Source organism: Bradyrhizobium shewense (assembly GCF_900094605.1).
GTDB lineage: Bacteria > Pseudomonadota > Alphaproteobacteria > Rhizobiales > Xanthobacteraceae > Bradyrhizobium > Bradyrhizobium shewense.
The window spans coordinates 1-55679 of record NZ_FMAI01000029.1; the positions used below are offsets into that span (position 1 = coordinate 1).

Annotated in this window: 55 protein-coding genes and 1 pseudogene (1 of these 56 running past the window's edge); 23 read left to right on the forward strand and 33 right to left on the reverse strand. The window is 64.0% G+C overall.

Features of this window, described 5'->3' with window-relative positions; genetic code table 11:
- Nucleotides 1–274: transposase (locus tag GA0061098_RS35480; RefSeq protein ID WP_129591013.1), on the reverse strand; the 274-nt coding region annotated here is incomplete at its 3' end.
- A gap of 168 nt (nt 275–442) precedes the next feature.
- Between GA0061098_RS35480 and recQ the strand changes: the two genes are divergently transcribed.
- The gene (gene recQ / locus GA0061098_RS35485; RefSeq protein WP_091966046.1) at nt 443–2308 is read left to right on the forward strand and encodes a DNA helicase RecQ; all 1866 of its coding nucleotides are present in this window, start codon (nt 443–445) and stop codon (nt 2306–2308) included.
- A gap of 205 nt (nt 2309–2513) precedes the next feature.
- On the opposite strand, the gene GA0061098_RS35490 is transcribed toward recQ, so the two are convergent.
- Entirely contained in the window at nt 2514–3530 is a 1017-nt protein-coding gene (locus GA0061098_RS35490; RefSeq protein ID WP_091966047.1) for a 1-aminocyclopropane-1-carboxylate deaminase, read from the reverse strand.
- Between the two features lie 158 nt (nt 3531–3688).
- Here GA0061098_RS35490 and GA0061098_RS35495 point away from each other — a divergent pair, with 158 nt between their 5' ends.
- From GA0061098_RS35495 to GA0061098_RS35505, 3 genes are all read left to right on the forward strand, one after another.
- Nucleotides 3689–4153, forward strand: a complete 465-nt coding sequence (locus tag GA0061098_RS35495; protein WP_091966048.1) for an Lrp/AsnC family transcriptional regulator — start codon at nt 3689–3691, stop codon at nt 4151–4153.
- A 43-nt stretch (nt 4154–4196) separates the two neighbouring features.
- Complete coding sequence (locus GA0061098_RS35500; RefSeq protein WP_091966049.1) at nt 4197–5360, forward strand: PLP-dependent cysteine synthase family protein; 1164 nt, start codon at nt 4197–4199, stop codon at nt 5358–5360.
- Between the two features lie 108 nt (nt 5361–5468).
- Nucleotides 5469–6029: a carboxymuconolactone decarboxylase family protein gene (locus GA0061098_RS35505; protein ID WP_091966050.1), complete on the forward strand. Its 561-nt coding sequence runs from the start codon at nt 5469–5471 to the stop codon at nt 6027–6029.
- A 16-nt stretch (nt 6030–6045) separates the two neighbouring features.
- On the opposite strand, the gene GA0061098_RS35510 is transcribed toward GA0061098_RS35505, so the two are convergent.
- The 3 genes from GA0061098_RS35510 to GA0061098_RS35515 form a co-directional block, all read right to left on the reverse strand.
- Nucleotides 6046–7440, reverse strand: a complete 1395-nt coding sequence (locus tag GA0061098_RS35510) for a sensor domain-containing diguanylate cyclase (RefSeq protein WP_245323790.1) — start codon at nt 7438–7440, stop codon at nt 6046–6048.
- The gene (locus GA0061098_RS46425; RefSeq protein ID WP_245323792.1) at nt 7437–7628 is read right to left on the reverse strand and encodes a hypothetical protein; all 192 of its coding nucleotides are present in this window, start codon (nt 7626–7628) and stop codon (nt 7437–7439) included. The genes GA0061098_RS35510 and GA0061098_RS46425 overlap by 4 nt, the downstream gene beginning before the upstream one ends.
- A 232-nt stretch (nt 7629–7860) precedes the next feature.
- Nucleotides 7861–8733 (reverse strand): hypothetical protein, encoded by an 873-nt coding sequence (locus GA0061098_RS35515; RefSeq protein WP_091966107.1) that lies wholly within the window; start codon nt 8731–8733, stop codon nt 7861–7863.
- A gap of 218 nt (nt 8734–8951) precedes the next feature.
- On the opposite strand from GA0061098_RS35515, the gene GA0061098_RS35520 reads away from it, so the two are divergent.
- Nucleotides 8952–9197 carry a hypothetical protein gene (locus GA0061098_RS35520; RefSeq protein WP_091966051.1) on the forward strand — a complete coding sequence of 82 codons (246 nt, stop codon included), beginning with the start codon at nt 8952–8954 and terminating at the stop codon, nt 9195–9197.
- A 9-nt stretch (nt 9198–9206) separates the two neighbouring features.
- Here GA0061098_RS35520 and GA0061098_RS35525 read toward each other — a convergent pair whose 3' ends face one another.
- Nucleotides 9207–10142, reverse strand: coding sequence for an alpha/beta hydrolase (locus tag GA0061098_RS35525; RefSeq protein WP_091966052.1), 936 nt, complete (start codon nt 10140–10142; stop codon nt 9207–9209).
- A 120-nt stretch (nt 10143–10262) separates the two neighbouring features.
- On the opposite strand from GA0061098_RS35525, the gene GA0061098_RS35530 reads away from it, so the two are divergent.
- Nucleotides 10263–11150, forward strand: a complete 888-nt coding sequence (locus tag GA0061098_RS35530) for a branched-chain amino acid aminotransferase (protein WP_165637812.1) — start codon at nt 10263–10265, stop codon at nt 11148–11150.
- A gap of 104 nt (nt 11151–11254) precedes the next feature.
- Here the strand turns inward: GA0061098_RS35530 and GA0061098_RS35535 are convergent, their stop codons facing one another.
- Both GA0061098_RS35535 and phaR read right to left on the reverse strand, forming a co-directional pair.
- Complete coding sequence (locus GA0061098_RS35535; protein WP_091966054.1) at nt 11255–11872, reverse strand: class I SAM-dependent methyltransferase; 618 nt, start codon at nt 11870–11872, stop codon at nt 11255–11257.
- A 189-nt stretch (nt 11873–12061) separates the two neighbouring features.
- Entirely contained in the window at nt 12062–12658 is a 597-nt protein-coding gene (phaR, locus tag GA0061098_RS35540; protein WP_091966055.1) for a polyhydroxyalkanoate synthesis repressor PhaR, read from the reverse strand.
- Between the two features lie 314 nt (nt 12659–12972).
- Between phaR and GA0061098_RS35545 the strand changes: the two genes are divergently transcribed.
- The 3 genes from GA0061098_RS35545 to yddG all read left to right on the forward strand — a co-directional run bounded on the left by GA0061098_RS35545 (nt 12973) and on the right by yddG (nt 16114).
- Nucleotides 12973–14151, forward strand: coding sequence for an acetyl-CoA C-acetyltransferase (locus tag GA0061098_RS35545; RefSeq protein WP_091966056.1), 1179 nt, complete (start codon nt 12973–12975; stop codon nt 14149–14151).
- A gap of 253 nt (nt 14152–14404) precedes the next feature.
- The gene (gene phbB, locus GA0061098_RS35550; RefSeq protein WP_091966057.1) at nt 14405–15130 is read left to right on the forward strand and encodes an acetoacetyl-CoA reductase; all 726 of its coding nucleotides are present in this window, start codon (nt 14405–14407) and stop codon (nt 15128–15130) included.
- Between the two features lie 114 nt (nt 15131–15244).
- The gene (gene yddG / locus GA0061098_RS35555) at nt 15245–16114 is read left to right on the forward strand and encodes an aromatic amino acid exporter YddG (protein WP_091966058.1); all 870 of its coding nucleotides are present in this window, start codon (nt 15245–15247) and stop codon (nt 16112–16114) included.
- 49 nt (nt 16115–16163) lie between these two features.
- Here the strand turns inward: yddG and GA0061098_RS35560 are convergent, their stop codons facing one another.
- Together GA0061098_RS35560 and gloB are read right to left on the reverse strand one after the other, a co-directional pair.
- Complete coding sequence (locus GA0061098_RS35560; protein WP_018320528.1) at nt 16164–16586, reverse strand: cupin domain-containing protein; 423 nt, start codon at nt 16584–16586, stop codon at nt 16164–16166.
- A 37-nt stretch (nt 16587–16623) separates the two neighbouring features.
- Nucleotides 16624–17391, reverse strand: a complete 768-nt coding sequence (gene gloB, locus GA0061098_RS35565) for a hydroxyacylglutathione hydrolase (protein ID WP_091966059.1) — start codon at nt 17389–17391, stop codon at nt 16624–16626.
- A gap of 108 nt (nt 17392–17499) precedes the next feature.
- Here gloB and GA0061098_RS35570 point away from each other — a divergent pair, with 108 nt between their 5' ends.
- Nucleotides 17500–18246, forward strand: a complete 747-nt coding sequence (locus GA0061098_RS35570; protein WP_038972812.1) for a methyltransferase domain-containing protein — start codon at nt 17500–17502, stop codon at nt 18244–18246.
- Nucleotides 18247–18339: 93 nt separating this feature from the next.
- Here GA0061098_RS35570 and GA0061098_RS35575 read toward each other — a convergent pair whose 3' ends face one another.
- The gene (locus GA0061098_RS35575; protein ID WP_091966060.1) at nt 18340–19116 is read right to left on the reverse strand and encodes a DUF4167 domain-containing protein; all 777 of its coding nucleotides are present in this window, start codon (nt 19114–19116) and stop codon (nt 18340–18342) included.
- A 463-nt stretch (nt 19117–19579) separates the two neighbouring features.
- The gene (gene prmC, locus GA0061098_RS35580) at nt 19580–20476 is read right to left on the reverse strand and encodes a peptide chain release factor N(5)-glutamine methyltransferase (RefSeq protein WP_091966061.1); all 897 of its coding nucleotides are present in this window, start codon (nt 20474–20476) and stop codon (nt 19580–19582) included.
- A gap of 90 nt (nt 20477–20566) precedes the next feature.
- On the opposite strand from prmC, the gene GA0061098_RS35585 reads away from it, so the two are divergent.
- Nucleotides 20567–20992, forward strand: a complete 426-nt coding sequence (locus tag GA0061098_RS35585) for an HIT family protein (RefSeq protein ID WP_091966062.1) — start codon at nt 20567–20569, stop codon at nt 20990–20992.
- A gap of 24 nt (nt 20993–21016) precedes the next feature.
- Here GA0061098_RS35585 and GA0061098_RS35590 read toward each other — a convergent pair whose 3' ends face one another.
- The 4 genes from GA0061098_RS35590 to GA0061098_RS35605 form a co-directional block, all read right to left on the reverse strand.
- Nucleotides 21017–21715, reverse strand: coding sequence for an ABC transporter ATP-binding protein (locus GA0061098_RS35590; protein ID WP_091966063.1), 699 nt, complete (start codon nt 21713–21715; stop codon nt 21017–21019).
- The gene (locus GA0061098_RS35595; RefSeq protein WP_091966064.1) at nt 21712–23550 is read right to left on the reverse strand and encodes a branched-chain amino acid ABC transporter ATP-binding protein/permease; all 1839 of its coding nucleotides are present in this window, start codon (nt 23548–23550) and stop codon (nt 21712–21714) included. Before GA0061098_RS35595 ends, GA0061098_RS35590 begins: the two co-directional genes overlap by 4 nt.
- Nucleotides 23551–23561: 11 nt before the next feature.
- Complete coding sequence (locus GA0061098_RS35600) at nt 23562–24437, reverse strand: branched-chain amino acid ABC transporter permease (RefSeq protein WP_026202378.1); 876 nt, start codon at nt 24435–24437, stop codon at nt 23562–23564.
- 100 nt (nt 24438–24537) lie between these two features.
- Nucleotides 24538–25872: a substrate-binding protein gene (locus GA0061098_RS35605; protein ID WP_091966065.1), complete on the reverse strand. Its 1335-nt coding sequence runs from the start codon at nt 25870–25872 to the stop codon at nt 24538–24540.
- Between the two features lie 390 nt (nt 25873–26262).
- Between GA0061098_RS35605 and GA0061098_RS35610 the strand changes: the two genes are divergently transcribed.
- Together GA0061098_RS35610 and GA0061098_RS35615 are read left to right on the forward strand one after the other, a co-directional pair.
- Entirely contained in the window at nt 26263–26742 is a 480-nt protein-coding gene (locus GA0061098_RS35610) for a hypothetical protein (protein ID WP_091966066.1), read from the forward strand.
- A gap of 122 nt (nt 26743–26864) precedes the next feature.
- Complete coding sequence (locus GA0061098_RS35615; RefSeq protein WP_091966067.1) at nt 26865–27335, forward strand: MarR family winged helix-turn-helix transcriptional regulator; 471 nt, start codon at nt 26865–26867, stop codon at nt 27333–27335.
- A gap of 8 nt (nt 27336–27343) precedes the next feature.
- Here the strand turns inward: GA0061098_RS35615 and prfA are convergent, their stop codons facing one another.
- The 3 genes from prfA to GA0061098_RS35630 all read right to left on the reverse strand — a co-directional run bounded on the left by prfA (nt 27344) and on the right by GA0061098_RS35630 (nt 32384).
- Nucleotides 27344–28429: a peptide chain release factor 1 gene (prfA, locus tag GA0061098_RS35620; protein WP_091966068.1), complete on the reverse strand. Its 1086-nt coding sequence runs from the start codon at nt 28427–28429 to the stop codon at nt 27344–27346.
- Between the two features lie 57 nt (nt 28430–28486).
- Nucleotides 28487–30754: a phosphoenolpyruvate--protein phosphotransferase gene (gene ptsP, locus GA0061098_RS35625; RefSeq protein ID WP_091966069.1), complete on the reverse strand. Its 2268-nt coding sequence runs from the start codon at nt 30752–30754 to the stop codon at nt 28487–28489.
- Between the two features lie 373 nt (nt 30755–31127).
- Nucleotides 31128–32384, reverse strand: coding sequence for an aspartate kinase (locus GA0061098_RS35630; RefSeq protein ID WP_091966070.1), 1257 nt, complete (start codon nt 32382–32384; stop codon nt 31128–31130).
- A gap of 147 nt (nt 32385–32531) precedes the next feature.
- On the opposite strand from GA0061098_RS35630, the gene GA0061098_RS35635 reads away from it, so the two are divergent.
- From GA0061098_RS35635 to GA0061098_RS35645, 3 genes are all read left to right on the forward strand, one after another.
- The gene (locus tag GA0061098_RS35635) at nt 32532–32999 is read left to right on the forward strand and encodes a PH domain-containing protein (protein ID WP_091966071.1); all 468 of its coding nucleotides are present in this window, start codon (nt 32532–32534) and stop codon (nt 32997–32999) included.
- A 14-nt stretch (nt 33000–33013) separates the two neighbouring features.
- Complete coding sequence (ubiG, locus tag GA0061098_RS35640; RefSeq protein WP_161966326.1) at nt 33014–33787, forward strand: bifunctional 2-polyprenyl-6-hydroxyphenol methylase/3-demethylubiquinol 3-O-methyltransferase UbiG; 774 nt, start codon at nt 33014–33016, stop codon at nt 33785–33787.
- A gap of 173 nt (nt 33788–33960) precedes the next feature.
- The gene (locus GA0061098_RS35645) at nt 33961–34860 is read left to right on the forward strand and encodes an EamA family transporter (protein WP_028141896.1); all 900 of its coding nucleotides are present in this window, start codon (nt 33961–33963) and stop codon (nt 34858–34860) included.
- Here the strand turns inward: GA0061098_RS35645 and GA0061098_RS35650 are convergent.
- The 4 genes and pseudogenes from GA0061098_RS35650 to GA0061098_RS35665 all read right to left on the reverse strand — a co-directional run bounded on the left by GA0061098_RS35650 (nt 34857) and on the right by GA0061098_RS35665 (nt 37332).
- Nucleotides 34857–35339, reverse strand: a complete 483-nt coding sequence (locus GA0061098_RS35650; RefSeq protein WP_091966072.1) for a DUF1178 family protein — start codon at nt 35337–35339, stop codon at nt 34857–34859. The two genes, GA0061098_RS35645 and GA0061098_RS35650, sit on opposite strands and share 4 nt — an antisense overlap.
- A complete protein-coding gene (locus GA0061098_RS35655) occupies nt 35336–36214 on the reverse strand; it encodes a carbon-nitrogen hydrolase family protein (protein WP_091966073.1) in 879 nt (292 codons plus the stop codon). The genes GA0061098_RS35650 and GA0061098_RS35655 overlap by 4 nt, the downstream gene beginning before the upstream one ends.
- Complete coding sequence (grxC, locus tag GA0061098_RS35660; RefSeq protein WP_091966074.1) at nt 36211–36486, reverse strand: glutaredoxin 3; 276 nt, start codon at nt 36484–36486, stop codon at nt 36211–36213. Before grxC ends, GA0061098_RS35655 begins: the two co-directional genes overlap by 4 nt.
- A 35-nt stretch (nt 36487–36521) precedes the next feature.
- Nucleotides 36522–37332: pseudogene (locus tag GA0061098_RS35665) on the reverse strand (ComF family protein).
- A gap of 224 nt (nt 37333–37556) precedes the next feature.
- On the opposite strand from GA0061098_RS35665, the gene GA0061098_RS35670 reads away from it, so the two are divergent.
- A complete protein-coding gene (locus GA0061098_RS35670; RefSeq protein ID WP_091966075.1) occupies nt 37557–38426 on the forward strand; it encodes a methyltransferase domain-containing protein in 870 nt (289 codons plus the stop codon).
- Between the two features lie 96 nt (nt 38427–38522).
- Here the strand turns inward: GA0061098_RS35670 and mutT are convergent, their stop codons facing one another.
- Nucleotides 38523–38933 (reverse strand): 8-oxo-dGTP diphosphatase MutT, encoded by a 411-nt coding sequence (mutT, locus tag GA0061098_RS35675; protein ID WP_091966076.1) that lies wholly within the window; start codon nt 38931–38933, stop codon nt 38523–38525.
- 136 nt (nt 38934–39069) lie between these two features.
- Here mutT and GA0061098_RS35680 point away from each other — a divergent pair, with 136 nt between their 5' ends.
- Nucleotides 39070–40395, forward strand: a complete 1326-nt coding sequence (locus GA0061098_RS35680) for a TadE/TadG family type IV pilus assembly protein (RefSeq protein ID WP_091966077.1) — start codon at nt 39070–39072, stop codon at nt 40393–40395.
- Between the two features lie 192 nt (nt 40396–40587).
- On the opposite strand, the gene argJ is transcribed toward GA0061098_RS35680, so the two are convergent.
- Both argJ and GA0061098_RS35690 read right to left on the reverse strand, forming a co-directional pair.
- Nucleotides 40588–41829: a bifunctional glutamate N-acetyltransferase/amino-acid acetyltransferase ArgJ gene (gene argJ, locus GA0061098_RS35685; protein WP_091966078.1), complete on the reverse strand. Its 1242-nt coding sequence runs from the start codon at nt 41827–41829 to the stop codon at nt 40588–40590.
- A gap of 130 nt (nt 41830–41959) precedes the next feature.
- Nucleotides 41960–42874 carry a peptidylprolyl isomerase gene (locus GA0061098_RS35690; RefSeq protein WP_018320555.1) on the reverse strand — a complete coding sequence of 305 codons (915 nt, stop codon included), beginning with the start codon at nt 42872–42874 and terminating at the stop codon, nt 41960–41962.
- A 353-nt stretch (nt 42875–43227) separates the two neighbouring features.
- Between GA0061098_RS35690 and secA the strand changes: the two genes are divergently transcribed.
- Nucleotides 43228–46068: a preprotein translocase subunit SecA gene (secA, locus tag GA0061098_RS35695; RefSeq protein WP_091966079.1), complete on the forward strand. Its 2841-nt coding sequence runs from the start codon at nt 43228–43230 to the stop codon at nt 46066–46068.
- A gap of 471 nt (nt 46069–46539) precedes the next feature.
- Here the strand turns inward: secA and GA0061098_RS35700 are convergent, their stop codons facing one another.
- The 4 genes from GA0061098_RS35700 to GA0061098_RS35715 all read right to left on the reverse strand — a co-directional run bounded on the left by GA0061098_RS35700 (nt 46540) and on the right by GA0061098_RS35715 (nt 50405).
- Nucleotides 46540–47862: a hypothetical protein gene (locus GA0061098_RS35700; protein WP_091966080.1), complete on the reverse strand. Its 1323-nt coding sequence runs from the start codon at nt 47860–47862 to the stop codon at nt 46540–46542.
- A gap of 115 nt (nt 47863–47977) precedes the next feature.
- Nucleotides 47978–48712 (reverse strand): hypothetical protein, encoded by a 735-nt coding sequence (locus GA0061098_RS35705; RefSeq protein ID WP_091966081.1) that lies wholly within the window; start codon nt 48710–48712, stop codon nt 47978–47980.
- Between the two features lie 294 nt (nt 48713–49006).
- Nucleotides 49007–49498, reverse strand: coding sequence for a hypothetical protein (locus GA0061098_RS35710; protein ID WP_129591014.1), 492 nt, complete (start codon nt 49496–49498; stop codon nt 49007–49009).
- Nucleotides 49499–49535: 37 nt separating this feature from the next.
- Nucleotides 49536–50405 carry a hypothetical protein gene (locus GA0061098_RS35715; protein WP_091966083.1) on the reverse strand — a complete coding sequence of 290 codons (870 nt, stop codon included), beginning with the start codon at nt 50403–50405 and terminating at the stop codon, nt 49536–49538.
- A 161-nt stretch (nt 50406–50566) separates the two neighbouring features.
- On the opposite strand from GA0061098_RS35715, the gene GA0061098_RS35720 reads away from it, so the two are divergent.
- Nucleotides 50567–50929, forward strand: coding sequence for a hypothetical protein (locus GA0061098_RS35720; protein WP_129591015.1), 363 nt, complete (start codon nt 50567–50569; stop codon nt 50927–50929).
- Nucleotides 50930–50998: 69 nt separating this feature from the next.
- Here the strand turns inward: GA0061098_RS35720 and GA0061098_RS35725 are convergent, their stop codons facing one another.
- Nucleotides 50999–51592, reverse strand: a complete 594-nt coding sequence (locus tag GA0061098_RS35725; protein ID WP_129591016.1) for a hypothetical protein — start codon at nt 51590–51592, stop codon at nt 50999–51001.
- Between the two features lie 76 nt (nt 51593–51668).
- Nucleotides 51669–52778 carry a tetratricopeptide repeat protein gene (locus GA0061098_RS35730; protein ID WP_091966086.1) on the reverse strand — a complete coding sequence of 370 codons (1110 nt, stop codon included), beginning with the start codon at nt 52776–52778 and terminating at the stop codon, nt 51669–51671.
- A gap of 309 nt (nt 52779–53087) precedes the next feature.
- Here GA0061098_RS35730 and GA0061098_RS35735 point away from each other — a divergent pair, with 309 nt between their 5' ends.
- Complete coding sequence (locus GA0061098_RS35735) at nt 53088–53444, forward strand: hypothetical protein (protein ID WP_129591017.1); 357 nt, start codon at nt 53088–53090, stop codon at nt 53442–53444.
- Nucleotides 53445–53472: 28 nt separating this feature from the next.
- Here GA0061098_RS35735 and GA0061098_RS35740 read toward each other — a convergent pair whose 3' ends face one another.
- Complete coding sequence (locus GA0061098_RS35740) at nt 53473–53916, reverse strand: MarR family winged helix-turn-helix transcriptional regulator (RefSeq protein WP_018320557.1); 444 nt, start codon at nt 53914–53916, stop codon at nt 53473–53475.
- Between the two features lie 179 nt (nt 53917–54095).
- Here GA0061098_RS35740 and GA0061098_RS35745 point away from each other — a divergent pair, with 179 nt between their 5' ends.
- Nucleotides 54096–55280: a substrate-binding domain-containing protein gene (locus GA0061098_RS35745; protein WP_165637814.1), complete on the forward strand. Its 1185-nt coding sequence runs from the start codon at nt 54096–54098 to the stop codon at nt 55278–55280.
- Nucleotides 55281–55445: 165 nt separating this feature from the next.
- A protein-coding gene (locus GA0061098_RS35750; RefSeq protein WP_091966110.1) for an amidase crosses the window boundary here: on the forward strand, nt 55446–55679 show its start. The gene runs 1281 nt beyond the window's last position; 234 of the gene's 1515 nt are visible here — the first part of the coding sequence; the start codon lies at nt 55446–55448; its stop codon lies off the right edge, out of view.

Consider the following 55679-nt stretch of genomic DNA (forward strand, 5'->3'; position numbering starts at 1 on the left):
CGAAGCGCTTGAATGACAACCGGTCGCCCAGCGCCTCCTCCAGTTCGCGCTCCGAAAGACCGTAGAGCGACTGCAGCAGCACCGCGCGAAACAGCACAAGCACCGGATAGCCTGGACGACCGGGGCTCCCTTCATCCCGCAAATGGCCGATCAGCTTCTCGAACCGGTACCACTTGACCAGGCCAGCCAACCGATCCAGCGCCGCATTGGCGCCGGCGCCCTTCGGCATCAGCGCTTCCACAAAGCTCGGCTGTCCTGTCCGCTTCACCGCCATCGATACCTCCAAGGCTTTGCCCTAGGGAATCACAACTGGCGGATTACGCAACAGGCCCACAAGGGGAGAGGGGAAGTGCCGGACTCGCCCCGCAAACATCTTGCCACGCCCGTGCCAGCATGCGACTGGCCTTGTGACGAATCTCACGGCCTTGGTTCCAGCTCTCTCATGTCAGCCCCTTCCACCGCCCCGCGACCTGCGCCGGCCAACGGCCGCGACGCGCTGTCGGTGCTGCATTCGGTATTCGGCCTGCCAGGTTTTCGTGGTGCGCAGGGCGAGATCATCCGGCACGTCACCGATGGCGGCAATTGCCTGGTGCTGATGCCGACCGGCGGCGGCAAGTCGCTGTGCTATCAACTTCCCTCACTGCTCCGCGAAGGCTGCGGCATCGTGGTGTCGCCGTTGATCGCCCTGATGCGCGACCAGGTTGCCGGCCTGCTCGAGGCCGGCGTCAACGCCGCCGCGCTGAATTCGTCGCTGACGCTGCAGGAGGCTTCCGACATCGAGCGGCGCCTGCTCGCGGGCGATCTCGATCTGCTCTATGTCGCGCCGGAACGCCTGGTGACGCCGCGCTGCCTGTCGCTACTGGCGCAGGCCAAGGTGGCGCTGTTCGCGATCGACGAGGCGCATTGCGTCTCGCAATGGGGCCATGACTTCCGTCCCGAATATGTCGGCCTCTCCATCATCGCCGAGCGCTTCCCCGGCGTGCCGCGCATCGCGCTGACCGCGACCGCCGACGAGTTGACGCGCAAGGAGATCGTCGCGCGGCTTCAGCTCGCGGACTCGCCGCAGTTCGTCTCCAGCTTCGACCGGCCCAACATCCGCTACGAGATCGTCGACAAGCGCAGTGCGGTGTCGCAGCTGAAGGAGTTCATCCGGGAGCGGCATGCCGGGGACGCCGGCGTGGTCTATTGCCTGTCCCGCAACCGTGTCGAGGAGGTCGCCGCCGCGCTCGACGAGGCCGGCATTGCCGCGCTGCCCTATCACGCCGGGCTCGACAGCCAGGTGCGCTCGCGCAACCAGGACCGCTTCCTCAACGAGGACGGCATCGTCATCGTCGCGACCGTCGCGTTCGGCATGGGCATCGACAAGCCCGACGTGCGCTTCGTCGCCCATCTCGACCTGCCCAAGAGCATCGAGGCCTATTACCAGGAGACCGGCCGCGCCGGTCGCGACGGCAAGCCATCGGCCGCCTGGATGGCCTACGGCCTCTCCGACATCGTGCAGCAGCGCCGCATGATCGACGAATCCAGCGCCTCCGACGAATTCAAGCGGGTCTCGATCGGCAAGCTCGATGCGCTGGTCGGCCTTGCCGAAACGCCGCACTGCCGGCGTCGTCGGCTGCTCGCCTATTTCGGCGAGATCGTGATGGGCGAGAGCTGCGGCAATTGCGACAATTGCCTGACGCCGCCGAAGATGCGCGACGGCAAGGTGCTGGCGCAGAAGCTGTTGTCCTGCGTCTATCGCACCGGGCAACGTTTCGGCGCGATGCACTTGATCGACGTGCTGATCGGACGCCTGACCGAGAAGGTCACGCAGTTCGGCCACGACAAATTGTCCGTGTTCGGCATCGGGCGCGAGCTCAACGAAAAGCAGTGGCGAACGGTGCTGCGGCAATTGGTGGCGATGGGCCATTTGCAGAGCGACAGCGAAGCCTTTGGTGCGCTGAAGCTGACCGAGACCGCGCGCGGCGTGCTGCGCGGTGAGACCGAAGTGTGGCTGCGCGAGGAAGCGCCCGGCACGCGCATTCGCGCAAGCCGCGGCAAATCCCGCCGTGGCGATCTCGCACCTGCGACCAGCGCGCCGGAAGGCGATGTCGATCCCGAACTGCGCGCGCGGCTGCGTTCATGGCGCTCGGAGGTCGCGCGCGAGCGCGGCGTTCCGGCCTATGTGGTGCTGCACGATGCCACCATCGACGGCATCGTCCGGGCCTGGCCGACGACACTCGACGAGCTTCGCAACGTACCCGGCATCGGCGACAAGAAGCTCGAGCATTACGGCGACGAGCTGCTGCAGATCGTCAGGACAAGGTAGGGGGCGGAGCCGCTATCTCCGCCATCGTCCCGGACAAGCGCGCCCAAAGCGCGCGCAGATCCGGGACCCATACCGCGGAATCTGTCTTGAGGCAGGCGGGACGACGTTCTTCGCCAAACGCCTCCCTGTGGTTATGGGTCCCAGTCTGCGCTTACGCTTGCCCGGGACGACAGCGGTGTGTGAGGCGCGAGAGCTATGTCCTCACTCACCCATTCCGGAACGCGTAAGCGTACCCGTTCAACGCCGGTGCTCCGCCGAGATGCGCATACAAAATCTTCGCGCCCTTCTCGAAATAGCCCTTCTGCGCGAGGTCGATCAGGCCCTGCATCGACTTGCCCTCGTAGACGGGGTCGGTGATCATGCCTTCGAGACGCGCGGTGAGGCGGATCGCTTCCTTGGTCTCTTCCGACGGCACGCCGTAGGCGGGATAGGCGTAGTCCTCGATCAGCACGACGTCCTCAGTGACGAGCTCCTTGCCGAGCTCGACGAGCTTTGCGGTGTTCTGCGCGATCTCGAGCACCTGCGATTTCGTCTGCGCTGGCGTGAAGGACGCATCGATGCCGATCACCTTGCGGGCGCGGCCGTCGTCGGCGAAGCCGACCAGCATGCCGGCATGGGTGGAGCCAGTCACCGTGCAGACGACGATGTAGTCGAACTTGAAGCCGAGCTCCTTCTCCTGCTTGCGCACCTCTTCGGCGAAGCCGACATAGCCGAGGCCGCCAAACTTGTGCACGGAGGCGCCGGCGGGAATCGCATAGGGCTTGCCGCCCGCCGCCTTCACCTCGTCGATCGCCTGCTCCCAGCTCTTGCGGATGCCGATGTCGAAACCGTCGTCGACCAGGCGCACGTCGGCGCCCATGATGCGCGAGAGCATGATGTTGCCGACACGGTCATAGACCGCGTCCTCGTGCGGCACCCAGGCTTCCTGCACCAGGCGGCACTTCATCCCGATCTTGGCGGCGACCGCGGCGATCATGCGAGTGTGGTTCGACTGCACGCCGCCGATCGAGACCAGCGTGTCGGCGTTGGAGGCGATCGCATCGGGAATGATGTATTCGAGCTTGCGCAGCTTGTTGCCGCCATAGGCGAGGCCCGAATTGCAGTCCTCGCGCTTGGCATAGACCTCGACATTGCCGCCGAGATGTTTTGACAGCCGCTCCAGCTTCTCGATGGGCGTGGGGCCGAAGGTCAAAGGATAGCGCGGAAATTTGTCCAGCTTCATGGGGCATCCCGATTGGCGTTGGTGTTGGTAGCTGCTTAGCATCGCATCGGAAAAATGTGCTCTCGAATATTGCGCCTATATTGCGCCAGTTCTTGCGGAAAAAGTGCCAATTGCTAATAATCCTTCCAGAACATCATCCATTCATGGAAGTTTCTTTCATGGCTGCCCGGCTCGACCGCACCGACCTTAAGATCTTGAGATTGCTGCAGAATAATGGTCGGCTCAGCAATGCCGACCTGGCCGAAACTGTCGCGATCAGCCCCGCCACCTGCCATCGCCGCACCCAGCGCCTGTTCGAGGATGGCTTCATCGCCGCCGTGCGCGCCATGGTCGCGCCGAAGAAGGTGGCCAAGGGCACCCTGGTGATGGTCGGCGTCGTGCTCGACCGCTCGACGCCGGAGAGCTTTGCCATCTTCGAGCAGGCGATCGCAAAGCTGAAATTCGTGCTCGATTGCCACCTCGTCGCCGGCGACTTCGACTATTTCCTCAAGATCCGCGTCGGCGACATGGAGGATTTCAACCGCATCCATGGCGAGCAGCTGATCGCGCTGCCCGGCGTGCGCCAGACCCGCACCTTCTTTGTGATGAAGGAGGTCGTCGACAACGCGCCGCTGGAGTTTTGAGCGCGCCCTTGATGCGCAACGCGTGTCGTGAGAGATTCGCTCGATGCAGACATTTCCCTTCCGCCAGCACAATCCGGCCGGGCCGGCCTATCGGCGCGGCTGGGTCGACGAGGCCGTGGCCGCGATCGAGGCCGACCAGTGCCGCACCGCCGACACGCATCTGATCCGGCTGATCGTGCCGGCGCTATCCGGCATCGACATCTATCTGAAGGATGAATCCACCCATCCGACCGGCAGCTTGAAGCATCGCCTCGCACGCTCGCTGTTCCTCTACGCGCTCTGCAATGGTCACATCCGCGAAGGCACGCCGGTCGTCGAGGCGTCGTCGGGATCGACCGCGGTCTCGGAAGCCTATTTCGCGCAGATGATCGGCGTGCCCTTCTACGCCGTGATGCCGCGCACGACCTCGGCCGAGAAGATCGCCGCAATCGAGCATTATGGCGGCAATTGCCATCTGATCGACGACGGGCGCGCGCTCTATGCGGAGGCGGCCGCGCTCGCCGCGCGCCTGAACGGCCACTACATGGATCAGTTCACCTTCGCCGAGCGCGCGACGGATTGGCGCGGCAACAACAACATCGCCGAATCGATCTTCACGCAATTGCAGGGCGAGCCGCGGCCGCTGCCGGATTGGATCGTGATGGGCGCCGGCACCGGCGGCACCTCGGCCACCATCGGACGCTATCTGCGCTATCGCCAGTATCCGACGCGGCTGTGCGTCGCCGATGTCGAGCATTCCGCCTTCTTCGATTGCTTCCGCTCGCAGGACCGCTCCCATGTTTGCGACCGGCCATCGCTGATCGAGGGCGTCGGCCGTCCGCGCTGCGAGCCCTCCTTCGTGCCTGGTGTGGTCGACCGCATGATGAAGATCCCGGATGCGGCCACGATCGCGGCGATGAACGTGCTGTCGCGCCGGTTGCGCCGCCCGGTCGGCGGGTCCACCGGCACCAATTTCCTGGCGCTGTGCCGGCTCGCCTCGGAGATGCGGCAGGCGAACGCGACGGGGTCGCTGGTGACGCTGATCTGCGATTCCGGCGAGCGCTATCGGCAGACCTATTACGAGCCCGAGTGGCTGAAGGCGCGCGGCCTCGATCCGGCGCCGTTCGAGGCCAATTTGTCGTCGTTTCTCGCGACAGGTGAGCCGCTGACGCTCGCCGTCGACGATTTCGCAAATCCCCAGAGCGCACGAAGCCCCGAGGCGACATAGTCGAACTTGTCGGAACGCCCGCTTGGCGTGCGATGTCACGGCAACTTCACTTGCGTTGCGCGCACCTGCGGGCAAGCCTCACCCCTTCTCAACGAGGAGGTCTCCGCCGTGCGCCTTCCCATTCTCGATCCCAAGGATCTGACCGACGAACAGAAGCCGCTCTATGACGACATGCGAGCCGGCATCAAGGACCACTTCAAGGGTTTTGTGAACATGCGCGACGACGGCGCGCTGCTCGGGCCCTGGAATCCCTGGGTCCGCGAGCCGCGCTTCGGCAAGCCGGTGTGGGAGCTGGTCAAGGCGATCGCCTCGAACCCGCTGCTGCCGGCACCGGTGCGCGAGGTCGCCATTCTCGTCACCGGCTCGCATTTCCGCTCCGGCTACGAGCTCTATGCCCATGTGCTGGTCGCTGAGCAACGCGGCCTGTCCGACGAGAAGCTCGCGACCATCGTCGCCGGCCAGCGGCCGGTGGATCTCAGCAGGCAGGAGGCCGTCGCCTACGACGTGGCGTCCGCGCTGGTCAGTGGCGGTGTGCTGCCCGAGTTGACCTGGCGCTCCGCCGTGAAGGAGTTCGGCGAGCACGGCGCGGCCGAGCTGTCCTATCTCGTCGGCGTCTATTGCATGGTCTCGGTCACGCTCAACACGTTCGACGTGCCGGTGCCGGATTGACGGCTGCGTCCTTCGATCATTCCGCCGCCTTGCTTGCAGGCGGCGGAGGCGCGAAGGCGATGCAGCGGTTGCGGCCTTCGGCCTTGGCCTGGTAGAGCGCATGATCGGCCGCGCCCATCAGCGCGTCGATGCCGGACATGCTGACGGCGGCCTCGGCGATGCCGATGCTCACGGTGAGGCCGAACTGAATCTCGCCGGCGACGATTTGCGCGCTCATCACGCGCTTGCGGATGCGATCCGCCACGGTCCTTGCACGAGACAGGCTGGTCTCGGGCAGCAGCACCGCGAACTCCTCGCCACCGATGCGGCCGACGATGTCCGACTTGCGCTTGCCGTCGAGGCACGCCGCCGCAACAGCCCTGATCGCGGCGTCGCCCACGGCATGGCCGTAGCGGTCGTTGACCGACTTGAAGTGGTCGATGTCGAGCATCAGCACCGAGACGGAACGATAATAACGCTGAAACCGGCTCCATTCCGCATCGAGGTTCTCGAGGAAGTGGCGGCGGTTGTAGAGGCCGGTGAGCGGGTCGGTGGTCGCGAGCGTCTCCAGCATCGCAGCCTTTTCCGTCAGGTCGGTGATGTCGACATAGGTCAGCATGCGGCCGCCGTTCGACATCGTGGTGCAATGGGCCCTGATGCGCCTTCCGTCCGGCGTCTGCAAATCGCGCACATGGTCGCCGGCCATGACCTCTGCAACGCGCCGCGCTGGAAATCTCGCGAGCTCGTTGGTCGGAAGATTGGGCGCGCTGGCACGGTGCAGGCGTCGCACGAGCGACGAATAGGCCGGCCGGCTCCCCGCCTCGGCTTCACTGACTTCCCAGAAGCGCCGCATGCGCCGGTTCATGAAGGCGGCGTGCAGGTCGGGATCGAGAAGCAGCACCCCGTCCTGAACATTCTCCAGCGCGTCCCGCAGCAGCTTCAGCTCGTCCGAGGCGCGCACAATGTCGGTGACGGGGGTATAGGTCAGCATGCGTCCGCCATCGGACAGGGGCGTGACCTGTACGCGCACGACATCGCCATTGGTCCGGCGCAGATCGATCGGCGTCGGATCTCCCGCCTCGATCACACGGACGCGTTCCTCCACCAGGGCATCAAGCTCGGGGTCGGGTACCTCGTAGGCGCCGGTGTCACGGCCGTGATGGAGCAGCGTGAGGATGGATGGATTGCTGTCGGCGACCTCGTCGGGAAGGCGCCACATCTGGCGAAACGACCGGTTGATCAGCCGCGCCCTGAGGCTGGAGTCCAGCAGCACGATGCCGGTCGGCACATGATCGAGCGCGGCACGCAGCGCCAGCATCTGGCTGCGCATCAGCGCATCTGATGAGCGCCCGCGCTCCTCGCCGGCGACGCGCTCGACGCTGCCCGATTGCTCGAAGGCGACGCCGACCTGACGGTCCGATCGCCAGATCACGCGGCAGGCAGGATCTCGCGCCCCGCGAGCCTGAGCTGGAAGCGCTCGGGCACCCCGAGGCCGCTCTCCATCTCGAGCGTCGCCGCCTCCTCGGTCAGCCGCCGCACGACGCAATCGATCGAGGACTGGCCGAAATTGAAGAAGATCTTCCCAGCAAGCAACGTCCGTTCCGGGACCAAATGGGACATTCGCAGCCTCCCGCGTGACTCCAGCCCAGTCTGTCGCAAGCATATTGCCGAGAGGTAACCGGATGGGCGCTCAGGCGAGAGAACTAACAAGCAGTCCATGGCCCGGGAGGGCCGCTGACGGCCAGCGGCGAATGCGAAAGTCCTTCATCGTCAATGCCGGGCTATTCCGACCGCTGTACCGACGTCCGGAACACGGGAGATTCGGTTTACCTGCTATCCACCATGATCCCAGTCAGTTCCGGACCGCATAGAGCGGCGTTCGCAACGTCACCTGGTAGGACGGCTTCGGCATCCAGGCGATCTGCGCGGTGATGCCGAACAGGCGGTTGTCGTTGTCGTCCATGCGATCGAGGTCGAGCCGCAGGATCGGTTGCGTGAAGGACTCCACCAGCGTCCGGCCCCCGAGCTGCGCTCCGCCGAACGACTGCATGCCGAGGCGCCCGGTGAACTTCCAGTTGCTCGGCCATTGGTAATATCCGCCGGCATAGAGGATCGTGTTGGGCCGGATGCTGGCGAACGGGCTGGCGATGGTGGTGTAAGTGTATTGCATGCCGGCCAGCCAGCCCCGCGTCTCGTCCTCATCGAGCGCGTAGTCGAATTCAAGGATGTTGTTGAACGAATTGGTCATGCCTTGATCGTTCGGCACCGATTGCGTCAGGGTCGATTGCAACGTGATGGTCGGGATCGTTCCGCCATTCTGCTGATAGAGGTCGGCCTGCACGCCGATGTTCCAGCTCGTGATGTCGAAGGTCGACCAGCCGCCGCCGATGTCGGTCGCCGAGCCCGACACGCCGCCATAGAGCGAGACGCGGTCGCTGACGTCGACGGTCAGCGGCAGGTCGACGGCAATCGATTTCGCGGCCGGCAAGCCGTTCGACAGTGTTGCGCCTCTGCGCACCGCCAACGCCTCGAGCGCGGCCGACAGTGACGTGTTGCCGAAGCCGAGCCCGAGCGTGCCCGCCGGAATCGTCGCATAGGTCGTGCGCAGATCGAGATAGATGTTTGGCGCCGCCGGCTTTGCCGGTGCGTCCTCCTCGGCTTCGGCGGAGAAGGCGTCGCTGGCCGAAATCGTCAGACAGGCCAGTCCCATCGCGATAGCGCGCAGAGCTGGACGATGCGATGGGCGTTGACTGGACACGTGACAATCCGACGCGCGGGGACTGTGTGGCGAAATCGTGTGTGCTAGATGGAACGTGATCGTTCCCGTGGTCAAGCGCTATCCGCAAACGATGGACTGCATCGATGTGCGCGGCTACCCTGTCGTGATTGCACCGATACGCTTCGCCGGCCAGAGTGCAGGCCGGGCAATGGAGGACGACAGCCATGACCACGTCACGCCGCATCCTGCTCGCCGGAATGGCGGGGCTCGCCGTCGCTCCGACCGCTGTCGCGGCCGCATCTGCGCCAGTGCCCGATGACACGACGGTTGCCGAAGAGCGCTTCGCGCGCATGATCGCCGCGGCGCATGCGCCCGACGTCACCTGCGCCCGGCAGGCCGAACGTTATGCGGACGCGCATTGGCCTGACTATGTTGTGGCAGCCAGGGCCGTTATCGATGCGCGCGCCTGATTCGCGCTCTTACCTCGCAACCGCACGCCGCACCTGCTCGCCGATCTGCGATAGCACCAGCTGCGCCTGCGGCAGGATCGCGCCCATGGCGTGGAAATTGTGAACCATGCCGTCGTGGCAGACATGCTCGACGGCGACGCCCGCGGCGAGCAGCTTGCGGGCATAGGCATTGCCTTCATCGCGCATCGGATCGTACTCGGCCGTGTGGATGATCGCGGTCGGCAGACCCGCGAGCCGTGTTGCCCGCAAGGGAGAAACGCGGGGGTCGGCGGTGTCGATACCGTCAGGCAGATAGTCGGAAAGATCGGCCTCGATCGTGACGCGGTCGATCAGATGGCCCTCGGCAAAGGCCTCGCGTGAGGGCGAGGTTTCCTCGAAATCCAGCACCGGGCAGATCAGGCACTGCGCGGCGATGGCGAGGCCGGCGGTCTGCGCCGCCTCCTGGCACACGATCGCAGCGAGCGTTGCACCGGCGGAATCGCCGCCCACCACCAGGCGGTCCGCGTCGATGCCGAGCGATGCGGCCTCGCGCGCAACCCATTCGGTGGCGGCAATCGCGTCGTCGACGGCGGCAGGAAATTTGTGCTCCGGCGCGAGCCGGTAGTCGACCGAGACGAGGCGGCAGCCGGTGGCATGCGTCAGTGCCGCCGCGATGCGATCATGCGTGGCAATGCCGCCGGCGACCATGCCGCCGCCATGGAAAAACACGAAGCCAGGCGCACGCTGATCGGCATTTGCAGGCGTGTAGAGGCGATAGGGCAGTTCGCTGGCGCGGCCGGGCAGCATACCGTCGCGCGCCGTCACATCCGGCGCATCGGTGCGTGCGAACTGCATCAGCTTCGCCAGCGATTGCCGCCGCGCCTCCACGTTCGGCCGGCCCTTCGCCCGCGGCCCAGCCGCAGCCATCATGGTCAACAAGCGCTTTGCGAGCGGATCGAGCGACATGCTGCCTCCTTCTTCCCGTGGCAGGAGAGGGTAGCCCACCACTTCCGCGCAGGGAATCATTTAGATGTTGCGTCCAATAGTGGCGCTATCATGCGGCAGCACGCCAAGGGGAGGCCTGATATGGCCGAGATCAGGAAGCCGATCGAATATTCGCCGAGCTGGACCTTCTTCGAAGGTAAATGGCACGACGGCAATGTGCCGATCATGGGCCCGCGCACGCATGCGGCCTGGCTCGGCTCGATCGTGTTCGACGGTGCACGCGCGTTCGAGGGTGTCGCACCCGATCTCGACCGTCACGTTGCCCGCGCCAATCAATCCGCGATCAATTTTGGCCTGAAGCCGGTGGTCGATACCGGCACCTGGCTCACGCTAGCAACCGAAGGCATCGCCCGCTTTGCGGCCAATGCCGAGCTCTACGTCCGTCCGATGTATTGGGCGCAGAACGGCTCGGGCGGCGGCGTGCTGTTCGACCCCGAGACCACCAATTGGTGCCTGTGCATCTACGAGGCGCCGATGCCCAAACCCGTCGGCAACGCCATCACCCTGTCGCCATTCCGCAGGCCGACCGCCGAATGCGCTCCGGTCGAGGCGAAGGCGGCCTGCCTCTACCCGAACAATTCGCGCGCGCTCGCGGAAGCCGCCTCGCGCGGCTTCCAGAACGCGCTGATGCTCGACATGCTCGGCAACGTCGCGGAGTTCGGCAATTCCAACGTGTTCATGGCCAAGGACGGCGTGGTCTATACGCCGGTGCCGAACGGCACATTCCTCAACGGCATCACGCGCCAGCGCGTCATCACCCTGCTTCGCGGCGACGGCGTCACCGTGGCCGAGAAGACGCTGCGCTATGCCGACTTCCTGGCTGCGGACGAGATCTTCTCCACCGGCAATTTCGCCAAGGTCGCCCCGGTGATCCGCATCGACGAGCGCGAGCTGAAGCCGGGCCCGTTCTACGCCAAAGCGCGCAAGCTCTATTGGGACTTCGCGCATGCGGTGAAGCTGGCGGCGTGATCCGTACTTTCCGCCGTCATGCCCGGGCTTGTCCCGGGCATCCACGTTCTTCCTCGCATGTCGTGATGCGTAGATGGCCGGGACAAGCCCGGCCATGACGAGACCTACTTCTGCCGCCTGAACCGGCTGAACTGAAACGCCTGCGTCGAATTCCACGGCGTATGATGCGTCTCGCGTCGCGTCTCGACCAGCTCGAACTCCGGCCCGAGCTCCGCAGCAAGGCTGGCGCTGTCATGGCGTTGCACCGGCAAGCCGCTGCATTTCTCCGGACCATCGGGCGCAAACGTTGCAATGATGATCTGGCCGCCAGGCGCAATCGCGGATCGCAGGCGCTCGACGTAAGCCGCCCTGTCGCGGGGGTCGGTCAGGAAGTGAAAGGCCGCGCGGTCGTGCCACACATCGTAAGTCCTGGCCGGCCGCCAAGTCGTGGCGTCGGCGACGATCCAGTCGACCGCGGAAGAGGCCTGACCGATTCGCGTCTTCGCCACGCCGAGCGCGTTGGCGGAGAGGTCCAGCACGGTGAGATCGCGATATCCGTCTTGAAGAAGAGCATCGACCAGCCGCGAAGCGCCCCCGCCGATATCGATGATCGCCGCGTCATGATCCGGATTGGCCGCGCGGATCATGTCGCGCGAGATCGTCGGGCTATCCTGAAACCAGCTGACCTCGGCCTCGCCCTTGGTGGCGTAGACGTTGTCCCAATGCATGGTGCGATCGGACATGGCGCGCTCCGTGCGTGTCAAGCCGTCATCCTGAGGCGCCGGAGCGGAGCGGAGGCCTCCAGCGACAACGGCTTCGCCGTTGCGCGGGGATGACTGGGCTAAAGCCGGTGAGGAAGAAATGGTAGGCGCGCGCGAAATTGCCAATCGCGCGCCCGCCGCGGGCGGACGCGCTGGTCGACGCGAAAGGTCCTACTCGTCCTTCTTCGACATGCGCTCGAGACGCTCCTGCATGTCCTTCATCTGCTGGCGCAAATCGTCGATGTTGGTGTCCTTCGGCGCCTCGGCGTTCGCCTCGGGCTCCGGCTCCGTGCCGGTCGCCGGGCGGCCCGCATTGGGAGCAAACGGCTTGAACATCGAGAAGGTCTGCTGGAACAGCTCCATGTTACGGCGGACTTGTTCTTCCAGAGGAGCAAAAGGAGTGCCGGACAGGGTGTTGGCGATCTGCTTGCGGAACTTCTCTTGCTCCTGGGTCAGGGTCGCGATCGACTGCTCCAGATATTTCGGCACCACCATCTGCATGCTGTCGCCGTAGAAGCGGATGAGCTGGCGCAGGAAGGTGGTCGGGAGCAGGTTCTGGCCGGCCTTGTTCTCCTGCTCGAAGATGATCTGGGCGAGCACGGAGCGGGTGATGTCGTCGCCGGTCTTGGCGTCATAGACCAGGAAATCTTCGCCATCCTTGACCATCGCGGCGAGGTCTTCCAGCGTCACATAGGTACTCGTTCCGGTGTTATAGAGCCGGCGGTTCGCGTATTTCTTGATGGTTGTGGGTTGGTCTGATTTCGCCATGGGCTCTCACTTGCAAGCACGGAGAACGGGAACCCGGCGGGCCATGCCGCAGGGCGGGAAGAGTACGCAACGCAACAAAATAAGCATTTTCAAAGGGGTCACGCTACCGTTTTGTGCGGCACGGTTAATCGCAGAGCAAAATCTTGCTTGCGAAAGCGCCAAGAACGCTATTTTGAATGCGCTGCGGCATGAATTCGGTCGCCGGCCGATTGACATGCCTCAACGACGTTAACAGGATGGCTGACGAGACTGGCGAGCCGTTTTCTAGCCCCGCCTGCCCCCTTTCAAGAAACCTCAAGCCTCAGGAGATGCCCATGTCAGACGATGTCGTCATCGTCAGCGCCGCCCGCACCCCGGTCGGAAGCTTCAACGGAGCGTTCGCGACCCTTCCCGCCCACGATCTCGGCGCCATCGCCATCAAGGCCGCGCTGGAGCGCGGTGGCATCGAGCCCGGCCGGGTCTCGGAAGTCATCATGGGTCAGATCCTGACCGCCGCCCAGGGCCAGAACCCGGCCCGCCAGGCCTCGATCGCCGCCGGTATTCCGGTGGAGAGCCCGGCCTGGGGCGTCAACCAGCTTTGCGGCTCCGGCCTGCGCACGGTCGCGCTCGGCTACCAGGCGCTGCTCAACGGCGATTCCGAAATCGTGGTCGCCGGCGGCCAGGAATCCATGAGCATGGCCCCGCACGCCCAATATCTGCGTGGCGGCGTCAAGATGGGTGCCGTCGAGTTCGTCGACACCATGATCAAGGACGGCCTGTGGGATGCCTTCAACGGCTACCACATGGGCAACACCGCCGAGAACGTCGCACGGCAGTGGCAGATCACCCGCGCCCAGCAGGACGAGTTCGCTGTCGCCTCGCAGCAGAAGGCCGAAGCGGCGCAGAAGGCCGGCAAGTTCAACGACGAGATCGTTCCCGTCACCATCAAGACCCGCAAGGGCGACATCGTCGTCAGCGCCGACGAATATCCGCGTCATGGCGCCACGCTCGACGGCATGGCCAAGCTCAAGCCCGCCTTTGAAAAGGACGGCACGGTCACCGCGGGCTCGGCATCCGGCATCAATGACGGCGCCGCCGCCGTAGTGCTGATGACCGCCAAGCAGGCCGCCAAGGAAGGCAAGAAGCCGCTCGCGCGGATCGTGTCCTGGGCGCAAGCTGGCGTCGATCCGAAAATCATGGGTTCGGGCCCGATCCCGGCCTCGCGCGCCGCGCTGAAGAAGGCCGGCTGGAATGTCGGCGATCTCGACCTGATCGAGGCCAACGAGGCCTTCGCGGCGCAAGCCTGCGCCGTCAACAAGGATCTCGGCTGGGATACCTCCAAGGTCAACGTCAACGGCGGCGCGATCGCGATCGGTCATCCGGTCGGCGCGTCCGGCGCACGCGTCCTGGTGACGCTGCTGCACGAGATGCAGAAGCGCGATTCGAAGAAGGGCCTCGCCACGCTGTGCATCGGCGGCGGCATGGGCATCGCGATGTGCATTGCGCGCGACTGAAGTTAGCTGACACGTAGCTTACGCGCAGTTTGCGCGTGCGCTGCACACGTCAGTGAGTGCGTTGCACGCGACTAAAAAGGCAGCGGTTGCAAATCAAATATTCTTCGCAATCGTGCAGGCCTCGACTAAATACAAACGCCCGGCTCAACGCCGGGCGTTTTGTTCTTGATGTCCGTCAAACCAACCGCATAATCCAACGTTAAAAAACAATCGCTTCAGAAACGTCCGAAGAGTCCAAGGGAAGGAATACGACATGGCACGTGTTGCATTGGTCACGGGTGGTACGCGGGGCATCGGTGCTGCGATCAGCAAGGCACTGAAGGCGGCGGGATACAAGGTTGCGGCGAGCTACGCCGGCAACGATACGGCGGCGGAGAAGTTCAAGGCCGAGACCGGCATCGCCGTCTACAAATGGGACGTCAGCAGTTTCGATGCCTGCGCCGAAGGCGTGAAAAAGGTCGAAGCCGATCTCGGGCCGGTCGAGGTGCTCGTCAACAATGCCGGCATCACCCGCGACACCGCCTTCCACAAGATGACGCTGGAGCAGTGGAACGCGGTCATCAACACCAATCTCGGCTCGCTGTTCAACATGACGCGTCCGGTCATCGAGGGCATGCGTGCGCGCAAGTTCGGCCGCATCATCTCGATCTCGTCGATCAACGGCCAGAAGGGGCAGTTCGGTCAGGTCAATTATTCCGCGGCGAAGGCCGGCGACATCGGCTTCACCAAGGCGCTCGCGCTGGAGAATGCCAAGGGCGGCATTACCGTCAATGCGATCTGCCCCGGCTACATCAACACCGAAATGGTGCAGGCGGTGCCGAAGGACGTCCTGGAGAAGAACGTGATCCCTCAGATCCCGGTGAACCGGCTCGGCGAGCCCGAGGAGATCGCGCGGGCGGTCGTGTTCCTGGCGGCCGACGAGGCCGGTTTCATCACGGGCTCGACGATGACCATCAATGGCGGCCAGTATCAGGCCTGATATGGCGCCAAGCCTTCAGGTCAAAAGCCAGTAGCTTCAGGCGCGACAAGGCGTTAGTGAAGACGACAATGCCCGGCCTTGTGCCGGGCATCGTTGTCCTCAGAGCCTTCGTCAATGACCCCGCGCACAGCCACGCTGATCGGATTGACCGCGATCCTGATGTGGTCGCTGCTGTCGGTGATGACGGTGGCGACCGGAACGATCCCGGCGTTCCAACTGGCCGCGATGACCTTCTCCATCGGCGGCCTGGTCGGCCTGCTCACCTGGATCGGCCGCGGCGAGGCGGCGAGGAGCCTGCGTCAGCCGCTGGTCGTCTGGGCTGTCGGCGTCGGCGGCCTGTTCGGCTATCACGCGCTGTATTTCCTCGCGCTGCGCTTCGCGCCGCCGGCCGAAGCCGGTTTGCTGAATTATCTGTGGCCGCTGCTGATCGTGCTGTTTTCCTCCTTCCTGCCGGGCGAGCGGCTCGCCCTCCATCACATCGTTGGCGCGATGCTCGGCCTCGTCGGCACCGTGCTGCTGTTCGCCGGCAACACCTCCGGCTTCGCGGCGGGGCAGGTGCCGGGATTGGCCGCGGCCTTCATCGCCGCGTTCGTCTGGGCGGCCTATTCGGTGCTGTCGCGCCGGCTCAAGGCCGTGCCGACCGATGCGGTCGCCGGATTCTGTCTGGCCACCGCCGTGCTTGCCGCGCTGATGCATGGCCTGCTCGAGACCACCGTCTGGCCGGAGACCACGCTGCAATGGCTCTCGGTGATCGCGCTCGGCATCGGTCCTGTCGGTGCCGCGTTCTACGCCTGGGACATCGGCATGAAGCGCGGCGACATCCGTGTGCTCGGCGCTGCTTCTTACGCGACGCCGCTGCTCTCGACCGGCTTCCTCATCGCCGCCGGTTTTGCCAAGGCCAGCGCCAACATCGCTATTGCTGCGATCCTGATTGCCGGCGGCGGTTTGATCGCCGCGAAGGATATGGTGCTGCGGAAGCGATGATCATTCCGGGCTCGATGCTGCATGCGATGCCCTGAATTGACAGTCGACTCTATGGCTCCCAGCCCTGTGGTGCGAGCTCGAAGCCTGCGAATTCGAACGCCGGGGCCACGGTGCAGCCGACCAGCGTCCACTCGCCCGTCGTCTCCGCGGATTGCCAGGCCTGCGCCGGCACGATCGCCTGCGGCCGGTCTCCATTCGCAAGGTCAGTGCCGAGCCGCACCTGGTGCTGCGAGCAGCCGTCATGGGCGATGCGCAGCATCAAGGGACTGCCGGCGTAATAGTGCCATGTCTCGACCGCATCAACGCGATGCCAGTGCGAACGCTCGCCGCGTGCCAGCAGGAAGTAGATCAGGGTCGAGCGCGAACGCCCGTTGGCGTCCGTGGTCTGGTCGCGAAACGTCTCGCGATAGTGGCCGCCCTCGGGATGCGGACGGAGTTCGAGGCGCGCGATGATCTCGGCTGCAGTCGGCATCGATCCAGTCAGGACTTTCTTCTGCAGGACTTGTTCTTCAGGACTTGTTTTTGCGCTCGCGCAGCTCGCCGAACACCGCGGCGGCGTCCGCGCCCTTCATGTGCAGCCTCGCTGCGACCTGCGGCTCATCGGCGCGCAGGAACACGTTGGCCCGCTTCTCGTCGCCAAGCAGCGTGGGAATGGTCGGCTTGTTCTCGGCCCGGAGCCTCGCCACCTCCGCCGCGCGCGCCTGGAGTGCCGCATTGTCGGGATCGACGGTGAGCGCGAACTTGACGTTGGAGGCCGTGTATTCGTGGCCGCAATAGAGCTTGAAGTCGTCGGGCAGGGCACGCAGCTTCAGAAGCGAATCCCACATCATCGGATAGGTGCCCTCGAACACCCGGCCGCAGCCGATCGAGAACAGCGTGTCGGCGGCGAACACCGTCTTCTCGGTGTCGAACACGTAGGAGATGTGGTCGAGCGTGTGGCCGGGCGTCTCCAGAACGCGCGCCAGCAAATTGCCGATCTTGATCACGTCGGCATTGGCAACACGCAGATCGACGTCCGCAATTTTCGTGGTCTTGTCGTGCGGCGCGACGACGCGGCAGTTGTATTTCTGCTTGAGTTCGGCGACCCCGCCGACATGATCGCCGTGATGATGTGTGATCAGGATGTCGGTGAGCTGCCAGCCCTCGCGCTCCAGCGCCGCCAGGATGGGGCCGGCCTCGGGCGCGTCGATCGACGCCGTCGCCTTGGTTTCCACATCGTGGATCAGATAGCCGAAATTGTCGTTTAAACAGGTGAAAGTACGAATTTCGGCGGCCATGTCATCTCCATCGGGCTCAGCCCCGCCAGACAAATATGGCGTTAACGTTGCGCAGGCAATGCAATATTCCGCGCGCGGCGGCGGTCTCGTGCATGTTACATTGCCGTCATGACCATCGACGTCGTCGACCTCCGCGAGTTCTATTCCCGCCGCCTCGGGATCGTGGCGCGGCAAATGATCAATCGCGGCATCAGGGAACGCTGGCCGAGGGCGGAGGGCCACCGCGTGCTCGGCCTCGGCTATCCCACCCCCTATCTGGGGTTGTTCCGCGAAGACGCCGAGCGCTGCCTCGCCTTCATGCCGGCGGCCCAGGGCGTCCTGAAATGGCCGACGGGACGGCCGGCGCTGGCCTCGCTGGTCGACGAATTCTCGCTGCCGCTCCCCGACGCCGCGGTCGACCGCATCCTGCTGGTCCACGCGCTGGAGATGTCGGACGATCCGGCCGCGCTGCTGCGCGAGGTATGGCGCGTACTGTCGCCGTCCGGGCGCGTGATCGCGGTGATCCCGAACCGGCGCGGGGTGTGGACCCGCACCGACAGCACGCCATTCGGTCACGGCCGGCCCTATTCGCGCTCGCAGATCACCGATCTGCTGCGCCAGACCTGGTTCACGCCGACCGCCTGGGGCGAGGCGCTGTTCATGCCGCCCTATGCCGGCGGCTGGGTGCTGAAATCGGCGCAGATGTGGGAGCGCGCCGGTGCGGCACTATCGCTGCCCTTTGCCGGCGTCCATATCGTGGAGGCGACCAAGCAGGTCTACCGCGCGATCCCCGCCAAGCGCGAGCGGGCGCGGCTCATTCCCTCGCTCGCGAAGCCCGTGCTGGTGCCATCCTCGACGACGGTGACGCGCAGCTAGGTCACAAGCGTTGCCGCGACCGGTGGTCGTCAAAAACAAATCGTCCCGGCGAGGCCGGGACGATTCCAGATCAGTCGATCAGAAGAAGATCACTTACTCGCTGGGCGCGAGATCATCGCCGGATGCGGCCGGAGCTGCTTCGCGCTCGGGGCGCGGGCCATGCGGCCGGCGCCGCCGGCGCGGGAAGCGTTCGCCACCACCGGCACCGCCCTCGCCGCCGTTCGCGCCGCCATTCGCCTGCGGCTGTGCGCCGGTGATGAAGGAGGGCAGGCGATCGACGCTGCCGGTGTCGGTGACGACGGGCTGCGGCTGATTCTGCGGTTGCGGCTGGGGCTGATATTGCGGCTGCGAGCGATGGTCGCGCTCGCGGTGCTCGCGCGGTTGCTGCTGATCGCGCTGATAGGGCTGGTTGTCGCGCTGCTGATGGTCGCGCTGGTGATGATCGCGCTGGCCGTCGCGGTCGCGCGCGAAGGGCTGCTGCTGTTGCGGCTGCGGGACGAAGCCCGGCTCCTGGCCGAAATTCGAGAAATTCTCGCCGTCGTCCTCGCCGTCGTCGCTGTTGCTGCTGATCGGCTCGTCACCGCGCGGCTGCTGGTTCTGGCGGAACTGTTCCTGGGCCGCGGCGATCAGACGGAAATAATGCTCGGCGTGCTGGTAGTAGTTCTCGGCTGCAACGGGGTCGCCGGAAGAGCGCGCGTCGCGTGCGAGCTGGAGATACTTTTCAGCGATGTGCGAGGCGGTGCCGCGGATCTTAATGTCGGGTCCGTTGGACTCGTAGACCCGGGTCATCGGGTTCTGGCTGCGCCGGTTGTTGTTGTTATTGTTATTGTTGCGGTTGCGCATCCGCTGCTTGTTCTGACCGTTTCTCATGTCCTGCCTTTAATTCCAGCCCTAAACGTTGCACGCATTACTTGATTGCTAGGAGTGACCTGGTGACAGCGGTTCACATCGCTCGCGCGCACCGCGCGCAAAAGCGGATCGAACCCTGCCGATGTTCGTCGACCGTCGCGTTCAAACAAGGACGCGTTCCCCACCCGCCAGCACTCATCGCCAGCGAACCCATTCATTTTGCCTGCCGAAACAAGCCCAGCTGTGTTGCGTAAGTCTTCAAGCGCAATATCAGGCTTTCGTTCACTTTGCGGTCGGAGAGCAGCGCAGCTCCACTGGCTATCGCGCTTCACAGGACCTGCGGCTTGGAACCTTTATCAGTAAAGCTCTCGCCCGAGAGCCCGGCTTTCGCCCGTAGGTCTACGGGGCCGGCACCGATGTGTTGACCGGAACGTAGTCGTTCCCAAGGGATATTCCAAGAGCTTTTTGCAAGCCAATCCGGCTTTTATGGGGGCATTTTTCGGGCCGAAACGGCCCGCGGAATGCCCGCCAAGTCGGCCTTGGGTGGCCTGTCCACCGTTAACGCGCCAGCTATCATCAAGGTTTCAATATTTCTGGCCTGCCCCTGTCCGGCCTCGACGATCAGCGCTCCGCCGGGGGCGAGACGCTCGGCGGCCTGCGGGATGAGAGCGCGATAGGCGTCATATCCGTCATTGCCGCCGTCGAGCGCCAGATGCGGATCGTGGTCGCGCACCTCGATGCTCAGTCTCGGGATTTCGGCGGAGGGAATATAGGGCGGGTTCGAAACGATGAGGTCAAATGGGCCGCGCAGCGCCGTCAGATAGGAGCAGGCGACGAAGCCGGCGCGGCCGGCGAGGCCGAGGGCGGCCGCATTGTCGCGCGCCGTATCGAGCGCCGTCAGACTGACATCGGTGCCGACGCCAAACGCGTCGGGAATCTCCCACAGCAATGCGAGCAGGATGGCGCCCGATCCGACACCGATATCGGCGATTCGCGGTCGCCGCCCCGAAATCGCCAGCCCGCGGAAGATCTCGAGCGCCAGTTCGACGACGGTCTCGGTGTCCGGCCGGGGTACCAGCGTCGCCTCGGACAACCGCAATGGCATGCCCCAGAAGTCTCGCACGCCCAGAATGCGGGCGACCGGCTCATGCGCGAGCCGGCGTTGCGCGTATTGTTCGAGCTGCGTGGTCTCCTCAGGCGTGAGTTGTCGCGATGCCTGCGTCACCATGCCGGTCAGATCGAGCTCCAGCGCGGCGCCGACGAGCAGGCGCGCATCGAGGGCCGCCTCCTCGATGCCGGCCGCTTGCAGCCGTGCCGCGAGCGCGCGCCGCGCACTCTCGACATTATGTCCGGGATCGATATTTGTCGCCAATGGAGCCATCCTGCCTGCCATCGTGGATAGATCGGCTGGCTCGCTTGCGTCAACGGAAAGGAGCGCGTTTGATCGCGCCTCGCAAGCGTGGAGGGGTCCATGACGGCCTATGACGATCAGAACGTCTTCGCAAAGATCCTGCGCGGCGAGATTCCCTGCTTCGAGGTTTTCAGGGACGAGCGCAGTCTGGCCTTCCTCGACATCATGCCGCGCGCGCCCGGGCACACGCTGGTGATTCCGCGGGCGCCGGCGCGCGGCATCCTGGATATTGCGGAGGACGATCTTGCCGCCGTCGCCCGGACGGCTAAGCGAATCGCGATTGCGGCGATGAAGGCGTTTGACGCGGAGGGAATCATCCTCCAGCAGTTCAGCGAGCCGGCCAGCGGGCAGGTGGTGCTTCACCTGCACATGCACGTCATGCCCGTCAGGGCCGGCGTCGACCTCTTGCCGGCGCAGACCCGCAAGGAAGATATGGCCGTGCTCGCCGATCACGCCAAACGGATGATCGCGGCGCTTGGCGGCTGAGCTTGGTCGTTGAATGGCGGCTGACTAAACGCCAAGGTAGCGCTGCAGCAGCTCCGGCTGGGCCTTGAGCTCCTGTGCCGGACCCTCGTGCACGATGTGGCCGTTGTTGATGATGTAGATCCGGCTCGCCAGCGCCAGCGTCGCCGCCAAATTCTGCTCGACCAGCACGATGGTCTGGCCGGCCGCCGCCAGCTCGCGACAGGCCTTGACGAGATCGTGGACGATGACGGGCGCGAGCCCCTCGAACGGCTCGTCCAGCAGCACGATCTTGGGATCGCGCACCAGCGCCCGCGCGATCGCGAGCATCTGCTGCTCGCCGCCGGAGAGCTCGGTGCCGCGGTTGTTGCGTCGCTCCTTCAGCCGCGGGAACATCTCGTAGATGCGGTCGAGCGGCCAGCGTTTCGGCGCGGTGAACCCGGCAAGGACGATGTTCTCCTCCACCGACAGGCTGCCGAAGATACGGCGCTCCTCGTGCACGAGCTGCATTCCCGCCTGCGCGATCCTGTGACTCCTGCGTCCGGCGATGTCGATGCCGTCGAACTTCACGCTGCCGCTGCGCGGCGTCACGACGCCCATCAGGCTCTTCAGCGTCGTGCTCTTGCCGGCGCCGTTGCGGCCGAGCAGCGCCACCACCTCGTGACGTTCGACGTGCATGGCGACGTCGAACAGGATGTGGGAATCCCCGTAATAGCTGTTCAGGCCGTTGACCTCGATCAGGCTCATGCGGCGATCTCCCCGTGCACGCCGCCGAGATAGGCCTCCTGCACCGCGGCGTTGGTCCTGATTTCCTCCGGTGTGCCGTCGAGCAGCACCTTGCCCTCCTGAAGCACCGTCACGCGCTCGACCAGCTCGAACAGCGAATCCATGTCGTGGTCGATGATGATCATGGTGCGGCCGCGCGCGATCGATTTGAGCAGCTTGACGGTCTCGACCCGCTCGCGCGGGCTCATGCCCGCGAGCGGCTCGTCGAGCAGCAGCAGGCGCGGCGAGGTCGCTAGCGCGAGCCCGATCTCGAGCCGGCGCTTCTCGCCATAAGCGAGTTCGGCGACCGGCGTGTCGGCGCGGCGGGTCAGATTGACCAAAGCGAGCGTATGCTCCACCTGCTCCGTCAGGCCTTTGACGCTGGAGAGCTTGCGGAAGAGATCGAGGCGAAACTTGCCGCGCAGCTCGGCGAGCGCGGCGATCGTCAGGTTCTGCCGCACCGTCAGCCCGGTGAAGAGCTGGTTGACCTGGTAGCTCTTGGTGAGCCCGAGCTGGCAAACCTCGGTGACCTTCAATCCCGTGATGTCGCGCCCCTCGAATACGATCTGGCCGGAGGTCGGCGCGATCTCGCAGGTCAGCATCTTGAAGAAGGTCGATTTGCCGGCGCCGTTGGGGCCGATGATGCCGCGCAGCTCGCCCTGATTGACGCTGAAATCGATGTCGCTGTTGGCGACGAGGCCGCCATAGCGCTTGGTGAGACCGGTGGCTTTCAGGACGGGCCCGGAATAGGCGGGGTGCGCGACCTCCTTGGCCTGCATCGGCGCGGGCGCTAGGTGCAGTGTCGTCTCAGTGTCCGGCTCGGCCTCCGCATCGCTCCGCTTACGCCTGCCGGAGAGGAGGCGATAAAGGTCCGCAAGACCGCCGATGATGCCGCCGCGCAGGAAGCAGACCAGCAGCACGAACACGACGCCAAGCACCAGCTTCCAGGCGGCACCTAAGCCAAGCGCGGATTGGAGGAAATCCTGGAGGAAGAGCCAGACGGTCGCGCCTACCAGCGGCCCGAACAGCGTGCCTCGGCCGCCAATGGCGGTCTGCATCACGAGCTGGCCGGACGTGTCGAAAGTGAAGGCGTCCGGCGGCATGAAGGCCTGGAGCACGCCGAGCAGGCCGCCGGCGAAACCGGCGTAGGCGGCTGCGATCACGAAAGCGGTCAATTTGTAGCCGTGGATGTTGTGGCCGACCGCGGTGGCGCGCAGCGGATTGTCCCGGATCGCGCTGAAAATGGCGCCGACCGGGGAGCGCACGATCCTGAGTGCGATGATCACGCCGATGAAATAGCACAGTGCGATGAACTGGTAGAGCGACCAGCCGTTGGTGAAGTGAACGGTGGTGAAGCCGAGATTGAAGCTCGGCGTCGGCACACCCGGCAGGCCGTTTTCGCCGCCGGTGAAGTCGGAGAGCGGATTGAACTCGACGAAGAAGAACACTTCCGCAATCGCCACCGTGATCATGGCGAAATAGATGCCGGTGCGGCGGAGCGCGATCAGGCCGATCAGATAGCCGGTCGCGGCCGCCGCGATCATGCCGATGATCAGCGCGCCCAGCACGTTGCCGAAGCCGGCGCGGGTCAGGAGGTAGGCGGCGACGAAGCCGCCGGTGCCGTAGAAGGCGGACTGGCCGAACGACAACAGGCCCGTGAAGCCGAACAGGATGTCGAAGCCGAGGCCGAACAGGCCCCAGACCAGGATCCGGTTCACGGTGTTGGGCGCGAAGCCGAGATGGGGCAGCACGAAGGGAGCCACGATCAGGCCGATGGCCGTCAGTGTCTCGATCAGGAAGGGGCGTTGCTTGAGCATCAGGAGATCACTTACTCGCGGCCCTGGACGCCGAGCAGGCCATGCGGTCGCACCACGAGCACGAGCGTCATTGCCGCAAACAGCATCACATAGGCGTAGCCGGGGTTGAACATGGAGGTGACGCTGATGATCTCGCCGGCGATCAGGCCGCCCAGGATCGCGCCTGGGAACGAGCCGACGCCGCCGATCACCACCACCACGAAGGTCTGGACCAGGATGTCGTCACCGATGCCCGGGGTCAGCGACACCACCGGCGCGTTGACGATGCCGGCAAAGCCGGCGGCCATCGCGCCGATGCCGAACACCACCATGAAGACCCGGTAGACATTGATACCGAGCGAATCCACCATCACGGAATCCTCGATGCCGGCCCGCACGATCATGCCGAGCCGGGTCCGGTAGAGGATGATGAACAGCGCGCCGAGTGCGATCGCGACGATGCCGACCACCGCGAGGCGGTAGGTCGGATAGAACATGAAGCCGAGATTGGTGATGCCCTGGAATATCGCCGGCGGCGGGACCAGCTGCGACTGGCTGGAGAAGATCAGCCGGATGATCTCGACGAAGCATATGCCGAGCCCGAACGTCACGAGCAACTGATCCTCGTGCGGCCGATGATAGAAATGGCGAATGATGACGCGTTCCATCGCAACGCCCAGCAGCATCACGAACAGGGAGCCCGCGATCACGGCAAGGATGAACGATTCCGTGTACTGATAGGCGACGAACCCGGCATAGCCGCCGATCATGAACATCGCGCCATGCGCGAGGTTGAGCACGCCGAGCGTGCCGTAGATAATGGTCAGGCCGGAGCTGATCAGCGCGAGCAGCGCGCCGAGCGCGAGCCCGTTGAAGAGCTGCGAGACGAGGTTGGGCCAACTAATCATGCAATGGTCACGGTTGTGGCGCGTTCCGGCGGTGCGCAAAAAAGGGTGACGCCGCAGGAGCCGGAAGCGACCTACGGCGTCACAGAGGATTAGCGCAAGCTCAGCTGTAGTCGCCGGGATGGCAGCCGAAGGCGTCCGGCTTCTGCATCAAGCCTTCGCCGGGCACGATCTCGACCACATCGTACCAGTCTTCCTTGGTCTTCATGTCCTTCTGCTGCTTGCCCTTGACGATGATCACCGGGCGGACGCACTGATGGTCCTCGGGGCGGTAATGCACGTCGCCGACCAGAGACGGCAGTGTCTCGCCCTTCTCATAGGCCTTGATCACGTCGGGCGGGTTGAAGCTTCCGGCCTGCTCGCACATGCGGGCCCAGTGCGCGAAGCTGACATAGGCGTTCTCCGCGCCCCATTCCGGCTTGTAGCCGTACTTCTTCTCGAAGGCCTCGTTGAACATCTTGGCGAGCGGAAACTTGTCCTCGAGCGTCCACCAATAGTCGGTGGCGGCGTAGACGCCCTGCATCAGGCCGCCGGTCTCGCGCGCGATGAAGGGCACCTGGTAGGGGACGACCAGCTTCATCTTGTCGAGCACGCCGAACTGCTTGGCCTGCTGGGTCGACAGCACCGCATCGTGGCCCCAGTTGACGTTGATCAGCATGTCGGCGCCGGAATTCGCGACGTTCAGCAGATAGGAGGAATAATCGGGCGCACCGAGCGGCGCGACCTGGTTGGTGACGGTGGTCCAGCCGGCGGTCGCGAGGAAGTCCTGCATCGACTTGGTGACGGTGTGACCGTAGGTGTAATCAGGCGTGAGATACGCAGCCTTCTTGCCCTTGCCGAACTCCTTGACCATGACGGGGCCGATCGCCGCCGCGGCGGTCTGGCCGAAGAAGTTCTGGCGGAAGCCGTAGCGGACGCAGTCCTTGCCGGTGGTGTCGTTCGAGCCGGAGATGCCGCAGACGAAGATCACCTTCTCGCGCTGGGCGAGCTTGTTCAGCGCGACCGCAACGGCGCTCGAGGTGCCGCCGGTGATCATGATCGCCTTGTTCTCGCTGATGAAGCGCTGCTGCGCCTGCACCGCCTCGTTCGGCTTGGCCGCGGAATCCGCGACGCCGAATTTCAGTTCTTTGCCGAGCACGCCCTTGCTGGTCTTCGGCGAGATCTTCTTGATCAGGTCGTGACCGCTGTTGATGTGCTCGATCGCGAGCTGATAGCCCTTGAGCTCGTCCTCGCCCTGCACGGCATAGGTGCCGGTGCGCGGCACCGAGATGCCGATGAAGGCGGTGGAACCCGAAACGCCCGCGGGATAGGAGCCGACGGCCGGCTTGTCCTCGGCGAAGGCCGGCATCGCGGGCAGCACCGAGCCGCCGATGAGGCCTGCCGTGGTCTGGAGCAGGCCGCGGCGCGAGAGGCCACGGCGAATGAGATGGTCGGTCATGATCGTTTCCTCCGGATATCGTTCTTGTTTGCAGGCAAAACACGACCTGTCCGGCGGCAACCGGCCTCGAAAGGCCTGCCTGCACCGGGCACGTCACATCCGCGTGTAGCTCCTGCACCTAAACATTGCTCGTGAACACCTTCTGTCAATTTCGCCTTTGGTCGAACGACGAAAATTATCGCGTGAAAACATATCGGATCACGATATATATTAGTCTTTGTGAGTACGAGATTGGCGGGTTCGGCGAGAGAGATGCCGCGGCAGACGACAGTAGCGGGTACCCGGAAGCGACGGTCCTGGCCGCAAGAGGCGGAGCGGCAGGAGGCGGCGTGGCCTGCCGGGGAGGGAAGCGACCAGCGCACATCGCCGCAGTCCGGCGATGCCTCGCGCATGCCGGAGCCGCGCAGCCGGTCCGCCGGGCAGCGGGGGCCAGCCTTCGGCTCCGTTCAGGCCAAGCGCACGCCGGTGCCGATGCAGAGACTGAGCGTGCGGGCCCAGAATGTCCTGAAGGAGCTCGCGGTCGAGCTCACCGGCGAGCAGCCGCCGAAGGGGACCTGGTCGCCCTCGCGCGAGCTGCTGCTCGCGCTGACGGCCGAGCGGCTTGCGACGACGCGCAACTGCGGTCCTCACACGATGCGGGAGATCGTCGACTGGGCGCAGGGCTGCGGCGTGACGATCAAGCCGGTGATCCCGCCCGGCGGCTCGCTGTCGCAGATGTGGGGTGAGTTGATCACGAATGCATCCGAAGGCGCCTTGACCAGCGCCGAGATCGTCAGTGCGCTCCAGCGCTCGATCAGGCGGAAGAGCGTTCGTATTCCGATCGCGTTTCAGGTCATCCTGGTGAAGATCCTGCTCTCCAACTTCGAATAGCAGGGCTGCAGGCCTCTCCTATATTTGTGCATCCGCGAGGCCCGTCGGTGGTTCCGCCCGGCCTTCCTTGCTAGTCTCGGCAGCGCCCGCTCCGCCGGCGGGCGGAGGTCGAAAGGCACGGAATGGCTGACGCGAAGCGGAAGACCGGACGCACGGCGCGCGCTGCGTCGTCGAGGGGCGGCGCAATGCGCGAGGCTGACTACGCCGCGCTCGCGCAATTCCGCTACCAGCTGCGCACCTTCCTCGCCTTCAGCGAAGCGGCGGCCCAGAACGCCGGGTTGACGCCGCAGCAGCACCAGGCGCTGCTGGCGATCAAGGGGCTGGCCGATCCCAACGGCGCCAGCGTCGGCGACATCGCCGGCTTCCTCCTGATCCGGCACCATACGGCGGTGGAGCTGGTGGACCGCATGGCGAAGCTGAAGCTGATCAGTCGGGAGGCCGATCCCGAGGATGCAAGGCGCGTCCTGGTCAAGCTGACGGCCAAGGGCGAGCAGAAGCTGCGGTCGCTTTCGCGCATTCACCTGGACGAGCTGAGCGCCGCTGCACCCGCATTGGGCAAGATTCTGCGATCGTTCCTGGCAAAGGTGCGCTGAGGCAGGGATCAGGCCGCCGCGCCTTGCGCGGCGAGCTGCGCGGCCTGATGCTCGGTGGTCAGCGCGTCGGTCAACTCGCCAAGCGCTTCGCCCGCGATCACCTGCGGCAGCTTGTAGAGCGTCAAATTGATGCGATGGTCGGTGACGCGCCCTTGCGGAAAATTGTAGGTGCGGATGCGCTCGGAGCGGTCGCCTGAGCCGACCTTCTCCTTACGCTCGGCCGACCGTGCCGCATCGACGCGCTGGCGCTCGGCGTCGTAGATTCGCGAGCGCAGGATGTTCATGGCGGAGGCGCGATTCTTGTGCTGCGAGCGGCTGTCCTGCATCATCACCACGATGCCGGTCGGGATGTGGGTGATGCGGATCGCCGATTCGGTCTTGTTGACGTGCTGGCCGCCCGCTCCTTGCGCGCGCATGGTCTCGATGCGCAAATCGTCGTTCTTGATGTCGACGTCGACGTCCTCGACCTCCGGCAGCACGGCCACCGTCGCGGCCGAAGTGTGGATGCGCCCCTGCGTCTCGGTGTCCGGCACGCGCTGCACACGATGCACGCCCGACTCGAACTTCAGCTTGGAGAACGCGCCGCGGCCCTGCACCTCCGCGATGATTTCCTTGTAGCCGCCGACGGTGCCTTCGCTGGCCGAGATCACCTCGACCTTCCAGCCCTGCAAGGCTGCGAAGCGCTCGTACATCCGGAACAGATCGCCGGCAAACAGCGAGGCCTCGTCGCCGCCGGTGCCGGCGCGGATTTCCAGCACCACGTTGCGGTCGTCCATGGCGTCCTTGGGCAGCAGCGCGACGCGAATCTTCTGGACCAGCTCCTCGATTTTCGGCGCGAGCTCGTCGCGCTCGGCTTCCGCCATGCCGCGCATCTCGGCATCGGTCGCGGGATCGGCGATCAGCGCCTCGGTGTCGGCAAGCTCCTTGACCGCGGCGCGATAGGCCTTCACCGCCTCGATCAGCGGGGTGATCTCGGCGAGCTCGCGCGTGATCTGCACATAGCGCTCGGAGGCGAGCTGTCCCAGTGATTCGGCCTCGAGAGAGGCATGATGTGCAAGGAGCACGTCCAGTTTGGCTTCGGGGAGTGACGACATCGGTTCAGTCTCAAATGGCGGAAGGGGGCGAGGCGGCAGGGAGCGGCGACAGGCCCGCTACAATGCCAGGCCTTCGGCCTCGGCAAATTCCGTCAGTTTCTGCCGGATCGAGACGCTGCCCGCCGGCGCGTCCAGGAGCGGGCCGAGCATGGCTTCGGCCTTCTTGGCATCGAGGTCGATGACCATGGCCTTGACGGGGCCGAGCGCGGTTGCCGACAGCGACAGCGAGCGGTAGCCCAGCGCAATCAGCGCCAGTGCGCCAAGCGGCTTGGACGCCATCTCGCCGCAAAGGGAGAGCGACTTCTGCGCCGCCTGTGACTTGCGTGCGATCTCGCGCAGCGCGCGCAGGATTGGCGCCGACATGGTGTCGAAGCGCTCGGAGACTTTGGCATTGCCGCGGTCGACCGCGAACAGGAACTGGAACAGATCGTTGGAGCCGACCGAGATGAAGTCGACCTTCTTCAGGAGCTCGTCGAGCTGATAGAGCAAAGCGGGCACCTCGACCATGGTGCCGATGTCGATACGCTCCGGCAGCGTATGGCCGTGCTGGCGCAGATAAGTCAGCTCGCGTTCGACCAGCGCCTTCGCCGAATCGAATTCGGCGACCTCCGAGATCATCGGGAACATGATGCGCAGCGCGCGGCCGCCACCGGCGCGCAGCAGCGCGCGGATCTGGCCGCGCAGCAGGCCGGGACGATCGAGCCCGAGCCGGATCGCGCGCCAGCCGAGCGCGGGATTTTCCTCGATCACGGCTTCCATATAGGGCAGCGCCTTGTCGCCGCCGATGTCGAGGGTGCGGAAGGTGACGGGCTTGGTGCCGGCCGCATCGAGTACGGTGCGATACAGCGCCAGCTGGTCGCTGGTGCGCGGCAGGCTCTGGCCGACCATGAATTGCAGCTCGGTGCGAAACAGGCCGATGCCGGCGCTGCCGGTGTCCTCGATATGCGGCAGGTCGATGGCAAGGCCTGCGTTGATCATCAGCTCGACCTTCTGGCCGTCCCTGGTGACGCAGGGCAGGTCGCGCAACGCCAGATATTGCGCCTGGCGGCGGGCGCGGAAGCGCACGCGCTCGGCGAAGGCCGCCTCGACTTCCTGCGAGGGGCGCACATAGATCGAACCGGAGGTGCCGTCGACGATGATGGCATCGCCGGGATCGGCAATGCCGGGTGCGTTCGGCACTTCGCCGACCGCGGGGATGCCGAGCGCGCGCGCCACGATCGAGACGTGGGAGTTGGCGGTGCCTTCCTCCAGCACGATGCCGCGCAGGCGCTTGCGGTCATAGTCGAGCAGCGCCGCCGGGCCCATCGCGCGGGCGATGACGATGGCATTGTCGGGCAATTGCTCGCGTGAGGGCGCGTGGTCCTGGCCGACCAGCTGCCGCATCAGGCGGTAGCCGAGATCCTCGAGGTCGTGCAGCCGGTCGCGCAAATAGGGGTCGGTCGAGCGCAGCATGCGCGCGCGGGTGTCGGACTGCACGCGCTCGACCGCGGCTTCCGCGGTGAGGCCGGTGGCGACCGCCTCGTGCAGCTTGTGCGACCAGCCCTGGTCGTTGGCGAACATGCGATAGGCTTCCAGCACCTCGCGATGCTCGCCGCCTTCGGCGACATCGCCGCGCTCCAGCATGCGGTCGAGATCGGCGCGGAGCTTGGCCAGCGCGGTGTCGAGCCGCTTGATTTCCTTGGGCAGGTCCTCGGCGATGTAGTCCTTGATGACGACGCGCGGCTCGTGCAGCACGACATGGCCGAGCGCGATGCCCTCCGACAGGATCGCGCCGACCTTCTGTGCGGAATGGCGCGCGGCCGGCTCCAGCCCCGGCTGGGCCAGCGCGGACAGCTCGCCCGAGGCGATCAGCTCGGCCAGCACCATGGCGGTGGTCTGCAGCGCCTCGAGCTCCTCCTCGACATAGTTGCGCTTGGCGCGGTTCTGCACCACCAGCACGCCGAGCGTGTTGCCGGCCCGCAGGATCGGCACGCCGAGGAAGGAGTGGTAGATTTCTTCGCCGGTCTCCGGGCGGAACGAGAAGGCTGGATGGGTCTGCGCATCGCTTAAGTTGAGCGGCGTCGCCTCGCTGGCGACGAGGCCGACCAGGCCCTCATGGGCGCTCAGCACGGTGTGGTGCACGGCCTCGCGGTTGAGGCCTTCGGTGGCGTAGAGCTCCAGCGTGTTGTCAATGCGCAGCACATAGACCGAGCACACCTCGGCCACCATGTTGGCGGCGATCAGCACCACGATCTTGTCCAGCCGCTCCTGGGCCGAGACCTGCTCCGCCATGGTTTCGCGGAGCCGTCTCAACAAGACGCGGGGACCTCCCGACGCGCTCCGCATGTCCCGTCAATCTCCTCCGTCTGCCCGGCCCGGCCGTATCGGCCGGCGGCTGGCCTAAAATTCCAGAAAAACAACCAATTTGTTTGTCCGGCGCTGGCACAAGCCCAAAATCCACTTGAGATTTAGCGCTTGCACCGAATCAGCGCCGCCTGAACTGGGACACAGTCTGCGGCAGCCCACCCTGTTCGCCGTATAGCGAATTGAGGCTTGTTTTGCCAAGCAAAACGCCTGCCAAACGCGAAGGTGTGTACACCTTCGCGTTTGCTGCGACCGCTAAGAGAAAATTAGTCCAGGCATGGTCCGGAAAGTGCGAAGCGGTTTTCCGGAAAGACCATGCTCAAACAACAACCTGAAGCGCGACGATGGTCGCGTTTCAGGCCTGATCGAGACCGTAGAGCGTGTGCAGGGTGCGCACCGCAAGCTCGGTATAGGCGGTGTCGATCAAAACCGAGAATTTGATCTCGGAGGTTGTAATGGCCCGGATGTTGATATTCCGCCCGGCGAGGGCCGAGAATGCCTGGGCGGCGACGCCGGCATGGCTGCGCATGCCGCTGCCGATCACCGAGATCTTGGCGACGTCGGTGGCGGTATCGAGCCGCGCATAGCCGATCTTGCCCTTGGCGGCGGTAATGGTGTCCTTGGCGCGGGTATAGTCGGCCGCCGGCACCGTGAAGGTGAGGTCGGTCGTCTTGCCGTCCTCGGAGACGTTTTGCACGATCATGTCGACGTTGATGTTGGCATCCGCCAGCGGGCCGAAGATCGAGGCCGCAACGCCCGGCTTGTCCTCGATCTGGCGCACCGAGATCTGGGCCTCGTCCTTGGAGAAGGCGATACCAGTGACGACGTGGCTTTCCATGATCTCCTCCTCGCTGCAGATCAGCGTGCCGGGCGGCTGGTTGGCATGCGGGTCGATATCCTCGGGCTTGTCGAAGCTCGAGCGGACGAGGATCGGCATGTTGTGGACCATGCCGAGTTCCACCGAGCGGACCTGAAGCACTTTTGCGCCCTGGGAGGCCAGTTCCAGCATGTCTTCGAATGCGATCTTGTCGAGCCTCTTGGCCTTCGGCACGATTCGCGGATCGGTTGTGTAGACGCCATCGACATCGGTGTAGATGTCGCAGCGGTCGGCCTTGACGGCGGCGGCGATCGCCACGGCCGAGGTGTCGGAGCCGCCGCGGCCGAGCGTGGTGATGCGATTGGTCTCTGGGTTGATGCCCTGGAAGCCGGCGATGACCGCGACCTCCTTGCGATCCTTGAAACGGCTGATGATCTCGCTGCCGTCGATATCCTCGATCCGGGCCGAGGCGTGGGCGTCGCTGGTCTTGATCGGGATCTGCCAGCCCTGCCAGGAGCGGGCCTGGATGCCCATGCCCTGAAGCGCAATGGCAAGCAGGCCGGATGTCACCTGTTCGCCGGAGGCGACGACGGCGTCGTATTCGCGCGCGTCGTGCATCGGCGAGGCCTCGGTGCACCAGGCCACCAGCTCGTTGGTTTTCCCCGACATCGCCGAGACGACCACGGCCACTTCGTGGCCGGCGTCGACCTCACGCTTCACGTGGCGTGCGACGTTGCGGATACGTTCGATGTTGGCGACGGATGTGCCGCCGAATTTCATCACGAGGCGGCTCATGACGACGCGTGCATTCCCTCATAAGGATAAGTATGGTGACCCGCGCGAGGCGATGCCGCGGACCCGACCGCGCGTATACAGAGGGGCGGGGCCGGGGGCAAGCGGGTTCCTGCTGCGGCCAATCCGGGCAATGGGTTATCAGAGGTTATGGCGCGCTATATTGACGAAATCCTGCAGCCCGGCGAGCGGGTGCTGTATTCGACCAATGCGCACTGGATCTTCTATTTTCCGGCCATCCTGGCCTGGATCGCGGCTTTCGCCCTGTTCGTCCTGTCAGGGCAGACCACGGTCAACGGGCTCGTGATTCTCTGTCTCATCGCCTCGGGCGTGGTGGCTCTGGCGGCCCTGTTCTGGACCGTGAAGGGCTGGTTCCATCGCTTCACCACCGAGACCGACGTCACCAACCTAAGGATTGTGCACAAGACCGGCTTCATCAAGCGCCGCACCTTCGAGATGGCGCTGGACAAGGTCGAGAGCGTCGATGTCAATCAGACGATTCTTGGACGTATTCTCAACTACGGCGACGTGACCATCAACGGCGTCGGCGAAGGTCGCGAAACCATCCGGACCATCGCCTCGCCGCTCGCCTTCCGTAGTTCGATCACCACGCGGTAGGACCGCGCGTAACCATGAGCATGCAGCAAAATACTTCCCTCTCCGCCAGCCCGCAGCCGGGTTCGACCGTCGACGCCGCCGAGATCGCAAAGTTCTCGAAACTCTCAGCGGAGTGGTGGGACCCCAACGGCAAGATGGCGCCGCTGCACCGGATCAACCCGCTGCGGCTCGGCTACATCCGCGATGCCGCCTGCCGCAAGTTCGAGCGCAACGTGCGCAGCCTCAACTGCCTCGGCGGGCTTCGCGTGCTCGATATCGGCTGCGGCGCCGGCCTGTTGTGCGAGCCGCTGTCGCGGCTCGGAGCGCAGGTCATCGGCGTAGACCCTTCCCAGAGCAACATCGCCGCGGCCAAGCTGCACGCCGATAAGGGCCATCTTGCGATCGACTACCGCTGTACCACGGTGGAGGAGATCGACCCGCGTGAGCGCTTTGACATCGTGCTGGCGATGGAGGTGGTCGAGCACGTCGTCGATGTCGGCGTCTTCCTGAAGCGCTGCGCGGCGATGCTGAAGCCGAACGGCCTCATGGTGGTCTCGACGCTGAACCGCAACTGGAAGAGCTTTGCGCTCGCCATCGTCGGCGCCGAATATGTGTTGCGCTGGCTGCCGCGCGGCACCCACGAATGGAATAAGTTCGTCACCCCCGACGAGCTGACAAAATACCTGCTCGACAACCGCCTCGTCATCACCGAGCAGACCGGCGTGGTCTACTCACCCTTCGCCGACAAATGGACGCTCTCGTCGGATATGGACGTGAACTACATGGTGGTGGCGGAAGGGATGGTGTGAGGCTGGAAGTGGGATGCGAGCTGCTTCTCCACAAACGGTGTCGTCCTGCGTTCGCAGGGACGACACCGAATTTGTCGCGAGAGCATCGCACCCATGACGTCGGCGTGATTGACCTGCTCTGCCGCTAGCGGCAGGTTGGCTGCATTCCTCCTGCCTCAGCTTCCATCCACCCCATGCTCACCATCGCCAGCCTCTGGATTCCCTTCACCCTCGTTGCCGCGTTGGGCCAAGTCGCGCGCAATGCGATGCAGCGGTCGTTGACGAAGCCGCTGGGGACCTGGGGCGCGACCAATATCCGCTTCCTGTTCGGCTTCCCGTTTTCGGTGCTGTTTCTCGGCGTGGTGCTGGTCGCCACTGGCGATCGTCTGGGCATGCCGCCGACCGTGTTCTGGCCGTGGCTCTTGCTCGGCGCGCTCAGCCAGATCGTCGCCACCGGCCTGATGCTGCTTGCCATGAACGATCGATCCTTCGTGGTGACGACGGCGTATCTGAAGACCGAGGCGATCCAGACCGCGATCTTCGGCTTCGTCTTCCTTGGCGATCACCTGACCTGGCTGAAGGTGCTGGCGATCGTGATCGCGACCGTCGGCGTCGTCATCACCGCGCTCAGGCCCGGCGGCGAGAAGAGTTTTGCAGAATTGAAGCCGACCATCACCGGCCTCGTTGCGGCTGCCGCGTTCGCGCTGTCTGCGGTTGGCTTTCGCGGCGCGATCATCAACGTGCCCGGCGTCTCCTTCGTGACCTCGGCCTCGTTCACGCTGGTGCTCGGCCTGTTCGTGCAGACGCTGGTGCTGACGATCTATCTGCTCTGGCGCGCGCCAAAGGTGCTGCAGGCGATCCTCGGCCTGTGGAAGCCGTCGATGCTCGCGGGCTTCATGGGCGCCTTCGCCTCACAATTCTGGTTCCTGGCGTTCGCGCTGACGGCCGCCGCCAATGTCCGCACGCTCGCTCTGATCGAGGTGCTGTTCGCGCAAGCGGTGGCGTATTATTCGTTCAAGCAGCCGATCGCGCCGCGCGAGCTCGCAGGTATCGCGCTGATCATCATCGGTGTGGCGGTGCTGGTGGGGGCCTAATTCCGGTCTTCCGGCAATGTCGGCAGTGGCGACACCTCGATGCCCTCGTCGATCAGCGACTTCGCCTCCTCCGGCGAGGCCTCGCCGTAGATCGGACGGTGCTCCTTGTCGCCGTAATGCATCGCGCGGGCCTCATTGGCGAAGCGCTCGCCGACATTGTCGGCGTTCTTCACGATGTGATCGCGCAGCTCCTTCAGCTTGGTGCGCAGCTCTTTCTCCTGCGCCAGCATCAGCGAAGTCGGCCCTGATGGTGCCGCCTCGGGCTTGGGGGCTGCCGCCGGTTCCGGCGGTGGCGCCGCGCGCCCACGGCCCTTCTTGCCGACGATACGCGGGGCCATGATCGCCTTGTCGACCTTGGCGGATCCGCAGATCGGGCAGGTCACGAGCTTGCGCTTGACCTGCGAATCATAGGCCGACGAGCTCTGGAACCAGCTCTCGAAGCCGTGGTCGCGGTCGCAGCGAAGCGCGTAGCGGATCATGCCGATCCCCGCACGAGGTGCAAATGATCCGGCCCGGCCTTGGGATCGGACACGCCGAAGCGGCGGCCGTGCTGGAGCGAGGGAATCGCGCGGCGTGCGGTCTCGACCTTGGCGGGGTCGATCCTGGCCATGATGATGCCGGGCTCGACGTCGCCTTCGGCGAGGATCTCGCCCCAGGGATCGATGATCAGCGAATGGCCGTAGGTCTCGCGCTTGTTCTCGTGGGTGCCTGCCTGGGCAGCTGCGAAGATGAAGCAGCCGGTCTCGATCGCGCGCGCACGCAGCAGCACGTGCCAGTGCGCCTCGCCGGTCTTGCGGGTGAAGGCGGACGGGACGGTGATGAAGTATGCGCCGCTCTCGGCGAGGGCGCGGTAGAGCGCGGGGAAGCGCAAATCGTAGCAGATCGTCAAGCCCACGCGGCCCCAGGGCAGATCGGAGATCACCGCGGTCTCGCCCGGCTGGTAATTGGCGGATTCGCGATAGCTCTCGCCGTCCGGCAGCTCGATATCGAACATGTGGATCTTGTCGTAGCTCGCGAGCACATTGCCCTCGGGCCCGATCAGGAAGGAGCGGTTGACCGCCTTTTCGGCTGAGAAGCGCAGCGCCAGCGAGCCGACATGGAGATGGATCTTCAGTTCCGCCGCGAGCGCCCGGTAGGCCTTCAGCGAGGTGTCGTCCTCCTCGCTCTGCAGATGCTCGAACAGCGCCTTGCGGTTCAGCTGCATCATGTTGCTGACTTCGGGCGTCTGCACGTAGTCGGCGCCATCGGCCGCCGCCTGCCGGATCAGCTTCGTGGCCTGTTCGAGGCTCGGCCCGGGCATCAGACCCGTGCGCATCTGCACCATGGCTGCCGTAAACGTGCGGTTCTCGCTCATGAGTTGGCCTTCACATCTTCCAGCATGCCGTCGAGCTTGCCTTCGCGGTCGAGTGCGTAGAGATCGTCGCAGCCGCCGACATGAGTTCCACCGATCCAGATCTGCGGGAAGGTCGAGCCCTCACCGGCGCGGCCGTACATCTCCTCCCGCCAGGAGGGGTTCTTGGCGACGTCGAATTCGGTAAAGGTCGCCTTCTTGCGGGTCAGCAAGGACCTCGCCGCGGAACAATAGCCGCAGCCCGGCCTGGTGTAGATCTCGACAGCAGCAGTCATGGCGTCCGGCGCTCTCATGTCATGAAGTCATTGAATTATATGGGACGGGGGCCGCTCTCGACAACCCGGGCGAAGACCAGCACGTCGACCTGGGCGGCTTTGGCCCGAAGGAGGACCCGCGCGCAGGCATCCAGCGTTGCCCCCGACGTCAGGACGTCGTCGATCAGGACAATGCGGCGGCCCTGGACTTCAGCCTGACGGTCGGGGAATACCTGGAACGCGCCCTGCACGTTGGTGGCGCGCTGGGCCCGCGACAGGCCGATCTGCTGTTCGGTGGCGCGCACCCGGCGCAGCACCTCAGCCCTCGCCTTGACCCCGCTCTGCCGCTCGATGATCTGCGCCAGGGCGCCGGACTGGTTGTTAGCGACGGCGCCAGGCCCGCCGCCAATGCAGGGGCACCGGCACCAGCATGTCGGCCCCTGCCAGCAGCTCGCCGCCCGCGCGCGCCATCCAGCGGCCCATGGCGGGCGCCAAATCGGTGCGGTCCTGGTATTTCAGCGCATGCACCAGCGTGCGCGCGACGTCGTCATAGCGCACGGCCGCGCGGGCCCGCTGGTAGGCCGGCGGGCTCGCGATCGCTTCCATCGACAGCATGTCGGGGCCGGGGTCATAGACGAAGGGAATGCCGAGCCGCGGGCAATAGGGCCGCTCGATGAATGACAGCCGCGCCCAGCACGAAGCGCAAACGCCCTCGCCCTCGACCGGTTCGCGGCAGGATACGCACTGCGTCGGCAACGCGATGTCGAGCGCGAGCCGTGCCGCGCGCGACAGGGCATGGCGGCCGGCCGTCCATGCGGCACGCAGCGGTGCGGCGATGGAGCGGGTAGGGGCGGCGTTGGCGTCCATGAGGGGAGGCTAGCGTTCCGAGGTTCCGGGCTCAAGCCACGCTCTCGTGCCCCGGACGCAGTGCAGCGCCCCGGCGATGCGAAGCATCGTCCGGTGCGGTGCGCTGCAGAGCCGGGGCCCATCTCACGGCATCGTCCGGTGTTGGTTTCTGGGTCCCGGCTCTGCGCAGCAGCGCAAGAGCGCTGCGGCGCGTCCGGGACACGAGGGCGATTGCCAGAGCCAGCATGATCGGCGTAACCAGCGGCATGGTTCAGTCCCCCCAAACCCCGCCCGCCTTGTTCGATCGCGCCTTGCTGCATGCACGGCAGCGGCGTGCGCAGCCGCAGGGCGAGGTCACCTTCCTGCTCGATCGTGTTGCCGAGGACATGTCCGACCGGTTGGCTGCGGTGATGCGGGAGTTTCACGCCCCGGCCGATCTCTGGACGCCTGGTGAGGGGCTGGCGGAATTGCGTGCGCGGCTGCCTTCCCTCCAACGGATCGCGCTCGATGCTGCGGGTTCAGAGACGCTACCCTTCGCGCCCGAAAGCCTTGATCTCGTCGTCTCCGCGCTGGCGCTGCAATTCGTCAACGATCTGCCCGGTGTGCTCGCTCAAATCCGCCGCGCGCTCAAGCCCGACGGCCTGCTGCTCGCCGCGATGATCGGCGGCGACAGCCTGACCGAGTTGCGCCAGGCCTTTGCCGCCGCGGAAGCCGAATGCGAGGGCGGCGTTTCGCCGCGCGTGGCGCCGTTCGCGGATCTGCGCGACATCGGCGCGCTGCTGCAGCGGGCGGGCTTTGCGCTGCCGGTGACCGACGTCGACCGCGTCGTGGTGCGCTATTCCAACGCATTCGCGCTGATGCAGGATCTCCGGCGCATGGGCGCGGCCAATGTGCTGATCGAGCGGCGGCGAACACCGAGCCGGCGCGCGACGCTACTGCGGATGGCCGAGATCTACACTGAGCGCTTTGCCGATGCCGACGGCCGCATCCGTACGACCTTCGACATCATCTGGCTCTCCGGCTGGGCCCCGCATGCGAGCCAGCAGCAGCCGCTGAAGCCGGGATCGGCGAAAGCGAGCCTGGCGGAGGCGGTGAAGAAGGCGGGGAAGACTTAGGCTACTAGCACCGTCATTCCGGGGCTCGCGCAGCGAAACCCGGAATCTCGAGATTCCGGGTTCGGTCCTGCGGACCGCCCCGGAATGACAGGGGACTCACATCAGCAGATCAATCAAATGCGGGATCAGCGGAATGTCCGCGGGCGGCATCGGGTAGTCGCGCAGCTTGTTGGCACGGACCCAGGCCAGGGTCTGGCCTTCGCGTGGCGTCACCTGTCCCTCCCAGCGCCGGCAGATATAGAGCGGCATCAGGAGGTGGAAGGTCTCGTAGCCGTAGCTCGCGAAGGTCAGCGGGGCCAGGCACGGCTCGGCGACGGTGATGCCGAGCTCCTCGCGCAGCTCGCGGATCAGGCTCTGCTCCGGCCGCTCGCCTGGCTCGAGCTTGCCGCCGGGAAACTCCCAGAGGCCGGCCAGCGTCTTGCCCGCGGGGCGCTGCGCGATCAGGACGCGCTTGTCGGCGTCGATCAGCGCGCAAGCCACAACCAGTGTCAGTTTCAGATCGGCCATACGTGATGTCGCTCGCTGAAGATCATCCGCAACGGTTTATTAACCCTTTGCGCCCCGTGTTTCCGAGATTCCCATAAGTCATATTTAATCGACGGTTCCTAGAGTGGAAACGCTTAAACCACTCCGGGCCCAAGCCATGCGCGCTGCGCTTTCCACCATCATCCGCCGGTTCGTCCAAGACCGGCGCGGCAATATCGCGGTGATCTTCGCGCTCGCCTGCGTCCCGTTGATCACAGCGGTCGGCTGCGCGGTCGACTACTCGCGCGCGACGCAGACCCGGGCCAAGCTTCAGGCCGCGGCCGATGCTGCCAGCGTCGGCTCGATCGCCAAGGCCTCGCCGGCCTTCAAGGCCGCCGGTACCATGACGTCGGATGGCTCCATTTCCGTCGGCGTCACCGACGCCCAGAACATCTTCGACGCCAATCGCGCCAATCAGACCGGCTACACTCTCAACAGCGTCACGCCGACCGTGGTCAAAACCGGATCGACCGTGACCTCGACCGTTGCGTTCAACGCCACCATGAACACCATGTTTCTCGGCCTGATCGGCAAGTCCGCGCTGACGCTGAGCGGTACGTCGAAAGCGACGGCCAGCATGCCGCTCTATATCGATTTCTACCTGCTGCTGGACAATTCGCCGTCGATGGGTGTCGGCGCCACGCCGACCGACGTGCAGACGATGGTCAACAACACATCGGACAAGTGCGCTTTCGCCTGCCACGACCTCAAGGATAAGAACAATTACTACGACCTTGCCAAGAAGCTTGGCGTGACCACCCGGATCGACGTGCTTCGGACCGCAACGCAGTCGTTGATGGATACGGCGAGTGCGACCCAGACCTATTCAAACCAGTTCAGAATGGCGATCTACGATTTCGGCGGCTCCGCAAGCACGCTCGGCCTGCGCAATCTGTTTTCGTTGTCGGGCTCTCTCTCCAGCGCCAAATCGGCGGCGGGTAATATCGACCTGATGTCGGTGAACGGTCAGAACGAGAATAACGACCAAGACACGGCATTCACCGCGATATTCCCTGCGATCAACGGCGAGATCAGCTCCCCCGGGACCGGCACGTCCTCCAGCCCGCTCAAATATCTGTTCTTCGTCTCCGACGGGGTCGCTGACGAGAGCAACACCGGATGCCTGAAACCGCTCTCCGGCACCACGCGGTGCCAATCGCCGCTCAATGCTGCGCTCTGCAAGACGATGAAGGACCGGGGCGTCAAGATTGCCGTGCTGTACACAACGTACCTCGCGCTGCCCACCAACAGCTGGTACATGAAATGGATCGCTCCGTTCAATACCGGCCCCTACGGGCCGTCGCCGAACAGCGAGATCGCGCAGAACATGCAGAGCTGCGCGTCGTCCGGGCTCTATTTCGAGGTGAGCCCGACGCAAGGCATCTCGGACGCCATGAATGCGCTGTTCAAGAAAGCGGTCGCGGACGCGCGGATTTCAGGGTGATTTGAAGCACGGCTCTCGCGCTCTCTTACCGTCACCCTGAGGTGGCCGCTCCTTCAGCGGCCCTCGAAGGGCGACGGCCCAGCTCTCTCCACGCGGCTGTAGCGGTGGCCGTGCATCCTTCGAGGCTCCCGATGGGGCGCTCCGCGCCCCATCCCTCGCACCTTCAGGTTGACGGAGAAGGTGTCGTGAGCCCTACGACCTGTAATCGCCGTTGATCGCGACATATTCCTTGGTGAGATCGCAGGTCAGCACCCGGTCGCGGCCCTTGCCGAGGCCGAGCGAGACCTTGATCGCGATCTCCGGGGCCTTCATCGCTTCCGAGACCTGCGCCTCGTCATAGTCAGGATCGCGCGCGCCGCTCTTGGCGACGCGGATGCCGTTGAAGGAGATCGAAAGCTTGTCGCGATCGGCCGGCTCGCCGGCCTTGCCGACTGCCATCACGACGCGGCCCCAATTGGCGTCCTCGCCGGCGATCGCGGTCTTGACCAGCGGCGAGTTGGCGATCGACATCGCGATCTTGCGCGCGGAGGCCTTGGTCTTGGCGCCCTCGACGGTGATCTCGACCAGCTTGCGCGCGCCTTCGCCGTCCCGGGCCACTTGTTCAGAAAGATTGGCGAGCACCTGGTTGAACGCCTTGACGAAGGCCTTCAGGCGCGGATCGCTGGCGCGGCTGATCTTCGGTGCGCCATGCCCGGCGGCAGCGCCGGTGGCGAAGGCCAGCAGCGTGTCCGAGGTCGAGGTGTCACCGTCGATCGTCACCGCGTTGAAGGTGTCCTCGACGCCGCTCTTGAGCAGCGCCTGCAAGGCCGCGGGCGCGATCGGTGCGTCGGTGAAGATGAAGGACAGCATCGTCGCCATGTCGGGAGCGATCATGCCGGCGCCCTTGGCCATGCCGTTGATGGTGACCTTGGCCTTGCCGAGCTTGACGGTCGCGGTCGCGACCTTCGGGAAGGTGTCGGTGGTCATGATCGCCTTGGCCGCAGCGAGGTAGTCGCCGGGTTCGGCGGCTTCAGCCAGTCGGCCCAGCACGCCGTCGAACTTGGTCGCGTCCAGCGGCTCGCCGATCACGCCGGTCGAGGCCAGGAAGATTTCGCCCTCGCTGCATCCGACCGCCTTGGCCGCGATCTTGGCGGTCAGCGCCGTGGAGGTGCGGCCGGTCTTGCCGGTGAAGGCATTGGCGTTGCCGGAATTGACGACCAGCGCGCGTGCCTTGCCGCCCTTCAGCTTGGCGCGGCACCATTCCACCGGCGCGGAGGGGCATTTCGACTTGGTGAAGACGCCGGCGACCGCGGTGCCCTTGTCCATCACCGCCAGCAACACATCGGTTCGGTTCTTGTAGCGGATGCCGGCTTCGGCCGTCGCGAGACGGATGCCCGCAATGGTGGGCATGTCGGGAACTGTTTTCGGGGCGAGCGGGGAGACGGAGGAGGACATCGCGGGGCGCCTTGGTGGGATCTGAATATGCAGATGCCCGGCCCCTCTGTGCGAAGACGCGCTTCGCGCTTGGGGCCGGGCATCACAAAGGCTTAGATACGCTTCACGTCACCGAAGTGACAGCGAATTCTTACTTCTTTGCAGGGGGCGCCATCTTGCTGTCGGAGGGCTTGGCTGCGTCCGCCGGCTTGGCGTCCGCCGCCGGCTGGTCCAGCCGCTCGACCTTGGCTTCGGTACGCAGCTTGGCGACGTAGTCGGCCTGGGCCTTGCGGGTGACGTACTGCTCGATCTGGGCCTTGACCTGCTCGAAGTCCGGCGCCTTGCGGTTGCGCTTTTCCTCGACCTTGATGACGTGCCAGCCGAACTGCGACTTGACGGGGTCGGAGATCTTGCCGGGCTCGAGCGCGAAGGCGATCGCCGAGAATTCCGGCACCATCTGCTCCTTGGTGAAGAAGCCGAGATCGCCGCCGTCGGCCGAGCCCGGATCCTTGGACTTCTTCTTGGCCAGCTCGGCGAAATCGGCGCCCTTGTCGAGCTCGGCCTTCACCGCCTTGGCCTCGTCCTCGGTCTCGACCAGGATGTGGCGAGCGCGCACTTCCTGCTCGCCGGTGATCTGCTTGGAGGCCTCTTCATAGACCTTCTTCATGGCGTCGGGGGTGGTGGCGGCCTTGCCCTCGCCGGCGAGCAGGCTGTCCATCAGAAGCCGGTTGCGGGCGAATGCCAGGCGCTTCTTGAATTCCTCGCTATCGGCAACCTTCTTGTCCTCGGCAGCCTTGCTGACGATTTTCATGTCGATCAGGAAGGACAGGACGTTCTCGTCCTTGGTCGCCGGGTCCATCTGGGCGAGGCTCGGCCCGAGCTCCTCCTCGGCCATGGCGACGTCGCTCTTCTTGATTTCCGCGCCATTGACCTTCGCCAGCACCGGATCGTCGGCGGCCCGGAGCGGGCCTGCGAACGCCAGGGACAGCGCCAGAGCGAGGCTGCCAGCCAGGGCGGACGCACTGCGGAAACGCTGGCCGGTGGTTACCGGGAACGAGGTGGTCATGGAAAATCCTTATGTTGAAGCAGGGGGCTGCTCGAGCGGGGCGGACACTCGCCCAATACAGGGGGGCTTGGCAACGCGAAAAGTCTGTCAAAATGATGAATTAGCCGCAATGCGCCCGCCGTTGACAAGGCCCTGACCGGGCCATATCTCTGCCCGGTCGCGACCATGGCGATGGCGTTTATTTTGCTGCGTTTTTGGCCGTTGAACCCAGACTTGCCCAATTCCCACCCATATGGCGGATGACCCCCGCAGTCCGGGCTCTGACGCCACGAGGCGTCACGGTGAGTTGATAGGCAGGCGGGCGACAACTTCTTGGCTGCAACGCGGTTGAATCGCGAACACAGGAACTAGGCATGATCGGCGCGCTCGCCCGCAAGTTTTTCGGCTCCGCCAACGACCGGCGGGTGAAGGGATATCAGTCCCGCGTCAACGCGATCAACGCGCTGGAAGGAGAGGTCTCGAAGCTCTCCGACGAGGCGCTCAAGGCCCGCACCGCCGACTTCAAGAAGCAGCTCGCCGAGGGCAAGACGCTGGACGACCTGCTGGTCCCCGCCTTCGCCACCGTGCGCGAGGCCGCCAAGCGCACGCTCGGCCAGCGCCATTTCGACGTCCAGCTGATCGGCGGCATGGTGCTGCACGAGGGCGACATCGCCGAGATGAAGACCGGCGAAGGCAAGACGCTGGTGGCGACGCTTGCGGTCTACCTCAACGCGCTCGCCGGCAAGGGCGTCCACGTCGTCACCGTCAACGACTACCTCGCCCGCCGCGACTCCGGCTGGATGGGCCAGATCTACGGCTTCCTCGGCATGACCACCGGCGTGATCGTGCACGGCCTCGACGATGCCGAGCGCAAGGCGGCCTATGCCTGCGACATCACCTACGGCACCAACAACGAATACGGCTTCGACTATCTGCGCGACAACATGAAGTACCGGCTCGAGGACATGGTCCAGCGCCCGCACTTCTTCGCCATCGTCGACGAGGTCGATTCCATCCTGATCGACGAAGCGCGCACGCCGCTGATCATCTCCGGTCCGCTCGACGACCGCTCCGATTTCTACAACACCATCGACGGCTTCCTGCCCAAGCTCGACAAGACCGACTACGAGGTCGATGAGAAGCAGCGCACGGTGACGCTGACCGAAGCCGGCATGGAGAAGATCGAGACCCTGCTGCGCGATGCCGGCCAGCTCAAGGGCGAGTCGCTCTACGACGTCGAGAACGTCTCCGTCGTGCACCACATCAACCAGGCGCTGCGCGCCCACACGCTGTTCACGCGCGACAAGGACTACATCGTCCGCGACGACGAGGTCGTCATCATCGACGAGTTCACCGGACGCATGATGCAGGGCCGCCGCTATTCCGAGGGTCTGCATCAGGCGCTGGAAGCCAAGGAGCACGTGCAGGTTCAGCCGGAAAACCAGACCCTGGCCTCGATCACCTTCCAGAACTATTTCCGGATGTATGAGAAGCTCGCCGGCATGACCGGCACGGCGTTGACCGAAGCCGACGAGCTGTTCGACATCTACAAGCTCGAAGTCGTGGAGATCCCGACCAACGTGCCGATCGGCCGCCTCGACGAGGACGACGAGGTTTATCGCACCCACAAGGAAAAATACGCGGCCATCCTCGCCGAGATCGAGCGGGCCAATTCGCGGCTCCAGCCGGTGCTGGTCGGCACGGCGTCGATCGAGAAGTCGGAAGTGCTGGCCGAGTTTCTGAAGCAGAACGGCTACAAGCAGATCGATTTCGGCAAGGAGAACGCGCTCGACAAGCTTTACGCTGCCGCCCGCGCCGGCAAGCCGGCGAAACTGTTCGCGGTGCTGAATGCGCGCTTCCACGAGCAGGAAGCCTATATCGTCGCGGAAGCCGGCGTGCCCGGCGCGATCACGATCGCGACCAACATGGCCGGCCGCGGTACCGACATCAAGCTCGGCGGCTCGCTGGAGATGCGCATCCCGAAGGAGACCGCAGGTATCGAAGACGAGGCCGAGAAAGCCAGGAAGATCGAGCAGATCAAGGCCGACGTCGAGCGCTTCCGCGAGATCGTGCTGAAGGCGGAAGAGATCGTCGAGATCGAACCGGCGAAGGGCAACAAGCCCGCCAAGACCGTGACCAAGCCCGGCGGCCTTTACATCATGGGCTCCGAGCGCCACGAATCCCGCCGTATCGACAATCAGCTGCGCGGCCGTTCCGGCCGTCAGGGCGATCCCGGCCGCTCGAAATTCTTCCTGTCGCTGGAAGACGATCTGATGCGCATCTTCGGCTCGGATCGCCTCGACAGCATGCTGCAGCGTCTCGGCCTGCAAGAGGGCGAGGCGATCATCCATCCCTGGATCAACAAGGCCCTGGAGAAGGCGCAGCAGAAGGTCGAGGCGCGCAACTTCGACATCCGCAAGAACCTCTTGAAGTTCGACAACGTCCAGAACGACCAGCGCAAGGTGATCTTCGACCAGCGCGTCGACCTGATGAAGGACGAGAGCGTCGCCGAGACCGTGACCGACATGCGTCACGCCTTCATCGACGACCTCGTCGCCAAGCACGTGCCCGAGCATGCCTATGCCGAGCAGTGGGACGTCGCCGGCCTGAAGGACGAATTGAAGCGCGTGCTCGATCTCGACCTGCCGGTCGACGACTGGGCCAGGGAAGAGGGCATCGCCGACGAGGAGCTGCTGACGCGCATCGAGACCAAGGCCGACGAGCACATGGCGGCCAAGGTGGCGCAATGGGGTCCCGACGTGATGCGTTACGTCGAGAAGACCATTTTGCTGCAGACGCTCGACCATCTCTGGCGCGAGCATCTGATCATGCTCGACCATCTGCGCCAGGTCATCGGGCTGCGCGGTTACGGCCAGCGCGATCCCCTGCAGGAGTACAAGACCGAAGCCTTCAATCTCTTCCAGGAGATGAGCGCGCATCTGCGCGAGGCGGTCACGGCGCAGTTGATGCGGGTCGAGATCGTCCCGCCCGAGCAGGAAGCTCCCGTGCTGCCGCCGATGGAGGCGCACAAGTTCGATCCGACCACCGGCGAGGACGAAATGGCGCTCGCCAGCGTCACGCTCGGCGCTCAGGCCAGCGATGCAGCGTTGCGCGACCCCAAGAACCCGGCAAGCTGGGGCAAGGTCGGCCGCAACGAGGATTGCCCCTGCGGCTCAGGCAAGAAGTACAAGCACTGCCACGGGCGGTATGCTTGATGCAGCTTCTCGTTACTCGTTCGATGGGTTAGCGGATCGCCTCGGCTAGACTGTCCGCTTTTGAAACGCCGCCAACCGTGGTGGTGCTTGCCGAATTTCAGGGAGCGCCACGAATGGACGGCGCTTGCGATCTTGAGGATGGCAAGCTCACGATTTTTCGGCGCAGCGGCACCTACAACGCCCGCCTGCGACTTTCGCCGGGAAATAGTCACGCGGCCGTTGAAGATGACGGTCAAGGAGAATGCCGTGCCGGCTCGGCCGACGGCTGCTGTTTCAATTGGTACACAGAGCCGAGCAGGGCCTCCCGCCGAAAATCCCAACCATTTAGATCTGCAATGGGACCTGATGCTCAGCAAAGCCATCGTGAAATGGACTGCCGAGCTAGGCCTGCGCGGAAATAAGCCACCGATCATCGCAACGTATACGCGCAGGAAGGAGCGATGTTGACGGGGAAACACCGCCTGTTGCGTTCTAAAGCCTATATATAACGAGATCATTCCAATATCGCTCGAGGCGGCGCAGAGCGTTTACAGCGTCAATGTTGACATCCGGCTTTGCCCGCAGCCCTTCGAGTCTCCGTTGGAAGAGAGATCCGACGGCGCCTCGTATTGCCTGCCCCTCATTGCTTAAACTGATGCGCACTGACCGGCGGTCAGTTCTAGACCTGGCATGGGTCAGGAAACCAAGTTTGATCATCCTTTCGATGTGAACAAAATGTTCGGGACCAACGCGTCCGAGCAGCTCCCTGGCGGTGAAATGCTTATCGCCAATGTCATATAACAAGACCCCCTCAAGCCCGGTCAGGTGCTGCCCAAGACGAATAAGCTCGGTCCTGACATCATCTAGCAAATGACGATGGGTCCGCTGGATCAACTGTATCAATCGGCCATAAGGATGCTCGATCTCATTGCCATTGTCTTCAATCGGTTCGCTTTGACTATCGCTAACACTTGTGGAGAGCATGACTTCATCGAGGCTCGAAAGCAGCCGCAGCATCGAGGAAAGCTGATCGTAGTTGATACCTCCCTGCTTCTCCAGCATTGCGTTATGCTTTGCATGCAGTGAGATAATCATCTTTCTGAAGCATTCCCCCTTCTCCGTCAGCCGGAACGTAGCAGGACGGTGCAGTGTATTCCGTCTCACCAATCCGCACTCAACTATAGATTGCAATCTGTCCGTGAGCGTCTTGCGAAGGTGGCCCGCTTTCAGCTGCAGAGAAGTCGTCGTTACTTCGCCTTCACCGATCTCGATCAGCAAGGCTGCGTTCGCAGGCTGCACTGATTTGAATTCACTTTGTTCGATTCCGATTTTTAGGACGTCAAGATATAGATGATGGAGCAGCGGAAGCTGCAGGATGGATTCGCAATAGAGCTGTCGAAGGTCACTTTCTGTCTGTTGCGGTTTGCGCCGTGTCGCCGGTTCCGCTATTTTCGAGAGCTGCTCCCGTTGTTGCGGCGCTCCTTCTTCCGTTGCATTCCACAGTGATACAGGACCGAAAATCTTACATTCTGATCTGAAAGGCTCCTCAAAGTTTGAGTTTAAGTATCTCTTCGCGTCATCGTAATCCTCGAATAAATAGTTGTTTTTGTTGCCCCGAAATGTCGAGGCGAATTTGTATTCGCCCGTATCAATGTCATATCTTGTGAATACGCCCTTGGTTTTGTGCTCAATAACGAAGAAACGTTTGTCCGTCTTGGGAAAGGTTCTTTGATCGATACGTTTGGCCGCTAATCCGAGCATTCGAAGCAGCCCGTTGACGAAGCTAAATTGCCAATCATTCGGCAGATCAAACATCCTGCACCCGCTCGCGCTGTCAAAATAGAGATATCGTCTTGCCGATTGCGATCATCTTGTCGACCTCGTTCCAGAACAGCAATGTGGGCTAGACTGCGCAGGTCTCTTGATGTCGTCACGAGCCTTCATTTCCGGCGGGCCAGTGTTCCTGTTCTAGCGTCCAGTCGGTGGCCTTGGGGTTGATCGGTCTGCCCACCTCGTCATAGTCCCAGATGAACGTCGGGCGGACAAGACTGCAAATGCTGCCGCAGTCCACATCAACCGAGTTGCTCTCCGTGAAGCCTCCGACGACGTGCTGCCCATTATATCGACTGTGGCGTTGAGTTGTGATGACCTTCCCCAGTTCGTTCAACAGTTTGTCTGGGCGCCAGCCGAGATGGAAGCTGCCGATAGAAGCGACTTCGAGCAGCAACGGATCAGGAGCAGGCGACAGAAAAATCTGCGGCAACCGCAGGAGCTTGTATGGCTCCAGACGATGCAGCTGAAATTCTCTGGTTTCGGGATGCCAACTACTCACGATAGCAGGCGCAGTCGAGATCGCATATGCCTCACTCTCCACACGCTCCTGCGACCATCCAGTCACAACAAAACTGCGGGACCGATCACGGTGCGCATCCGAGGCGGCAAGTTCTGCTTCTAGATGTTCGATAGCATCGTCAAAATCAACGAACTCGTTTCCTGTTGTGAAATCGAGGCCCATCAGATCGTGGGCCAGAATCATTCCGTCACACATATTGCTAGGTAGCACCCGGGAAGCAATTCGGGCGATCGCTCCGTCGGAGTCACAGAAGGCCGTGTCACTCACGACAATGACCTCACGATGACCACAAATGATGTTAATTGCGCCCATACAGCTTCTCACAATGCGTTCGGTTTCTAAGCGATCCAGTTCGATTGCCGTCAACTATCTGACACAAGGAGCACCCAGCTCAACTTCCGGCGTCTTAGCAAGCTTCTCGATGATCTTCAGGCTGGCGTCGGCTGTAGAGTATCGATCTTTGCTTCAAGCAGTTTGGCATAGGGAGGTGCTCCGCGACTTGAATCGATGAATCACGAGCGGCGCCCGCTTTTGAGCAAAATGTGACGAACCTTGCCGAAGCTGCCAGTTTCGGCCGACGGCCTTGATCGTCCTGGCCTGCCGACGCTAGCGCCCACATCGCTCGATGCTGGCTCGCCAGTCCGGCGCGTCGATCTTCGGAAGCTGGTAGCTCGCGGTCTTGCTCGAAATCGTCAGCGGCGAGGCGCCTCCGAGCAGGTCGAGCAGATGCTTCTCCACCCGTTTCCAGCGCTTTCCGAACAGGTCGGGATCCTGCCGCGAGAAGCCCAGATCCCATTGCACGAAATTGGTCAGGTCGTCGTCTCCCGAGAGCTCTTCGAGTTCGCCGACGAGCTTCATCGTCCTGCGGCCGTCCCCGATCATCAGCGTGGCCTTGCCGGCGCGTCCTGCCTTGCCCGGATACTTTGCATGCAGGCCGAAGGCGCGGCCGCATCCGAGAACGAACGTCAGCTTTCCGTCTTCCGAGTAGCTCAGGGACGGCAGCTGCCGGTTGTCGAATTCGAGTCTCCACGATCCTGCCGCAGCAGGAGCGGAGCCGGCAATGAGGCAAAGGACGATCGTCAGGACAAGTTTTCGCAAGACGACCATCTCGTAAAAGCGGCTCAACACCAGCGGGTCACTTGCACAATTCACGGAGCTGATTTCGCTTCTCGACGAGATCGGCGCGCTGTGGGTCGTTCCACTTTAGCTTAATGATCGTGAAGTTGATGTCCTCGACCCGCTCACAGTTCTCCTTGGACGGCTTGGCGCCCGAAACTTTCGGCTTGGGATCGGGACGAGGCGCCCGTTCTGGCGTCTTGGCGTCGGCCGCACGGACCATTGCGATGGCACGTCTTGCCTTTGCCTCTCCTGCGGGGTCGCCGGCCTTGCGGTATTGCTCTGCCGCCTTGGTGAAATTGTCCTCTGCGACCTGCAGCTCCCGCTTCCGGTTCGCATAGGTGAAATCTCTGGCCGAATTCAGCGCCGCCTCGCCTGCGCCGTACAGTGTATGCGCGTAGTTGGCGGCGGCCCGCTTCTCGCCGTCAACCGCGCTGGGCGGGGTTGCGGGGGGCTTGGGGGCAGCAGGCGGAGGCGCTGGCGGCGGCGCCGCAGACGGCGTCCGGTCGATGCCGAGAATGTCGGCGGTGACGTTCGCCGCCGTTCCGAGATCACGCGAGCGAGCGCTTGCAGGCGCGGACCCGATGCGGGTCGCGACCGCCGCGCCGCCATTAGTCGACATCGACTTGCCGTCCGGCGCAAGCGTGTAATCCCATGTTCCCAGGCTATTGGTGTAGGTCAGGACGTTGCCGGAGCAGGTCCAGGTGCCCTGCGTGCAAGCAGGGTGCTCGCTACACAGGGCGCGGCCGTCGGCCATGATCGAGCCCCTGTTGCCGCTGCCCGAGTGCCGCCACTCCCCGATGAACTTGCCGGCACAGCTCGATGGTGGAGCGGCTCCGGCCGGCAGGATGGACGTCAGCAGCAATGTACCAGCGATCAGAAATCTCATATTGGTCCCCAGCCTTGAAATCAGGTTGCCACGACGGCCTCAAATGGGTCGAGTGGCCCATACGGATGCCGCACCGCGGCAGTGAAACGAGCTTGCGAGAGGAGCCCCCATGCTCCGCCCCCGGACAATCAGCAGGTCCAGAGAATATGGAGGCAAATTTGATGATGAAAGCCGCCCCGGCGCAAAAGCGATCGTGGTTCACAGTTTTCACGCCACCATTCTTTCCGGCAAGCCTGGTCGCAATGCTGGCTTTGCCGCTTGGTGGCGGCGTCGGCCATGCGGGCTGCCCGAACGACTATCACAGGCTGGACGGCCGCGCCGAGCAAGCGACGGACGCCTTCAACCGCGCCGATGCATCAAGCCGCTGCGTGACAGCGCGAGAGCTCGTCAAGGTCGAGCAGATGCTGTTAGGTTTCGTCGAGCAGCATCAGGTTCAGTGCGTATTGGATCCGGAGTTCGTCGAGGTTCAGCAGCGACGTTTGCGGAAGGCCGAGGCTGCTCGAAACCAGGCTTGCAGCCGGTAGGCCGCCGTCAAGTCCGGTCCGAGCAAGCGCCGGCTGAGCCGGAATGGCGTTGCACAGCGCGGGCGTATTTCAAAAATCCTCCTCCGTTTCAGCTTGCTCGAGCGCCTGTGCGATCGTGAAGCGGCCGCTGTCGCTCGCTTCGATCTTGCCGCGATGGAAGGCCACGATGTCCGCGAAAGGGTCTCCGAGATCCTCGGCGGTCAATTCTGATGCCAATGCCTCGGCAGCTTCCCAGCGTTGCGCTCGCCGGAGCACGTCGAGCAGCAGCAAGCGCGTGTCGATCGATTTGATCGGGCGTCCTTCCAGGTGCGCGGCCGCGCGCAGCCGCAACGTGAGCGCTTCGGACGACTGAGCTTTGTCGTCATCGGCGACCCAGGCGGCGCAGAGCGTGTTCAGGAACGCGGATCTCCTGTCGCCGTAATAGGCGTCCTGCGCCGCGCGAACCAGGAAGCGGCGCGAGGCCGGGTCGGCCAGAGGATCGAGGCACGCGGCCTGGAATTCCGGCGTATCGACGAAGCTGCGTGCCTTCGCGTCGCCCTTGTCGATGCTCGGCGCGACGTAGCCGCAAAAGGGACATTCCTGCAGCCAGTCCGCGGCGGTGACGCGGAACATTCCCGGCGGGCGTTGATCGAGATCCGGTGAGCCCCAAGAATTCGAGCTCATGAGCTCGCAATGCTCCGATCTCTTGCCGCAGCAATAGCATCTCCGAATTCGATCCATGTAGCTCGTCATGTGAGATCTAGCGCGACGCGCTCCATCTTTTTCGCAGGTTGCGGCGAAACGTCTCCGACGCCTGGACGAGTTTTTCCAGCACGCCTTCGCCATAGAGCACGGACTTGTTGCCGGCGTAATCCATGATCTCGTGGCGAAAGATCGGCGACCTGGCGCCGAGGAAATTCTGCAGCAGTTCGAAGCCTCTCTCCAGCACGGGCTCCGTGGCATCCGATCCCGCATCCGCGTATCCCACGGCCAGCTCCGCGAGAATCCAGAGCAGGGCCGCCGCATCCTCGCCATAGGTCCGCTCGCATATCGAAAGCAGACGTTGCAACAGAGGCTCTGCCGCCCGGAATCGCCGGCAGTCCACAAAGGCACGTATCATCTCTTCGAGGGCGACCTGCACCTCCAGGCTATCAGGTCCAAATCGCTTCTCCAGCATGCCGAGGCCACGCTTGAAAGCGGCGACGGCCAAATCGATGCTTTCCCGGCTGCTGCCAGATCTTTGCCGCGTGCTCGCATTGGCGAGGACAATCGCGGTGGCGAGGAGGCACCTCGCGACCTCCTCACTCCGCTTTCCGAAGATCTTCTGTTTGAGGCTGAGGCTGCGTTCGAGATCCGCTTTGGCATCAGCCCACTTCTTCAGGCGCGCGCTCGTCTCGGCGAGCAGGTCTACCGCGGCTGCCACCTCGGCGCTATGCGCGCCATGGATCTTTTCCTTGATGGAGATGCTTCGCTCCAGAAGCACTCGGGCCTTCGCATATCCCCCGCTCGATGCGTAACCCCTGCCGAGCGATTCGCATTCCTCGGCAACCTCTCGACTGTCTTCGCCATAGATTTCGGTCTTGATCGCCAGCCGCCGCAGCTGAAACGGCTCGATATGCTCGAAGTCGGCGCCACCTGCGTGACCGATCCACTTATCGAGGTCGGGTAGTACGGACCTTGGCCCATGCAGGCTTTCGACGATCGAGACGCAGCGTTCGAGAAAGGGGGCCGCATCCACGGGATCCTCATATTGGCAGATCACCCGGACCAGCGATCTCAGCGCCGTCGCCACCTCGTCGCTGACAGGCCCGAAGCGCTTTTCCAGCCCGGCAATGTGTTCAAGATGACGGGGGGCGTAGAAAGACGTCATGGCCGGCCTCAACCTCCGCCCCGATGAGGCGCCTTCGCCAACATGGACAATGCCGCGATCTCCTGGTTGCTGTGTCGCTCCAACATGGACGGCAAGCGCCAAAACGCAAGAGCCGATCGCCTCAACCGCAATTCGCGCTGCTGGCCGGTCTCGCGGCTGGATTGTGCCGCCAGATAGGCGAGATGCCTCGATGATCGGGAGTTTCTTCGGCGGTCTTGCCACGGCCGGCACTTCGGCTTGACCCGCGTGGGCCGCTCGCAATATGGCTACATCGGTGCCGCCAGCGCGCGCCACGTTGGAGGCGTGTCGATGCCGAAACTCAAGCGGGTGCTCTTCATATTGAGTATCGTTCTTGCACCTGTCGCCGCTGCGGCATCCGATCGTGCGGATCCGCTTGCCGATCAGGCATGCTTCGATGCCGTCTCCCACATCGCGCGCGATTATGATGAGAGCGGCATGAAGCCGACCTCACCACTGGTCGCAGCCCTCATCAGAAGATGCAACGGGCATCCGAACCGACTTGCGTGCGATGCAGTGTCGAATGCGGTGGTGCCAGAACTTGGCAGCAGCCCATTCACCTGCGGCTCCAACACGGCGGATTCCGTGCCGCTGATCCTGCCCCCTGCTGATTCAAGCTCGCCGGACGCCGGGAAGCAAAAGAACTAGTTCTGGAGCAAGCTGCCCAGTCGCCCCCTCAATTCGAGCTATCGATCAAGCTCTCCAGCAGCCGCTTCAATTCACTCGTCGATTTGTCACCGTAGCTCTCCAGGATGTGCTCCTCCTGGTCGACCGCGAGCGAGTTGAGCTTCTTGCACAGCACCTTGCCGCGGTCGGAGATGAACATCAGCACCTTGCGGCGGTCGCCCGGGTCCTGCACGCGATAGACCAGCGTGTCGGAGACCATGCGGTCGATCATCTTGGTCAGCGTCGGATGGTTGAGCAGCACGGCGCCCGCAAGCTCGCCCATCGAATGGCCGTTGCCATCCGACAGCACCTTGAGGATGCGCCACTGCTCGACCGGCACGCCTTCCTTGCTCAACCTCAGTTCGAGCTGCCGGTTGATCTCCCGGTTGGCTTGCGCGAGCAGGTAGGCGAGGTGTTCGGTGATCGGGGTGTTTTCTTTCGACGGTTTTGCCACGGCTAAGACTTCGTCTTGACCCAATTGAGTGAATGTCTTGCAATCAATGCTGCATCTATATGCACTTCAATTCTTGAATATTCAATATTTTCAAAATAGGATCATTGCACAACAAAAGGGCGGAAGCCGCGGCCGCCTGCTCAATGTGCTTTCAGGTCTGGTGCCAGACAGGAGTTGGCGTGCGCGCGACGGTAAACTTCCCGGCTCATGGCGGTCCGGCGTTGCCACCGTCTTTGCTGTTCAGGAATCTGTCGTCCGCGGCAGCGGATTTCGACCTGTCGCCATTTGACATCCACGTCATGAAACGCCGCGGCGCCCGCAACAAGCTGCGCATCGGCAATTTCCTCACTTTCACCGGCTCACCCGGAATCTGGGGCCCGACCTCCACCAACAGCGCCATGCTGGCGGTCGCCGAGATCAACAAGCGCGGCGGCATATTGGGGCGCGAGCTCGAGCTCTCGATCTACGATTCCGGCGGCCCGATCGAAGACGTCGTGCAACGCGCCGAGCAGGCGATCGCCTTCGACGAGGTCGACCTGATCATGGGCTCGCATATCAGCGCCGTCCGTGTTGCCTTGCGCAAGGTCACCGGCAACCGCATCCCCTACATCTACACTCCCGTCTACGAAGGCGGCGAGCGGACGCCGGGCGTGATGGCGATCGGCGAGACGCCGCGCTGGCAGAGCCGCCCCTCGATCCACTGGCTCGCGGACGTCAAGAAGGCGGCGCGCTGGTACCTGATCGGCAGCGACTATGTCTGGCCCTGGCAGTCGCATCGCGCGGTGAAGCGCTACATCAAGGAGGCCGGCGGTCAGGTCGTCGGCGAGGAGTTCGTCCCGGTCGGCGAGGATAATCACGAGCCGCATCTGGCGCGCATCCGCGCCGCCAAGCCCGATGTCGTGCTGATCTCGCTGATCGGCACCGACAGCATCACCTTCAACCGCGCCTTCGCGGAAGCCGGCCTTGCGACCTCGACGCTGCGGCTTGCCGGCGCGATGGACGAGACCGTGCTGCTCGGTATCGGCGCCGACAACACCGAGAATTTGTTCTGCGCCTCCGGCTATTTCAACTGCATGGCCTCGCGTGCCAATGACGAGTTCCTCAGCGGCTACCAGGCCATGTTCGGCCCGCACGCGCCGCCGGTGGGCTCGGTCGGCCAGTCGAATTATGAGGGATTGCGGTTCCTGGAGTCGGTGGCCAACCGTGCCGGCTCGCTGGCCTTTCGTCCGCTGCTGAAGGCCGCACGCAACACCGTTTACTCGGCGGGCCGCGGTCCCGTGGTTCTTCGCGACGGGCGCGCCGAGATGCCGATGTACCTCGCTGAAGCCGACGGTCTCGACTTCAAGATCATCAAGACGCTTTGAGGGGCGGTTGTTGATACGTCGTAGCGGCTTTGCGAAATAATACTTGAAAAGGAAAATATTTCCGTCTGTAATATCGACGCGAAGCCGAACGGGCCGCGCTTGTGCAAGCGCGACCGCGAGACTCCGTCCAACGCCAGGGATCAAGAAGCCTCAGAGGAGAGCGCCGTGACAGTTGTCCTTCCCACCCCCGCCCAACTTCGAAGTGTCGCCGAGCAATGCGGCCTTTCGCTCACCGATGACGACGTCACCTCGTTCCGTGGCCTGATGCAGGGCTCGATCGAGGCCTACAATCTCGTCGCCGCGATGCCGGACGAACTGCCCGAGGTGAAATATCCGCGCACCCCGGGCTATCGCCCCTCGGCTGAAGAGAACCCGCGCAATGCCTGGTATCGCAAGTCG

Coding starts and splice junctions, on each gene's coding strand:
- secA (WP_091966079.1), top strand. CDS start 43,228: ATGATCGGCGCGCTCGCCCGCAAGTTTTTCGGCTCCGCCAACGACCGG.
- phbB (WP_091966057.1), top strand. CDS start 14,405: ATGGCACGTGTTGCATTGGTCACGGGTGGTACGCGGGGCATCGGTGCT.
- GA0061098_RS35600 (WP_026202378.1), bottom strand. CDS start 24,437: ATGATTAGTTGGCCCAACCTCGTCTCGCAGCTCTTCAACGGGCTCGCG.
- GA0061098_RS35615 (WP_091966067.1), top strand. CDS start 26,865: ATGGCTGACGCGAAGCGGAAGACCGGACGCACGGCGCGCGCTGCGTCG.
- mutT (WP_091966076.1), bottom strand. CDS start 38,933: ATGGCCGATCTGAAACTGACACTGGTTGTGGCTTGCGCGCTGATCGAC.
- ptsP (WP_091966069.1), bottom strand. CDS start 30,754: ATGCGGAGCGCGTCGGGAGGTCCCCGCGTCTTGTTGAGACGGCTCCGC.
- GA0061098_RS35735 (WP_129591017.1), top strand. CDS start 53,088: ATGCCGAAACTCAAGCGGGTGCTCTTCATATTGAGTATCGTTCTTGCA.
- GA0061098_RS35490 (WP_091966047.1), bottom strand. CDS start 3,530: ATGAAGCTGGACAAATTTCCGCGCTATCCTTTGACCTTCGGCCCCACG.
- GA0061098_RS35680 (WP_091966077.1), top strand. CDS start 39,070: ATGCGCGCTGCGCTTTCCACCATCATCCGCCGGTTCGTCCAAGACCGG.
- GA0061098_RS35630 (WP_091966070.1), bottom strand. CDS start 32,384: ATGAGCCGCCTCGTGATGAAATTCGGCGGCACATCCGTCGCCAACATC.
- GA0061098_RS35700 (WP_091966080.1), bottom strand. CDS start 47,862: ATGTTTGATCTGCCGAATGATTGGCAATTTAGCTTCGTCAACGGGCTG.
- GA0061098_RS35595 (WP_091966064.1), bottom strand. CDS start 23,550: ATGCTCAAGCAACGCCCCTTCCTGATCGAGACACTGACGGCCATCGGC.
- GA0061098_RS35560 (WP_018320528.1), bottom strand. CDS start 16,586: ATGCCGACTGCAGCCGAGATCATCGCGCGCCTCGAACTCCGTCCGCAT.
- argJ (WP_091966078.1), bottom strand. CDS start 41,829: ATGTCCTCCTCCGTCTCCCCGCTCGCCCCGAAAACAGTTCCCGACATG.
- ubiG (WP_161966326.1), top strand. CDS start 33,014: ATGAGCATGCAGCAAAATACTTCCCTCTCCGCCAGCCCGCAGCCGGGT.
- grxC (WP_091966074.1), bottom strand. CDS start 36,486: ATGACTGCTGCTGTCGAGATCTACACCAGGCCGGGCTGCGGCTATTGT.
- recQ (WP_091966046.1), top strand. CDS start 443: ATGTCAGCCCCTTCCACCGCCCCGCGACCTGCGCCGGCCAACGGCCGC.
- GA0061098_RS35705 (WP_091966081.1), bottom strand. CDS start 48,712: ATGGGCGCAATTAACATCATTTGTGGTCATCGTGAGGTCATTGTCGTG.
- yddG (WP_091966058.1), top strand. CDS start 15,245: ATGACCCCGCGCACAGCCACGCTGATCGGATTGACCGCGATCCTGATG.
- GA0061098_RS35545 (WP_091966056.1), top strand. CDS start 12,973: ATGTCAGACGATGTCGTCATCGTCAGCGCCGCCCGCACCCCGGTCGGA.
- GA0061098_RS35720 (WP_129591015.1), top strand. CDS start 50,567: ATGATGAAAGCCGCCCCGGCGCAAAAGCGATCGTGGTTCACAGTTTTC.
- GA0061098_RS35650 (WP_091966072.1), bottom strand. CDS start 35,339: ATGATCCGCTACGCGCTTCGCTGCGACCGCGACCACGGCTTCGAGAGC.
- GA0061098_RS35570 (WP_038972812.1), top strand. CDS start 17,500: ATGACCATCGACGTCGTCGACCTCCGCGAGTTCTATTCCCGCCGCCTC.
- GA0061098_RS35535 (WP_091966054.1), bottom strand. CDS start 11,872: ATGTCCGATCGCACCATGCATTGGGACAACGTCTACGCCACCAAGGGC.
- GA0061098_RS35530 (WP_165637812.1), top strand. CDS start 10,263: ATGGCCGAGATCAGGAAGCCGATCGAATATTCGCCGAGCTGGACCTTC.
- GA0061098_RS35730 (WP_091966086.1), bottom strand. CDS start 52,778: ATGACGTCTTTCTACGCCCCCCGTCATCTTGAACACATTGCCGGGCTG.
- GA0061098_RS35635 (WP_091966071.1), top strand. CDS start 32,532: ATGGCGCGCTATATTGACGAAATCCTGCAGCCCGGCGAGCGGGTGCTG.
- GA0061098_RS35670 (WP_091966075.1), top strand. CDS start 37,557: ATGATCGGCGTAACCAGCGGCATGGTTCAGTCCCCCCAAACCCCGCCC.
- GA0061098_RS35610 (WP_091966066.1), top strand. CDS start 26,263: ATGCCGGAGCCGCGCAGCCGGTCCGCCGGGCAGCGGGGGCCAGCCTTC.
- GA0061098_RS35495 (WP_091966048.1), top strand. CDS start 3,689: ATGGCTGCCCGGCTCGACCGCACCGACCTTAAGATCTTGAGATTGCTG.
- GA0061098_RS35575 (WP_091966060.1), bottom strand. CDS start 19,116: ATGAGAAACGGTCAGAACAAGCAGCGGATGCGCAACCGCAACAATAAC.
- gloB (WP_091966059.1), bottom strand. CDS start 17,391: ATGGCCGCCGAAATTCGTACTTTCACCTGTTTAAACGACAATTTCGGC.
- GA0061098_RS35525 (WP_091966052.1), bottom strand. CDS start 10,142: ATGTCGCTCGATCCGCTCGCAAAGCGCTTGTTGACCATGATGGCTGCG.
- GA0061098_RS35590 (WP_091966063.1), bottom strand. CDS start 21,715: ATGAGCCTGATCGAGGTCAACGGCCTGAACAGCTATTACGGGGATTCC.
- GA0061098_RS35645 (WP_028141896.1), top strand. CDS start 33,961: ATGCTCACCATCGCCAGCCTCTGGATTCCCTTCACCCTCGTTGCCGCG.
- GA0061098_RS46425 (WP_245323792.1), bottom strand. CDS start 7,628: ATGTCCCATTTGGTCCCGGAACGGACGTTGCTTGCTGGGAAGATCTTC.
- GA0061098_RS35725 (WP_129591016.1), bottom strand. CDS start 51,592: ATGAGCTCGAATTCTTGGGGCTCACCGGATCTCGATCAACGCCCGCCG.
- GA0061098_RS35655 (WP_091966073.1), bottom strand. CDS start 36,214: ATGAGCGAGAACCGCACGTTTACGGCAGCCATGGTGCAGATGCGCACG.
- prmC (WP_091966061.1), bottom strand. CDS start 20,476: ATGGCTCCATTGGCGACAAATATCGATCCCGGACATAATGTCGAGAGT.
- GA0061098_RS35520 (WP_091966051.1), top strand. CDS start 8,952: ATGACCACGTCACGCCGCATCCTGCTCGCCGGAATGGCGGGGCTCGCC.
- GA0061098_RS35690 (WP_018320555.1), bottom strand. CDS start 42,874: ATGACCACCTCGTTCCCGGTAACCACCGGCCAGCGTTTCCGCAGTGCG.
- GA0061098_RS35500 (WP_091966049.1), top strand. CDS start 4,197: ATGCAGACATTTCCCTTCCGCCAGCACAATCCGGCCGGGCCGGCCTAT.
- GA0061098_RS35585 (WP_091966062.1), top strand. CDS start 20,567: ATGACGGCCTATGACGATCAGAACGTCTTCGCAAAGATCCTGCGCGGC.
- GA0061098_RS35715 (WP_091966083.1), bottom strand. CDS start 50,405: ATGAGATTTCTGATCGCTGGTACATTGCTGCTGACGTCCATCCTGCCG.
- GA0061098_RS35605 (WP_091966065.1), bottom strand. CDS start 25,872: ATGACCGACCATCTCATTCGCCGTGGCCTCTCGCGCCGCGGCCTGCTC.
- prfA (WP_091966068.1), bottom strand. CDS start 28,429: ATGTCGTCACTCCCCGAAGCCAAACTGGACGTGCTCCTTGCACATCAT.
- phaR (WP_091966055.1), bottom strand. CDS start 12,658: ATGGCGAAATCAGACCAACCCACAACCATCAAGAAATACGCGAACCGC.